Below are 57,671 nucleotides of genomic sequence, written 5' to 3'. Positions count from 1 at the left end.
TGTCTTTTAAATCCCAGTCCACATCTTTTTTATTGTGAGTCATGAAAAATTTTACCCCTTCTATGGTAAAGTGTAAGGTTTTCGCCATTCCCTCTGCCCAATCTTTGTCGTTATTTCCTCGGACTACATAAATAGAACCCATCATACGCAGTTTATCCAGAATTTCCGGTTTGTTTACGTCACCTGCATGGATAATACAGTCACAACCCTTTAAAATTTCCAGTATTTCCGGCCTGAGCAGGCCATGGGTATCTGAAATAATCCCTATTTTCTTCATACACTATTTCCTCGCTAATCATTCTCTTATAGGCCGTTTTATAATTTCATCATTCTATGTTTAATTTTCATCAAACAATTCAATCTTTCCATATTCCCCATCATACCCCGGAATTCTCTTCACATTTCCGGTTCTTACATTTTCAATTCCTTCCGCAATCCGTTCTCCTGCACAGGATTTAATATCTTCTGACGGTACATTTCGCAGAATGTCGAATTCTGTCCCCAGTGTCTGAATCATCTGTTCAAAACACCCCTGCACTTTCTTACTTGCAGTGGAATAGCCCATACATGTAGAGATCACTTCCGGCAGAGGTACAAGGCTTTCATATTTCTTACCATCTTTTTTCACAAAACCTTCCGCTCTGTCTGCAAGCTGTTCTACTCTGTGATCTACGCCCATGGTCAGCTTCTTTCCGCAGACAGGACAGATTCCTCCAAGCCGTTCTGCTTCCACCGGGCTTAATGATACACCACATTTTCTGTGACCATCGAAATGATATTTCCCCTCTTCAGGAAAAAATTCTACTGTTCCTTCCAGCCCTTCGCCAGTCTGGATTGCCCGATAAAGTCCTTCATAGGAACAGTCAATATCCAACAGATTCGCCTCGCGCCCCAGCTTAGACGGGGAATGTGCATCTGAATTGGATACAAGCTGATAGCGGTCCAGTTTGGAAATTCTCCAGTTCATAGCCGGGTCAGAGGAAAGTCCGGTTTCCAATGCATGCACATATGGTGTCAGCTCTTCGAAACATTCTTCTACAGAATCAAATCCTGATTTCGCACCTAATACAGAGAAATGGGGTGTCCAGATATGAGCCGGGATCAGAATTCCTTCCGGGCATACATCCAGCATCATTTCCAGAAGATCATGACTGTCCAGACCCAGAATCGGGCGGCCGTCAGAGTGAATATTTCCGATTTTCCTCAGACGCTGCGCCATGGCATCTGCTGCCTCCAGACTTGGAAGTAGAATCACATTGTGTACTTTTCTGGTCTTTCCATTCTTCTTATAAATAGAACTGATTTCCCCGGAGACAACAAAACGTGTTCCTTCTCCCGGGAACTTCCGGCTTTCTTCTTTTACATATGCATCTCTGAGGCGATACAGGCCGTTTCCCTCTGAAACAATTCTCTCCTTCAGTTCTTCTCTCCATACCGGATGCGTGAAATCACCTGTTCCAATCAGTGAAATTCCTTTCTTTCTCGCCCAGAAATCCAGATTTTCAGGCGTGCCCTCTTTGCTTGTCGCCATGGAAAATCTGGAATGAATGTGCAGATCAGCTATCATTTTCATTAACATTTATCCCCTTAAATTCACATCAAAGTATTTCTTTTCAAAAGTTATAAAATATCAACACCCAAAGATATATTTATAACTTCCATCCGTTTTCTTTCAGCCACAACTTGTACGTCTCATACTCCGGCATTACTTTCCCGACCTCGTCCCAGAATGCCTTCGAATGATTCATTTCCTTCAGATGGCAGAGTTCATGTACCACTACATAATCCAGCACTTCCGGAGGTGCCAGTATCAGTTTCCAGTTAAAGTTCAGATTCTTCTCACTGCTACAGCTTCCCCATCTTGTTTTCTGTTCTCTGATGGTGATATTGCGGTAAGAAACGCCCATGAGTCTGGCAAAATAAGAAACTCTTTTGGTAATCGTTTCTTTTGCTTTTCGTATATAGACATTTCGTTTCGATTCGCTCAGATCTGCGCTCAGCGGCTTCTGTTCCCGGTATTCTTTTGTCCGTTCCAGACATCCCAGAACCCACTCCTGCTTCTGGTTTACAAATCTTTTGATCCTCGGCAGACCTGTACGGAGAGGTGCGCGAACGATTACGTTTCCATCCCTGCGAACCTCCAGAGTCATGGTTTTTCTGGCACTTCTTATGACCTGATATTCGAATTCTCCGCAGGTGAATTTCTCCTGATTCTTCTCTGTTTTATCCATATCCATTTTGTTCACTCTTATCTTTTCATATGTCCCCACCCACTGTTTATTGCTTTTCGCAATTTTTATTTTTTGTTTCGAATTTTCTCATCCATATATTTCTCCATCTCTGCTGCCAGAATATCCATCTTTTCCTGTGTTTCCGGTAATGCATAGGGAACCCTGTCCATAATCCGTTTCACATAATCATGCTCACCCATGATCTCATAGGTTTCCGGGAAATTGATGTCATAATACTGAGCAATATAGGAAATCCAGTAGTCCACTTTTGAAACTCTGTCTGAAGATAATACAGATTCCTTTGCCATACAGGACTCCCATACCTTTGGCGCGATTACTCCTTCACCAACACCCTTCTCATCCACTCCCAGAAGTGTTTCCATTGACTCTTCCAGCTTTACCCTGCAATTATCCAGCTTGTCTGCATCTCGGATTAACTTTGCATGAAGCAGGGTTCTCTCGTCCGTAATTCCTTCCAGTTTGAAATCACTGTGCTTCTCAATCGCAGTGCAGATCAGACTGTCAAACCTGTCATCCTTCACAAATCTGCGGATCATTTTCTCCGGTCCGAACAGAAGCTGTGCACCATATGCTGCATGCTCCATGGTTCCCGGTTCAAAACTGTCAAATCTCCTGATCTGTTCAAATCTTCCAATATCATGGAGCAATCCGATTACCTTCGCCAGCTGTACATCTTCCTCATCCAGCCCCATACGGCGGGCAATGTCCTCTGCTGCATCAACCACTCCATAAGTATGTACGATTTTCAGATGAATCTTATCATCCGCTCTGTCATATTCATCCAGATATGCTTCAAAAGCAGCTTTCGCTGCATCAAAGTCTCTTGTTAAGTCTAATAATTTATCCATTATTATTATAATCCCTTCTTTATTCCTGTTCGGACTACTTTGCACAAAAACAACTACAACATACTTTACATAAATTATAAGGGCTTTATCCAAAGAATTATATTTTCTCAACCATTATTTTCTGCTTCCATACACCTTTTCTCACAATCATAAGATATACCTGAAACGATATGGAATCACAGTCATAAATGAAAGGTTCTTCTCTGTAGATCAGAGTCTGAACATTCTCTGCTTCCAATTCTTCTTTTCTTCGTTCAGCTTTTTCCATCAATTCATGCAGATATTTATTCTGTTTTCTGCCAAAATCTCTGTCCGGATAGACCGATGCTGCTTCCCTGATTTTTTCTCCCAACAAAGTAACCACCGGTAAATGGTTTCTCTTCCAAAACATTCCTGCAATTTTTCTGGCATTTGACATATCCGGATTTGTTTCATAACGCCTGAGCATTTTTCCCAGCTTTTCATCTCCTGCTTTTTCTGCCAGTTCCTGCATAACTGCCAGTGCTTCCGCCGTTACCTCCCATGGATTGTCCACCGGAACAATATACTTTTCCGGTACTGCCGGATAAAAAAGATAATTTAACGGTGGGAAATCCCGCAGCATCGCCAGTTTTCGTTCCTGCTCAGTGCAATATTTTTCTCCCAGATACTCATATTTATCCCGCAATATGGCAATCTGATACTCCATTACCCTGAGATTTTCATAGCCCTTCACCCAGAAATGTCCCAGCTCTCCATAATTATACAGATGTATTTCTAGCAAGATATCTTCAAAAAATACAGTAAACACATTTTGCCCCTGATGAACCACCAGAATATACTCTGCCTCACATAAATCCCTGTCTGTTCTTTCTAAAGAGCCCTCAAATTCCCCTTCATAATCCCTGACATAATTTCCCGTCATCCTGGCATTTTTCAGAACCAGAAAACTCTCCACCGCATCATTCATCAGATAGATCAGACGTAGCTCTCCACTCTCCGTCTGTCCGGTAAAACCATCCGGAATATCCACAAACTCACACAGTTCCTGCTCCAGAAGCAGATTTAATTTTTCAAAATTGTCTTCCATTATATCTTCCATCCTTAATTCCTGCTGTTTCTGTACAATGTCTTTCGCCGATTCTGTTTAACACACTTGATAAGAGAATCCATTGCATCGTTTCATGGAATTACTGCAACGCAGAAGCAGGATACATTTGCACAATTTTACAGATATATTTTTATGATATCACTAATCATATTTTCTGCCAAATAGAAAAATTTTTCTGTTAAAAAAAATACCAGTGGTGAATTTGCCGAAGCAGACCGGGTCGCAGAATCTAAATCAGGAGGATACTCCTTAGAGGATGTTTTCGGAACGGAGGATGAAAAATGCCACAGGTACAGATCCTTCCACCTGCAGCAAAATTTCTGAACGAACTCAAAGATAAAAAGCTGAAATCTCTGTACAAAGAAGCTATTGAAATGATATGTGAAGATTATTCCATCGGCGAAGAAAAGACAAGTGATCTGGCAGGAATGTACGGTTATGACATTTATTATAATAAAACTAATTATGAACTGGCATATCGGGTGAGACAGCTTGATGATTTGATAATCATCGTTATCATGGCCGGAACCAGAGAAAATTTTTACGAGGAGTTAAAACGTTATATACGCACTATATAACAGTACATATTTGTATCACAAGATAATCCCCCGGAAGTTAATCAGTACTTCCAGGGGATTATTCTATTGACAAAATTTATTCCTGTGCTCCTTTCCAGTTAATAATTTGCATATTTTTACAGTATTTTTTGTAATATCTGTTATATTTGCTCTTAGAAACCTGTTTCCCATTTAAATATCTGTTGACGGGTACATAACCATATCCATTCATCTGCCCTATAGCATCTGATAATGTTGCCAGACGGTACAGTTTTCCTTTCTGGATTTTATATACATTTCTGGATGTAAGCCGTGCTGTTATTGAAGCGGCAATCGTAAATGTATTATTCTGACGGTTATAATAAACGTCCGGCATGATACTTGTAGTCTGCAAAACAGCCAGAACCTTTACTTTATTTTTATAGATTGTCAAGATTATCAATTGACCACCCGGTATCACTGCAAGATACTCCGGTACTCCATCTCCGCTCAAATCTGTCCGTATCCAATGGGACATATCCGAACAAAATGGCCTGTGTAAGTCTACTTTTTTTCCTGTGTCATTTCCAAACCATCCTGAACGGGCCCGCAAATCATCAGTTATTTTAACTTTTCGAGGATGAGCAATCCATTGACACTGTGCCTCAGTATATAACTGTGACGCCTTACTATATGACATACCAGCCGCCTGTACAGATTGTATCGGTAATATCCATAACACTGCTGCCAATAATACCACAATTATTTTTTGAAATATTCTTTTCATATTCATTTTTCTGTCTCCTTCCATCTGAATAAATCCCTGTACCTGCCCATAAATCACATTCTGTTTATACATATGGAAGATTGGAAAACCACTGCTGTTCTGATGATACAAAATTTTTCTGTTTCTGCCCGTTGATCCAGCCGGTCTTTGATCCATATTTTAAGCTGATATAAAGTCTGCCTCCTGTGTATCTCCATTTTTGCACAGTTGCTTTGTTTCCTTTTCGAAGAACAAAAGATGTTCCGCCGCCTCCGCACTTTTTATATGCCCGGATTGATTTATTGGCTACAAGTGTGCGATCACCATTATACCTGGTACGATAATCAATTATTTTTCCATAACTGCTCACAGGTTTTAACACACCATTTTTATAGATATATGTATAGTCCAGCCTGCAGAAACCTATTGTCCAACACATAACTTCATAACGTACTTTCAGATTATTTCCACTGTTGTCGATTACTTCACCGCGGGCATACTGTTTATAATCTTCAAAAGCCTTCGTCATATCCAACAGATATTTCCATCTACCATTTTCATACCGTAAAATACCATTTATAAATTTATGATCATTATCACTCTTGGCACTAAGATATAATAATGGTCTGGCATTATCAAAGATATATAATCTGGCTTTCAGGCTGTAAAATGGCATTTGCATATTTTTGAGTTTTATGTATTGCCCTTTTCCATTTACGCAAAGATAAACTGCATTATAATATCCATCACCAGTATAATAAGTATCCAGACTGACTGCCTTTACTGTAAAATTATCTTTTCTTCCATCACCGGTAACATCGTAATAGGTATATGTATAACCTGTTTCCAAATCTACCGGTATGGAGCTGGCTGCACTGACAGGATGAGTTTTTATCAGACTCAGGTTCAGCACCAACATTATAAGTATTAGTGATAGTTGAAAGTTACATTTACTTCTTGCCATAGTTTCCTCCATATATTCATCTTGTGGTTTATTTTTCTATATACCAGTATGCTCCTAGAGAATTTATAATTATATCTGGATCTATATCCTGATTTTCTTTCTTACCACATAACTCCGCAATATAAGTATCGGTAAGAGCTATCCTTCCCTTTGGACGCTTATAATTACAATCAGGATCAGCACTATAAAATTTTTCATTAGTATAGTCATAGTCCGTTAATAATACTGCGTGTTGCTTATCTTTTCCTTTTGTATTTTCATAAATTACGATTCCTTCCGGATGCTCATTCAACATCGATATTAAAAATGCTTTTTTATCAGAAATGTCTTCTAAGCTTCCCCTTTTAACAGACATATTCCTATATTCAAATTCCCCTCGTAGCCCCCCATCCTTTCTGTTTTCCCAAGCTATTGGCTCTACAGCCTCTTCTGTAATATCTTTCCAATCTTTATTGTTCAACCAAGCTTTTCTTCTAAGCATCATAACTGCTGAACACAGTGTACATGTAATATCTGTATGTTGCTTTAAATAAATTTCATCTGGTGGAAGTTTACTAATCTTTAATGTTATTGTCGCAGTAGCACTTTCATAATTTCTGGTAGCTTTTGAAACAATTGTAATCTGAACATCTTTACTTATTACATTATCCTCCCAGTTATGCAACGTGACTTTTCCTTCTTTATCCACCGTTGCTTCTGGCGCATTACTTTCATATGATAATCGGTATTTTCAGTGATGTATATGTTTTAACTGAATTAAATGCCTGAACGCCTATTTTTTTCAATCCTTCCGGAAGATTCAATTCTGCCATGGCGCATTCTCTAAATGCCATATTTCCAATAGTTTTCAAATTTTTAGAAAATTTAACTTCTGTTAACTTCCAACATATATTAAATGCAAAGTCATCAATAACTTCTACACTATCCGGCATCACAACTTTTTGTATGTTAGCAAGACTAAACGCAGCTTCTCCTATTTTAGTTAATCCATCTCTGGCGCATTTTTGCCTCTTGGAGTATCCGAAGCACCTACCGACAAACAGCCATTTCCACTAATTGTTAATGTATCATTTTGTATACTCCATGTTAAATTATCTCCACAAATCCCAGAAGCTTCATCTGCCATAGCATTTAATGTCTGGTTCTCTTCTCCTGTCTCAAATTCTGTTTCTTCATTCTCCTCGGGCAAAAACTGCTCTCCAGCGGCTTCAGCACTTGTCACTCCATCCGTAAAATCATCTTCTGCCTCAGTGTCTCCATAAATAACATCTTTCTCTGTTTTTGATTCCTGCACATTACTATCAGAAACTGTTTCTGTGTTTTCATTAATTTCCGTACCATCACCAAATTCTGCACCACATGCCGATACCGAAACACCAGTCAGCCCTGTAACAGACATAGCTATAGACAGCAATATTCCTATTATCTTTTTTCTTTTCGTGCTTTTCTCCTCTTTTCTTATTTTTTTCATGAAGTTTCCTGCCTGTACTGTTCTCACGTTCTCCAAGACGATATATCATTTCTTATATTTTTCTTTTTCATTCTGGTTTTCATGAGTGTCTTATAAGGTTTTCCAGCTCAGGCAATATTAACAGATACTCAGAGACATCATGTTATATGTATCTGTAAATTCTTCACCTATAGATAAATTGTAACATATTTTTGTCACACATTTTTCCCATTTACATAAATAACCATATTTCACTACATATTTAGAGTATGTCAATCGGATATTCGCAATCCGCTTCGCTACGCAGCTCTACACCGAATAACTGCTCCTCAGTTTATCAGAAGAAGCTTGCACTCCTGTATCAGATGTCAGATATCTTTGCCATGTCTCATTGACATTCTGAATATAGCATTTTACAATAGAACAAAGAAACCAATCAGTATACATGATAAAAATCACTGAACAGAAAGGAGTCATTTCCATGGGACGATTTGTAAATTCCGGAAACAGTGCTTTTCAGGTTGCGCTGAATTCAGAAATCTATGTAGATAAAACCGGTTTGCTGGCATATACAAATAAAGTTATGGATACCACCGGGATTTCTCCAAAACCAAGCACTGGTATGACGGTTATCTGCTTGAGCAATATCAGGTATACAATCCTAAAGCAGTAGTAGAATTAATGATCTGGAATAAATTCCAAAGCTACTGGTCGGATACCGGAACCTACGAAGCAATTGTGCCTCTGATCAATATGGATTTTGACGGACTCAAAACTGCCATTATAGAAATGTTGTCCGGTAATTCCGTAGAAATCGATCCTACGACTTTCCGGAATGATATGGTGAACTTTACCTGCAGAGATGATATTCTTACCTGCCTGATCCATCTGGGATATCTGGGTTATGATCAGGACACTCATTCTGCATTTGTTCCAAATGAAGAAATCCGTCAGGAACTTGCCAAAGCTGTTAAACGAAAGAAATGGAATGAATTTCTGACATTCCAGCAGGAATCCTCAGAGTTGCTGGATGCCACTCTGGACATGGACGCAGACACTGTGGCCAGATCCATTGAAAAAATACACAATGAATACGCTTCAGCTATTCAGTACAACAACGAAAACTCCCTCAGCAGCATTCTGTCCATCGGTTATCTCAGCACTATGCGGTATTATTTTAAACCTATACGTGAATTTCCTGCAGGCAGAGGTTTTGCAGATTTTGTCTACCTTCCAAAGCCAGAATATTCCAGAGATTACCCTGCACTTGTTGTTGAGTTAAAATGGAATCAAAATGCCCAAACCGCAATCCGGCAGATAAAAAACAGGCAGTACCCTGAGACTGTTGCAAATTATACTGACAATATTTTACTTGTTGGAATTTCTTATGATAAGAAGCAAAAAACACATAATTGTGTAATCGAAAAATACTCTGAAAAATAGATAATACCTTTATTAATATGATACTACAGCAAACAATCCCCGAAAACCGTTTCCGGCCTTCGAGGATTGTTCGCACATCATCATCCAATACAAACATTTTTATATCTTTTTTCTCAATTGCTCCATAAACGCTGCTTATATATTGTTTTTATAAAATGATCTTTCTCATAATATTTTCTTTTCTTCTTCCATGGAAACCAGATGATTTCAACATATACGCAGCGTTAAAAGTTCTTCAGGATTTTTATTTTCTCCTTCGTTTCCATATGCCGATTATATCATGAAACTTCCATCTATAACCTTTATCGACACAAATAGACATAGTTTGCTACATATTTTGCATCTTTTATCGTTACTGTTTCCAAAAACACAAGGAACAGTAACTATTGCACAATTCCACATTTTGCAGTATGATAATCCCATATATTTCAGCAAATATTTCCATATACAAAAGGAGTCCCCAACCATGAATCTTGCTATCTGCGAAGACAATCCACAGCATTATGAAATCATCTGCTCCATTCTCAGGGATTTGCCGGAAAACGCTTTTCAGACCTGCCATTTTTCTACCGGAAATGAACTTTTAAAAACAATTTCCAATTCTGCATCCAGCTGTCCTTATTCCATTATTTTAATGGATATTGATCTGGGCGAAAATTCTATGAATGGTATTGCGCTGGCAGATCAGATCAATAAGCTTTGTCCGGACTCCCAGATTATTTTTATCAGCCAGTATCTCCAATATGCCACTGCTGTATATGAGACTGAGCATGTATATTTCATCCATAAACTGCAGATACCCAAATATCTGCCACTGGCATTACAGGCAGCCTGCCGCAAACTTGTAGACAGACAGGAGCAATATCTGTACTTTTCCATGAATTCCAGAAATTATCAGGTACAAAAATCCGAAATTTTATATTTGGAGCGTAATCTGCGTCAAACCATCATCCACACCAGAGATCACGCTTACACAACCAAAGAACGGCTTCATGATCTGGCTGAACAGCTGAAGCCGGATTTCTGCCGGTGCCATAACAGTTTCTGTGTGAACCTCCATGCAGTATGCACCTACAGCCATCAGGGAATACAGCTGTCCGGAGGTTATATTGTACCTGTAAGCCGTTCCTATTATCAGTCTGTAAAAGATTCCCTTGCTTTTATGAAACTTGTACATCACAAAGAGGTAGAATCATGAGCGAAACTGTCATTAATCTTTTTCTGGATATTCTTGCAGCCGTTTATACCAATTTTGCAATCCTTTATTTTTCCAGACGGCTACTTCCTGTGAGAAATAAAATCTCACTGTTTTTCCTGCTGATCCTTTTCACTTTACCCATGAGCCTGTGTTTTCTGATGAAGAGAAGCACCCTCAGCGGAGAATTTACGATCCTGATTCAGTTTCTTATCCTGGGCTGTGTTTTTATTGGATTCCATGCCTCTTTTCTGCAAAAACTGGCTATTTATTTTATTTTCGTACTATTAGAAACCTGTGCAGAAATCGTTGCTTCCAGCGTTTTTCTTCAGATCCATAATCTGCTGTTTCCCGCTGTTATGTATACTCCCTCCACTCTGAGATCCCAGTGCTCCCCAGTAGAATTCCTAATCATCCAATTCTTTAATATGGCTCTTGGATTGTTCCTGCTGGAAAAAGTCGCCCATATTTTGCAGCAATGTTTCAGCTATCTCAAAACTGTCACTTTCTTTGAACTGCTTTCTCCTGTTATCCTTCCGGCACTGGCCAATAACCTGCTGGCACTTCCGTGCTCCCTTTTTCTTAGAATCTTTTTCTGCATTTTGTATTGGGTATTGTGTATACTGGGATCTTTTCTGTTCTATCGGGCAATCTGCACCTTGCGCCTTCAACATGAAAAACACATCTGGCATCAGCAGGAGGCTCTTCTTCTGAAGAAACAGTTAAATTCATCTAAAACCCTAAGTGCAGAATACGCCAGCCTGCGCAAATGGAACCATGATATAGAGAATCACCTGTTTTCTCTGTCATATCTGATAAATGCCAAAAATTACAGCGAAGCAGACAAATATCTGGAATCTGTGCTTTCCCCAAAAGCAACTCCCAGTCATACTTTTGAAAAAACAGATTCACCAGCAGCAAACTTTGCAGCAAATCCTCCCCAAAATCTGCTCCTGTCAATCCCTCTGCTTTTCATCAGCACTTTTCTGTTTCAGCTTATTTATTTCCTGGCCACACTTTACCCCCAGGAAACCAGCCTGGAATTTTTTATCCTGGGAGTTCTTCTGATCTTCATCTGCATCATTTTCTACCAAACACTGAATGACCAGTTAAAAAAAATCCAGATAGCTTCTCAGTTCTCCATGCTCCAAAAACAGCATCAGATGGAGCAGGAGCAGATGGATCATCTTCATTTCCGCACAGAAGAAACCTATGTACTGCAGAGAAAAACGGAGTCTGCCCTGACACATATCCAGGACTTACTAAGCAATCACAAATATCCGGAAGCGGCCGCTGCCCTTGACAGTTTCAGCCAGACTTTTCAGAAGGAACGTTTTCATCCTTATTTTCAGGATAACCTGATACAGGCGATTCTGGAGGGAAAGAAACTTCGGGCAGAACAGTATCATATTCAGGTTTCCTATGAAATATTTCTGCCTGATAAACTTTCCATAGAGATCACAGATCTGTGCAGTGTATTTTTTAACCTGATGGACAATGCCATAGAAGCCTGTCTCCAGTCCGGCAGCCAGAAGCCTTTTATCCGTCTGTCCACAGAATTTTCCGGAGAATGTCTGTCCATCTATCTTCATAATACTAAGAATCCGGAACAGATTTTTAACCATCAGACTACCAAAAAGGAATCTTACAATCCCTTGCCCTCCCATGGATTTGGACTGTCTATCATAGAGGATATCTGCCAGAAATATGACGGAGCTTACCAGTGGCTTGACCGCACAGATTATTTTGACTCCATTGTACTGCTGAAATTTTTATGATTCTATAATTTTCCATATCTTCCCACTGCTTGACAGACTGTGTTCTGTCTTTCATAATATTCTTTATAATCCAGATATTTTATAAAAGGAGGTACTCCACTATGCCGGTTCCCACGATCGAAGTAGATGATACCCTGAAAGAACGAAGCTCTCACGGCTCCTTTGAACTTCCCATAGAAACTTATACAGACAACTGCGAAATCTTCCATTCCCTCTACAACCACTGGCATGACGAGATGGAACTGATCTATATTGAATCCGGCAGCGGACTGGTCCGTCTGAATAAAGAGATCCTCCGCGTCAAGGCCGGTGACCTGATCATTGTGAACCGTGGAGTTCTCCATGGCATAAAAACAGATCTGAAGAATATCCTTTATTTCCGTAGTATTGTTTTTGACCTGAACTTCCTGTCAGGCCCGGCGGGAGATTTATGTCAGGAACGTGTCATTTCCCTGTTGATGGATAATCAGGCGGAATTTACCCATATTATTTCCAGATCTGATGAGAATTACGGAAATATCTGCCTGCTTTTTGACAAGATCCATACCTGCCATAAAGAAAAAAAGCCATATTATTTCGTAAAATTAAAGGCTCTGTTCTTCAGCTTTTTCTACGAAATGCTCATGGGAAATTACATCACTCCCGCAGATAAGGAAGAGAACAAGAGTCTTGCTTCTATTAAAAAGATCCTGGACTACATCGACCTCAATTATTCACAGTCACTGACCGCAGCAGAGCTCACTGCGCTCTCCAATTACAGCGAATACTACTTTATGAAACTGTTTAAGCAATATACCGGCAAGACTCTGATCGCCTACATCAATGACCTGCGCATCGAGAAAGCCAAGCCTCTGCTTCTGCATTCCTACTCCTCTGTCACAGAGATCGCACTGGAAGTAGGTTTCAACAACACCAGCTATTTCATCAAGAAGTTCCAGCAGGCAACCGGAATGTCTCCTCATAAGTTTCGCAGAAACCTGTCATAAAATCGCAATTTTGTTGTATTTTTTTGAATAAACTGCTGATATAGTTATAGATGTCAGCAAGAGAACTTCTCTTACTGATATAACCAAAAACAATACACTATTCAAACCTAAAAAAAATAAGCAATCTAACTCATAAAAAACACATATTTATTTCAGAAAGGGAGATTACGATGGAAAATTTAGAAAAGCTCATCTATGACCTGTATAAGAAAAATGCACGCCAGTGCACAAATGAAGAAATTTACAACGCATTATTAATCTATACAAAAAATCAGCTCTTTGAAAAAGGCTATCAGGATGGAAAGAAGAAAATCTATTACATTTCCGCAGAATTCCTGATCGGTAAATTATTATCCAACAACCTGATCAATCTGGGAATCTATGATGATGTTGCTGCATTCTTAAAAGAGAATGGAAAAGCCATCGCTGACATCGAAGAAGTTGAACCGGAACCATCTCTTGGAAACGGTGGTCTTGGACGTCTGGCAGCATGCTTCCTGGATTCCATCGCAACTCTCGGTCTTCCGGGCGAAGGTATTGGTCTGAATTATCATCTGGGTCTTTTCAAACAGCTCTTTGAGAACAGACTTCAGAAGGAAACTCCGAACCCATGGATTGAAAAACACAGCTGGCTCACACCTGCAGGTGTTTCCTATACTGTACCGTTCCGCGGATTTTCACTGAAATCTTCCCTGTACGATATCGACGTTGCAGGCTACAATAACAAATCCATTCATCTGCACTTATTTGACATTGATCTGGCAGATGAATCTATGGTTCACGATGGAATTTCCTTTAACAAAAAGGACATCCTTCACAACCTGACACTGTTCCTGTATCCGGATGACAGCGATGATGACGGACGTAAGCTCCGTATCTTCCAGCAGTACTTCATGGTATCCAATGCCGCACAGTTCATCCTTGACGAAGCAACAAAGAAAGGCTGCAACCTGCATGACCTTGCAGACTACGCAGTGATCCAGATCAACGATACTCACCCAAGTATGGTCATTCCTGAACTGATCCGTCTCCTGACAAAGCGTGGAATTGACTTTGATGAGGCTGCTGAGATTGTATCCAAAGTATGTGCTTACACAAACCATACTATCCTTGCAGAGGCTCTGGAAAAATGGCCAATGGACTACCTTCTTGATGTAGTTCCTCACCTTGTACCAATCATCGAAAAGCTGGATGAAAAGATCAAAGCAAAATATCCTCAGGAAAATGTAGCCATCATTGACAAAAACAACCTGGTTCACATGGCACATATGGATATCCACTATGGATTCTCCATCAACGGTGTTGCTGCCCTGCATACAGAAATCCTGAAAACAAGCGAGCTGAAAGCTTTCTATGATATTTATCCGGAGAAATTCAATAACAAAACTAACGGTATCACATTCCGCCGCTGGTTAATGCACTGCAATCATCCGCTGACAGACTATATTACCTCTCTGATCGGTGATGAGTTTAAAACAAATGCAACTGCTCTGGAAAATCTCCTGAAATATAAGGATGATGAGGCAGTTCTGAACAAGCTTCTTGAGATCAAAACAGAAGCTAAGAAAACCTGTAAAGAATTTATCCTGTCCAACACAGGTGTTGAAATTAATGAGAACAGCATCTATGATATCCAGATCAAACGTCTCCATGAGTACAAACGTCAGCAGTTAAATGCTCTGTACATCATCAGCAAATATCTGGAGATCAAGGGTGGCAAAAAACCATCTCAGCCTGTAACCTTTATCTTCGGTGCAAAAGCAGCTCCTGCTTATGTGATCGCAAAGGATATCATTCATCTTCTGCTTACACTTCAGGATCTCATCAAAGATGATCCGGAAGTTGCACCATACATGAAGCTTGTTATGGTTCAGAACTACAATGTATCTGCAGCTGAGAAATTATTCCCTGCATGCGATATTTCCGAGCAGATTTCCCTGGCTTCCAAAGAAGCAAGTGGTACAGGTAACATGAAGTTCATGCTGAACGGTGCCGTTACTCTGGGAACTATGGATGGCGCTAATGTTGAGATCAGCGAACTGGTCGGTGAAGATAACATCTATATTTTCGGTGAATCCAGTGAGAAAGTTATCGAACATTACGAGAAAGCTGACTACTGCTCCAGAGATATTTATGAAAATGACAAACGCATCAAGGAATGTGTTGACTTCATTGTAAGTGAAAAGATGCTGGCACTTGGCCACAAAGAAAATCTCGAAAGACTGCACCACGAACTGGTAAGCAAAGACTGGTTCATGACATTGCTTGACTTCAACGATTATGTTGAGAAAAAAGATCAGGCACTGGCTGATTACGCAGACAGAAAAACATGGGCAAAGAAGATGCTGGTCAACATTGCCAAAGCCGGATTCTTCTCTTCAGACAGAACCATCGAGCAGTACAACAATGATATCTGGCACCTGACACCGGCGAAATAATCGTATATCATAGTTATTATCATATAAAAACTAACAGCAGGTATTGTATATTCAATGGAATATATGGATACCTGCTGTTTTTTGTAAATTCTGTAAAGTCGTTACCATCCATTTTTGTTCCCGGCAACATACCTTACTTCGATTTTACTTCAATAAACCTTACCTGATTCTTCTCAAGTGAATGGACAAATATCCACAATTTACTTTGCTTATTTATAGCAGAATGACAATTTCATAGTTTAAGTATCTTTATAGTAGTTTAAATATCTTTATAGTACGCCGGCGAGATAACATCTGCCTCTTTGCAGGAACAGCCATTTTCATAGCAGTCACAACAGTCGCAGTTAGAACAATACATATGTGTATCCGGGATGTAAAATAATCCTCCATAAAGCGGTGATGTACGCAACTCTTTGGATTCTTTTTTACTGTTCGCAAAATGAATTCCATTAGAGATCATCATGTTTTCCGGTTCGTACTGCGAGAAATCAAAATAATGTTCCTGAGTTCCATGATGTGGCACTTTAATGCACCAGTAATGCTCATATAACGGCAACCTCCCATCATAATTTTCTGCGATCATCTTCAAATGTCCCGGCTGTACATCTCCGGTAAACAACAGGTTCAGTTCTCCGTCTCTTGCATTCTGAAAAACAATACTGATCTTATGTTTAAACTGTCTCAGATTAACTTTATTTGTATTCAGAAAACTGAGAAGCTCTTTGAATTCAGGTATCGCTTTAATCCTCCGAAACTCCCGGTCATAGACATATGCCAGAGAAATCTTCTCCTGTTCTTCCTCTGTCTGTGCCTTTCCTTCCTCTGTCATAGACCAGATGATCCTGCGCAGTTTTTCTGCAAAATTCAGCAATTCTTCCATAACCGCTGCAAGATTTTCGTTTTTGCAGATCTCATTATATACCTCATCTGTTTCTCTCTGAATGACATCCGTATCCGGCCATAATGCCTGATATTTATCCTCAAAAATCTTACCTCGAGAAAGCAGTTCCAGATTCTGTCTGTTCTCCAGAAGTGCATCCACCAGTGCAAAAAGGCTGACCTGACGGCTCGGAAGCCCTGACTCCTTCAGCAGATCTGCCAGAAGCAGCAATACAAGCGTCCGGCTCATTTCCTCTTTTGAAAACACATCCGGCAGATAAATTTTCCCGAAGTCCAGAGAACTGTCTCTGTTCTTCATCATATAAAGAAGCCCTGACAAATGATCCATATGGAAATGTGTCAGAAGCAGGTTCTTACAGTTAATCGTAGATAAATCCGAAATGATCACATCAAAGATCTCTCTTCTCGGGCGACCCTCTATTCTGCTGTTATTAGTTCCGAAATCCACCAGCAGACTCTTTTTTCTATCCCGGAGGCAGAAGCAGTCTCCGAAGCCTACATTATACATTCGTATTTTCATTCTTTTCCCTCTTATTTTAAAATAAAATGATTCTTTCTATAACTGATAATACCCTCTTTCTGCATCCTTGACAATTCCGCCGACAATGCACTTCTGTCAACTGCCAGATATTCAGCCAGCTGCTGTCTGTTAAATGGAACAGTAATATCATTGCTTTCCTGTTGTCCTGCCTCACTTGATAAATAGGCAAGCACTTTTCCTCTGATTGTTTTCTTGCTGATCTGGTCGATTTTTCTGGTAAGTGTGAGATTTTTCTTTGCCAGGATCCCTACCAGATTTTCTACCAGTCTGCGGTGAAAGTCACAGGCTGAGGTGCAGGTCTGAAGAACTCTGTGAGCATTCAGCATCAGAACCTGAGATTCTTCTACTGCTATCGCACTGACCAGAAGAGGCATTTTCTCCATACATGCATATGCCTCTCCGAAAAGCTGTCCTTTCTCAAAACCGGCAAGAATCTGTCTTTCCCCCCAGTAGTCATCACTGATGATCTGAACTTTTCCCTCTATGATCATTCCAAAATTCTCTGTCACTTCCCCTGCCCGGAAAATGTATTCTCCTTTGCGGTATGTTTTGACAGCGGCATTCAGGCACTCCAGCAGACTTGTTATTTCTTCTTTTGTAAATCCCCTGAACAGACGGGATCTGCATAGAAATTCTGTATCTATCATATAGTTTTCTTTTCGTAACTGTGAAGATACTGAACAGTTACTCCTTTTCATTATTTTTTATATGCTTTGTTGTAAATACAACGGCTGATTTTATTTTAATATAGGAAAAACAGAAATGCAAGCAGAGCTTGTTTATGATATTATATATAAGGGACGCGAGGAAAATAAAGAAGTGTGCTGACAAGTTGATTCTTAAAGCAATCTTGCAGGATAAATTTTCTTATTTCAAGGCGTAGCGGTGGCTGCGGCGACCGACGACAACGCGGAAATAAGAAATTTAGACGTAAGATTGTTCAAGAAATCAACTTGTTGGTACACTAGGAAATGGAGATAAAATATATATGACAAAACAGGAATTAGCCCTTGAGGTTATTGAGCGATTAAAAAAGGAATATCCGGATGCGGATTGTACTCTGGATTATGATAATGCATGGAAATTATTGGTAAGTGTGCGTCTGGCTGCACAGTGTACAGATGCGAGGGTGAATGTGGTTGTGCAGGATCTGTACGCAAAATATCCTACAGTAGAGGCTCTTGCAAACGCCGACGTAGCTGACATCGAAGCAATCGTGCGTCCTTGCGGACTGGGAAAGAGTAAAGCCAGAGATATCAGCGCATGTATGAAAGTTTTACATGAACAGTATCATGATAATGTTCCTGATGATTTTGATGCTCTGCTGAAGCTTCCTGGTGTGGGAAGAAAAAGTGCGAATCTGATCATGGGAGATGTGTTTGGCAAACCTGCGATTGTTACGGATACACATTGTATCCGTCTGTCTAACCGTATTGGCCTGGTAGATGGTATAAAAGATCCTAAGAAGGTAGAAATGGCTTTGTGGAAGATCATTCCACCGGAAGAGGGAAATAATCTCTGCCATCGTCTGGTTAATCATGGACGTGATGTCTGTACAGCACGTACAAAGCCATATTGTGATAAATGCTGCCTTAACGATATCTGTGTAAAGAATGGTCTGGATCATTAAAGCGGACATTCGCAATCCGCTTCGCTACTTGCTCATGAACGCAGTCGCTTTGCGATCTGCGTTCAAACTAATCATTTATTTTCTTTTGTATCTGACTTGATACCCCATGGGCTGCTTTTCCACAGGCAGAGAATCCTGCCTGCAGGATTCTCCGCCTGTGGCAGGTCGCTTTAGCGACATAATTCCTCTCCACAACAATGTGATCCTGCCCGGAGAACTTTTTATTATCATAGGAATTTTACTTATTTTGTTCCAGGCTGGCAAAAAAGAGTTCATAGAAGTCATCTTCCCCTGCTAACTTTGGAGAGTTCTCTCCTCCACCGTTTGTACTTCTTCGCATAGTAGCATAGAATTCTTCGCCGGCGGTGATCAGATCCATTTCATAAATTTCATATCCAAGTTCCCGGCACTTGGCACAGAAAGCAGCCAATGGCTGTTTTTCTTTTCTGGTATCCATCAACTGTTGCCAGATGTTACGGTCTTTTAGTGCTTTTTCCCTTAATTCGTCTAACGTTGCTCCGATTTCCATAATAACATTCCTCCTTTATTTGCTGCTGTTTGTCAGTTCATAATAGAATATATACTGCTGCATCACGCCTCGGAAACCTTTATATCGTCGATTTGGAAATCCACGTTTATAATGAGCATCCAGTGCCTGGCGGATGTGAGTATCGATAGGAAAAGCATCCAGCTGATGCAATCCAAAAAGACAGATGCAGTCTGCTACTTTCTCTCCAACCCCATATAGGTTCAGAAGCTCTTTTCGTGCATTTTTGTATGTCATGTCATAGATACTCTCTAAAGATATGTCACCAAAAAAGACTTTCCTTGCTGTATCCAGCACATATTTTGCCCGGTACCCCAGATTACACTCCCGCAATTGTTCTTCAGTTGCAGATGCAAGGACCTGTGCGGTTGGAAATGCATAATATTCTGCACCTGTACTGCTTTCTTTTTTCTCTCCAAATTCCCGGCTGATGTTTTCAATACACTTTTTTATTCTTGTAATATTATTCTGCTGTGAAATCAGGAATGATATAATCATCTCCCACAAATCCTGCTGCAGAATACGGATTCCGCTTCCCATCTCACCTGCTGCAGTCAGATATTTATCTCTGGGATTGATTTTCTGTATGTATTCATTATAATCATGATCCAGATCAAAATACCGGATCCAGAAGAAAATAAAATCCTCTTCCGGACAGAAGAAATTGACAATTCCTCTTTCCTGTGTCAGTTCCAGATATTTATCTCCCGCAATAACCCGGTAACGGTCATCACCGATTTGATCCATTCGGAAACACTGCCCAGATCTGCAGATCTGACCCAAATCAAAATTGTCCATCTCTATTGTAAGCATCCCATATCTCCCTCTTAGATTTTCGGTTTTTATCCATTATCACTTGCTGAATATATGAATGTATTATATACTATTCTCGGTATAAACGTAAACCAGAATCACAAAAATATCATTCCGTTTACCATACAGAAAAATATAACGTTTCGTTATGACAGAAAGTGAGGAGTTTTTCAATGAAATTTATATATCCTGCGGTTTTCCGCAAAAATGAAGAAGGCAAATATAAAGCATTCTTTCCGGATCTGGAATGCTGTGAAGCAGAAGGCGACACTCTGGATGACGCTATTGACAATGCAAATGAAGCAGCTTATAACTGGATCTATGCAGAAGTAATGGAAGATGAAATGGATCTTCCTGCAATTTCCGATGAATCCGACCTTGATCTTCTGGAAGGTGATATTGTAAGAAATATTCAGGTCAATATCCGTATGTATGACGGCTGGGATGAATAGTCTTATCAACTTGCAATATCAATCAGATTATATCCTGAGCAATAACAGGAAATTACAGAAATCCAACTCCGTTATGTTAAAGTATTTTTAACACTAACGGAGTTTTTTTATTATTTTATCGTGTTAAAAAGGAGGTCTTTATCATGAAAGCAAGAGGTTTCAAAAAATTTTTCGTAAGCATCGCTCTTAGCACAATTCTTACATTTTCATCCACCGCTGCTGTTTTTGCAGCAACTGCACAGCTTTCACCGGCAGAACAGTATGCAAATTTGATTCAGGAAGACACAGGTACTCCTTCTGTTGATGATTCTGATGCGCAGGCGGCAGCGGCTTCCTATCTTACTTCTGGCTCCGGTATCCAACAGGTTGCTGCCTCTGTAAATTCCATAACCGTTCAATGGAATTCTGTTTCAAATGCTGATAAGTACGCTGTCAGTATCAGCAATTTTAATTCATCATCTTACCGACTTCTGGGATATGTCGGTAATACCCGAAATAAAGTCACGATAAATAAATTAAAAGCCGGTACTGCCTACAACATAAAACTTACTGCCTTAAATTCATCCGGAACAGCAATAAACTCCCGCACAGCCGGATGCACAACACTTTATACCAGTGTAAATATTAAATCATCTTATGCTACCGGAAATGGATACACTTTCAATATGGCTACTGTAAATCCTTCAAATTCCATCAGCGGATATAAAGTTATCTATCAAAGCTACGCTTCTAAAAAAGCTGTTACAAAGTACTTTAATACCAGATATTCCTTTACCCTGCCTATGTCCGGAACTGCATTTTATCAGGTAAAAATTTATCCGTACATCATTCTGAATAATAAACGTTATGTAAGTTCTTCAGCTACAACCAAATACGTTGCTACTGGTGTTACACTTCAGAAAGCGGGTAATACAAGCACTTCAATGTCTGTAAAATGGAATAGAATTTCCGGTGCAACAAACTATACTGTTTATATCAAATACCCGGGAAACAGTTCTTTCAAAAAAGTGAATACAACTACTTCCAACTCATTCACTCTTACAGGAATGAAAAAGAATTCCAAATATGGAATTAAAATAATTGCCAATAAAAAAGTCAAGAACAAAACATGGCATTCCTATGCTAAAGTATATAATATGTCTTTAGTTTGACCACTTTGGATCATGAATTGTTATTGACTTTCTCATATCAAAGTGTTACAATGTGAGCAATTAAGACAAGGGGTGCTTGTGTAAGCAGGCTGAGAGTAAGCTGTATCGCTTTAACCCGTAACCTGATTTGGATAATGCCAACGTAGGGAAAGTTATAGTTCTTCCGGACTGCAATGTGCTTGTTGGCGTATTGCAGTCTTTCCTTTTTTATCCGAAAAAATCCAGGGAAATATTTCATAATATTCCCTGATAATTGTCAAGCAGATATTTGTAATTGAAGCAGAGAAATCACTTGATTCGACCAAAATATCTTCTTCATACTAATATATAAAAAATATATTTCTTCGGATATTTTTACGTTCATATATTGTCATACAGATCACTTCCCCATCTTAATTATTACGACAGACCGGGGGCACCACTCTCTGTCACATCGCAAAAGTTTACCCGAAAACTTACGAATATGCGCAGGTGCAAGTCCCTGCTATATGCAGGAGGCGCAGTTCATTTAGAAGCCCACAGTGCAGGGCAAGGAGGAAAAAATGACACAGTACACAACACAGATGGACGCAGCGCGTCACGGAATCATCACACCGCAGATGGAAATCGTAGCAGAGAAAGAACATTTTGATGTGGAAGAATTAAGAGAACTGATTGCAAAAGGGCAGGTCATTATCCCATGCAATAAGAATCATAAATGCATCAGTCCAAGCGGTGTCGGTGCAAAGCTGACTACCAAAATCAATGTAAATTTAGGTGTTTCCAGAGACTGGAAAGACGTTGATATGGAATATGAAAAGGTACATTCTGCCGTAGAAATGGGTGCAGAAGCAATCATGGATCTCAGCTCTTACGGTGACACCAGAAGCTTCCGCCGCAAACTCACTTCCGAATGTCCGGCAATGATCGGCACCGTTCCGATCTACGATGCAGTTGTATATTACCACAAAGCTCTTGGCAAAATCACTTCCGAAGAGTGGATCGATATCGTTCGTATGCATGCAGAAGATGGTGTTGATTTCATGACTATCCATTGTGGTATGAATCGTGCAACTGCAGCACGTTTTAAGCAGAATAAACGTCTCATGAATATCGTTTCCAGAGGCGGTTCTATTATGTTCGCATGGATGGAAATGACAGGAAAAGAGAACCCATTCTATGAACATTTTGATGAAATTCTTGATATCTGCAGAGATTACGATATCACCTTAAGTCTCGGTGATGCATGTCGTCCGGGATGTCTTGCTGATGCAACAGATACTGCCCAGATTGAAGAGCTGATCACTCTTGGCGAACTCACAAAACGTGCATGGGCTAAGGATGTTCAGGTTATGATCGAAGGTCCTGGACATATGCCAATGAACCAGATTTCAGCCAACATGGAAATCCAGAAAACACTGTGCCATGGTGCTCCTTTCTATGTACTTGGACCGCTCGTAACAGATGTTGCTCCTGGATATGATCACATTACATCTGCAATCGGAGGAGCTATTGCTGCATATTCAGGAGCTGCATTCCTGTGCTATGTAACTCCTGCTGAGCATCTTCGTCTGCCAAATGCGGCTGATGTAAAAGAGGGTATTATCGCAGCTAAAATCGCAGCCCATGCAGCTGATATTGCAAAAGGAATTCCTGGTGCTGCCGATTGGGATTACAAGATGAGCGAAGCCAGAAAACGCCTTGACTGGGAAGAAATGTTCAAACTCAGCATGGATCCGGAGAAAGCAAGACGCTATCGTGCAGAAGCAAAGCCAGAAAAAGAAGATACCTGCAGTATGTGTGGTAACTTCTGTGCTGTAAAGAATACAAATCGTATTCTGGATGGAGAAATCGTTACTATTTTTGATGAATGATTCCTTCTTTTAACTTCTTCATCTTTACAGCATTTTTCTGCCAATCGGATATTCGTAATCCGCTTTTGCTACGTGGCTCTACACCAAATAACTGCTCCGCAGTTTATCAGGAGAGGCTTGTACCTCTCCTGATACAAGCAAGTCCCACCCACTGCTCATTGCTCTTCGCAGTTGAAGCAGGGGACTTACTTGATTCCGTTAAATAAATCTGATAATAAATAAAAGCCACATTTTCAAATTACTTTATTCATTAGTAATCGTAGAATAAATGTGGCTTTTATATTTCTATATACGCATAATTATATCTGAAAAATCTTTATTTTTTATCCATATGATTTCCGTTTATATCACAGAAATAGTCCAAAACTAACGCTCTCTTATTTAACCAGATCAAGCAAAATTTCTTCCATTTGTTTCAAATATTCATACAGCTTAATACGTTCTTTTACTATATTTTCATCATATCAGACATAATACATCCACCAGCAGCACCTCGTGCTATCACTTCAGATATCTGCTCTGTTCCTGGATGGATTCCACCTATTGCATACACCGGAATCGTCACAGAATCACAAACATCCCCAAGAAACTTCAGTCCTCTTGGCGGAAGTCCTTTTTTACAATTAGTTGTATAAATGTGACCGGCTGTAAGGTAAGTTGCACCCAATTTCTGCGCTTCCAGTGCATCTTCTACAGAATGAACTGAACATCCAATTTCCCGGAAATTCTCAAGTTTTCCTTGGTATTCTTTCAGAAGAAATAACGGAAGATGGATAAAAGGATGTTCCAGTTTTCTGGCTGTATTTATATAAGTATGAAGCATACAGGGAACATCATATTCCCGGCAGATGTTCAATATTTTCTCTGCCAGAAGAAGATATTCTCCCTCCGGCAGATCTTTTTCTCTCAGTATTATTGCTTTAGGATGACAATTGCATACTCTTTCTATCTGCTCCGGAAAAGGACGTTCACACAGAGATCTGTTGGTCACCGCAATCACATTTTTATAAAAATCAGAGGTACACATAATCATTCATAACCGGCTGAAGATTATGATCCAGAAGCGCTTGATAAACCTCATTTACAGATCTTCCGTCAGAAATCTCAAACTGGTCATCTCCTTTATCTTCTATGTCTTCCACATGGCTTCCGATTCCTGTACTTACGCCAGCTGATATCTTTGTTGCCGCGATACTTACCAGATTATCTCTCACACGCTCGCATTCTCTTGTAGAAACAGTAATGCTTGCAAATGGCATAAATAATCGATATGCACATACTACCTGAAGCAGCTGTGGCTCATGTACATCCATCGGATTGATCCTGTCATTATTAATGATCGGACGAAGTCTCGGACAGGAGAAAGCAATCTCTGCATGAGGATATTTTCGCTGAAGCAACCATGCATGATATCCCGTTGCAAAGGCATCTTTCCGGAAATCATCAAGTCCCAGAAGTGCTGCAAATCCTACGCCTCGCATTCCACCTTTTAATGCACGTTCCTGCGCATTCAGACGATATGGAAAAATACGTTTATGTCCTGCCAGATGCAGAGTCTCATACTTATCGGAATTATATGTTTCCTGAAAAACAGTTACATAATCTGCTCCGCATTCATGCAGATACGCATACTCATCAGAGTTCATCGGATATACTTCAAGACCAATAACTTTGAAATATTTTCTTGCAATTTTACATGCTTCTCCAATATATTTTACGTCCGATTTCGCTCTGCTTTCTCCTGTCAGAATCAGAATTTCCTGTAGTCCTGTCTTTGCGATTGCAGCCATTTCTTTATCGATTTCTTCTTCATTTAACTGTGCCCTGCGAATCTTGTTATGGCAGTTAAATCCACAATAAATACAATAATTTTCGCAGTAATTAGCGATATAAATCGGTGTAAACATATATACACTGTTTCCAAAATGTTTTCTTGTTTCTATCTGTGCTGCCTGTGCAATCTCTTCCAGCAACGGCAATGCTGCCGGAGAAAGCAATGCCTGAAAATCTTTCAAAGTACGGTTATCATGCGCCAATGCCCTGCGCACATCTGCTGCCGTATATTTATCATAATCATATTCCTGCATTGCGGCGACTACCTGCTCCATTACATCTGACTCTTCCAGAACTTCCATTCCAGGAAGATATTTCATATGATCGATTCTGTTTTTTTTCATGTCCTCCAGAATCACTTCATTTACAATACTTTCATTAAAATGTTCCCCGTGTTCTGGAATTGTTTTTGTTTCTGCTTCCATCTTATATTTCCTCCAAATTTATGTAATATGTTATATATACTAAATAAAAATATCTTAATCATGAAGGAATCCCGTCAGCGGAGAAGATGCACTGCCGCCTTTGTCTAATGTACGGCCAAGACCAGACAGATAAGCACTTCTTCCTGCTTCAATAGCTTTCTTAAATGCTTCTGCCATCACCTGTACATCTCCGGCTGTTGCAATCGCAGTATTTGCCATTACTGCTGAAGCTCCCATCTCCATAGCTTCGCACGCCTGGGAAGGTCTTCCGATTCCTGCATCTACAATGATTGGAAGGTCAATCTCATCAATCAGAATCTGTATAAATTCTTTTGTGCAGAGACCTTTATTTGATCCAATCGGAGAGCCCAGCGGCATGATACAGGCTGCTCCTGCGTTTACCAGATCTCTTGCAACATTTAAATCAGGATACATATACGGCATTACCACAAAGCCTTCTTTTACAAGAATCTCTGTTGCTTTGATTGTCTCATAATTATCCGGAAGAAGATATTTAGAATCATGCATAACTTCAATCTTTACGAAATCTCCGCATCCGATCTCTCTTGATAATCTGGCGATACGGACTGCCTCCTGTGCATTTCTTGCTCCTGATGTGTTCGGAAGCAAGGTCACATTCTTTGGAATATAATCCAGAATATTTGCAAGTCCGCCTTCATTTGCGCGACGTAAAGCCAGTGTAATAATCTGTGCATCCGCTTTTTCAATACATGCTTTCACCAGATCCAGTGAAAATTTACCTGATCCCAGAATAAAACGGGAGGTAAATTCATGTCCTCCTAAAACTAATTTGTCCTCGTATTTCTTTTCATTATTTGTGTTTGCAATTGTACTCATTATTTATGTCCTTCTTTCCTGAAATATCATAGTTATTTAATATCTGCATAGATGAGACCAATATCCTCTCTTCACTTTCTCTGCCTGATTAAGACTAATTTGTCTTAGCAGCTTCCGCCACCCATAAAGCTTACTATTTCCATTACGTCTCCATCCTTCAAAACAGTGCTCACATATTCTGTTTTTGGCAGAATTTCTTCATTTAACTCTACTGCGATCTGACTGATCACATATCCATTCTGTTCCAGATATTCTTTCACAGAAAATACACCCGGCAGTTCTTTTTTCGTTCCGTTTACTGTAAACATGTTCTTCTCCTTTCCCGGAAATAAATGGGAGTAAAACAGACATTTTTCCATATTTTCATATCAACGGAACAATATGGAAGAATTTCCAATAGTATAAAAAAGGAGTCCACAAAAGAATGTACCCGCGGTGGTGCACCCCTTCATGAACTCTGTTCACTCTCATTTTTCCAATATTCAATTCAAGTCTACTAACAAGTTGTTTTCTCAAACAATCCTGTTGATACACTATAGCAATTCCACAAAATAATGCAAATTGCTGTAGTTACTGTTCATTTTATATTCGGTAACTACTCCTGTTTCAGATAGATATCATATAGCCACATAAAAAAGGAGATACCAAAGTATCTCCCGTAAATTCACTATCATATACGTTCCTACGTTGGCATTATCCAAATCAGGTATAAGGGTCGAAGTTGATAACTTCCTCTCAGCCTGCTGTCACAAGCTCCCCTGTTCTTTTACAGTAATAAAGTATAATATTTTGCAGTCCACATGTCAACTACATTCTAAGTTTTTTATGAAACTCCTGCAGAGTATCTTTGAGACAGAAAATAAATAATGCCGCCACAGTGAGAAAACTAATCCCCGCACAGACAACCGAAGGATATACCAATCTCACAATTCCCGTCCATACAAGAACTATTGGAATCAGTCCCGCAACACCTGCCTGAACAAGATAAAACAAGTATTCTTCCCGTTCCAGACGGTTCACTTTTGCAATTACAGGAATGGAAAACTGTACCGCCAATGCCCCAAAAGGAAGAACAAAATCTACAGACCAGCCTCTCCATCCGATAAACCAATCCCATAGAATTGCTATCACAGATATAATCAATAGCTGCCACATTTCATTCTTAAGAATGTTCCTTCTTTTAAAATACGCCACCATAACTACCAGCCAGGCACAGGCACATCCCGCACCTGCAAACCAGAACCAGTTTAACATACCGGCGGTCATAAAATTAATCACCCCACAGGCCACTGCTATCGCCAGACACAGAAAGCTGAAAGTCTGAACAATTCTCTGGTTCTCTTTCTTCTCCAGTTTCTGTTTCTCCCCATATCCTGGAAATTCATTCTTCAGTTCCCGATGAACAACCTGTTCTTCACCAAGCATTCTCTGAAAATTTCTCTGAATACTGTTATCCGGTATCTTGGAAGTAAATCCCAGAACCATTTCATCTCCATAAGAACAGGAACACATCTGGAGTGAATTGGTACTGGCAAATATCCCAAAATGCTGAATGCATTCTTTATACTCTTCCGGAAGACGGATAATACCAATATTAGAATAAACTGCAGTAATACTTCTGCTTCCCAGATTAGCGCCTATTATCAGGAAATATTTCTTAAGCTCCAGCGGAACAGCTCTCACAAAAGGATTCTTTTCGATTCTTACATAGCCATTCATATGCATGGCAATTTTATCTTTCACAAGTTCCTGCTCAAACTGCCTTTTTACATCTGCTACTACTTCTTCAAAGGTTGTTGTTTCTGAAAATGTATATCCGACTTCAATCCAGCCAAAGAAGTTTGTCATGGACTGAGACGGAAAATAATTTCTCAGATTCACCGGTATCATTAATGTTACCGGTCGTTTCTGCTGGTTTTTCGGAATTTCTTCTCTGATAGAACATAACATCATTGCAGTTAACAATACTGTGATAGAAGCACCATAAGAACGCGCCTTCTGATGAATATCCTTCACCGAAAGAACCACCTCTGTGATATGCATATCTGAATGAACCAGCTTCTCACCTTTCAGCTTCACTGCTGTCTCTTTCTTCTCTTTATTCTTTGGCATATCAGAAGAATAATACTGCGAAAAACTGTCCTCTTCTTTATCTCCATGAGTGACTTCTTCTGCATTTTCTATTCGCGGAAGATCGTCCTGCGGATGAGCCAGAATAAGATAATTCTGCACCAGTTCCTGCAAAAAATGCATTGCTCCGGTGCCGTCTGTCAATGCATGAAACACCTCGAAGTTAATCCTGTCTTTATCATAAGTCACCTGAAATAAAAGAGATTTTTTATCCGGAATATACAGGCGGCTGCATGGCGGTTCTGTCTCCTGTTTTACAACCGCTCTGATATCTCTGTGTTCCAGATAAAACCAGAACAATCCTTTTCGCAAAACTGCCTGAAACAATGGATATTTCTCCATTGTCTGATCCAGCGCGGATTGAAGAATTTCTCCGTCGACCTTTTCTTTTAACTGACAGTAAAAACGAAATACTCTGGTATCATTTTTTCCGCTTACCAGTGGAAATGCCAGTGCTGCATTATCCAGTTTTCTCCATTTTGAATATCCTGTATCCATAGTTTTCCTGCTTTCTTTTTCATTATCCTCTGATTCATTCCAACTCTATATTTATAGCAATCCCACAAAATAATGCAAATAAGAAGTCCAGCAGAGTGCGAAGGACAAGAAAGATATCTGCAGGCGTGCTGACGCACAACAAAGATATCTGACGCGGGACTTCACGCTCTGATGGTCTGGATTAATTGCATTATTTTGGGGAATTGCTATAGTGCAACACACTCTAAGCCTTTATATACAAGTCCCAGAAATAAAATACAGCGTTCCCTGCACTAATTTTAGTTAAACAAATAGACGCAACCACTTTCACCACTTGCTTAATTCGATTAAAGGATTTTCTCATAACTTTTATTCAAAAATCCATTAATATACTGGAAGCTTTCCTGTACATGCAGAAACTTAATCCCCAGTGCAAAAAATCCATGAAACGCTCCGTGAATTCTATAGACTTCCACATGATTTCCTGCCGCCTGAAGCTTTCTTCCATATACTTCCCCTTCGTCTCTGAGAGGATCATATTCTGCTGTAAGAATTAATGTTTCCGGCAGATTTCTCAGATTTTTTTCAAGAATCGGCGCAAAGTATGGGTTCTGTCTGTCCTCTGCTGTCCTTTGATAAAGAGTAAGATAATCCTCCATTTTTACCGCTGTCAGCAGATAATCACTGCCATTTTCATGTACCGATCTGTATGGTGATTCCTCTGTATAACAGTTTCCCAATGCCGGATAGATAAGTATCTGCCGGCGCGGTGTAAATTCACCTCTGTCTCTCGCCATCAGACACACTGCCGCAGTCAGATTTCCACCCGCACTGTCACCGATGATCGTAATCTTCTCGGGGTCTGTATTCAGAATCAGCTGGTTCGTATAAAGCGCTTTTGCCGCAGCATAACAATCCTCCAATGGAATCGGAAATTTATGTTCCGGCGCCAGCCTGTATTCTACGGAAACCACGATATGTGCAGTTGCCTGAGCCATTCTGGAGCAGACACGATCATAATTCTCCACACTCTCAGTTACCCAGCCTCCGCCATGGAAGAACAGCAGAATTGGAAAGGTATTTCCTTCCACAATCCCTGCCTGCATCGCTTCCTCCGTCGGAAAATACAATCTGATCGGTACTTCATAATCGCCATTATAAACTTTGGCATCCAGTTTTTTCAAAAAAATACGTGTGGCATCCAACTGTTTCAGGTCTGCCATTTTTCTGGAATTTTCTACCTCTATATTTCCATAGGAAAGTGTACGCAGAATTGCTTTCATTGTCTTTGATATCAATATTTTTATTTCCTTTCTACCATATATAATCAGTCGTGACGCTCCTCTTTATTATCATATGTTTCACAGAACCTAGCAGCAAATGCCGGTGATTCATTATGTACATAAAGATGTGAAATATCACCAAATGCACTGATGCGGAAGCTCGCAATTCCTTCTCTTCGCTCCTCGGTATTTATTGTTGTAACAGAACTTGGTGCAGCACAAAATCCATGCCACATCACCATCGGAGACACACTTAACAGATGACTAAGTAACACACACTCCAGACCAAAATGGCAGAAAAATACCAGCGTATCATTATTTGATTTCGTAACTCTATAGTAATGTCCCTCCCGCACATATCCATGAAACGACAGAAGTTCATCAAACTTTCCCGTTACATAGTCATAATAGCCTTTTGCATCCGCTTTCTGTAATCTTTCGTTTTCAAACCAGTGGTCATACTGATAAAATCGCTCGTCCTTCGTCCAGTCCTGCGGAAGCCAGTCCCATAAGATAATCTTTCGGTCTGTAACATCAGGACGGTCGATCAGAACATCAAACTCTTTCAGCCAGTCACATTCTACAGCAGTGCGATTCATCTTTTTCAAGGTCAGAGAAGCGGTGTCTTTTGCTCTTCCAAGTGGAGAAACATAGAACTCTTTTACATCAAGCTTTGACAATTTTTCTGAGAGATATTCTACCTCTTTCCATCCTTTCTCAGTAAGTGAATCAATTGAATAATCTGGATCTCCATGTCGTACGATTATTAATCTCATTTGTATTTTTCCTTTCTACAAAAAGACTCTTATTATATTACATATCAGTTTTCATTGTATCTTTTATCTATAACTGATATATCATTATAATAAGAGTCTTACATATTCTATCTTATGTGTCAAGCACATGCATCTTAATATTGTTACTGTTTACACGCTACTATTCTGTAAGGTATTTTTGCATCAATATGCCAAATTTCCGAGGCATACGGCATGAATTTATGCAATCAGTACAAATGTTGTACAGCGTTAAATTGTATCTGTAAAATCTGCCCCACTGACAGCTCTCTGCCAATGATTTTCAATGGCCGGTTCTCCTTCGGCAAAGTATGGGATTCTCTCTGCTTCCTGTTGCATCATGGAATTCCCTTTCCAACTCTTCCGCACTAAATGTATCATGAAATCCTCTTTCTTCCCCTGCAACATTAAATTCAGATTCATATATTCTTCCTTTATCCTTCAACTGTTATCTTTATTTTTGAACACAAATCTTTCCCATATCTCCGCACTCTTGCGTTCAGTCTGAATTCTTTTCTATATACTATCTGCTTTCTTTAATCGCATTCTGGAAACGCATTGCAATCTCCAGAGGGCGCGTAATCGCTCCTCCTACGACTATCGCCCAAGCTCCTGTCTGTAACGCTTTTACCGCCTGATCCGGGTAATGAATTCTGCCTTCTCCGATAACAGGAATGTTTATATCCCTGGCTAATCTTTCCATTAACTCATAATCCGGTCCATCACTTACTGAAGATGTATAAGCTGTATAACCGCTCATAGTTGTTCCTACAATATCTACCCCACATTTCCATGCGTTGATTCCTTCCGCATAATTGGAAATGTCCGCCATCAGAATAATATCCGGATATTTTTCTCTGATCTGTGCTATAAATTCATTGACTGTAGAACCATCGCCACGTTTCCGAAGTGTACAGTCCAGCGCAACAATGTCAGAACCGACAGCAACTAAATCGTCTACTTCCTTCATCGTAGGTGTGATAAATCCTTCATATCCGGGATACTGGACCTTTACGAGACCGATTACAGGGAGGCCGGTTTCTTCTTTAATTGCGATCACATCTCTGATACTACTGGTACGGATTGCAGGTGTTCCGGCCTGTTTTGCCGCGCGCGCCATCAGATGCATAATAGATTTCTCTTCTACATATAAAGGTTCTCCTTCTACAGCCTGACAGGAAATGATCATCTGTCCATGGATCGCATCCAGAATTTCTTTTTTTGTCATCATTTTCTCCTAAAGAAATCAAGGGGCAAAAATTTTTTGCCCCATTTAACCAAATCAAGTAAGTCCCCTGCGGAGGTTGCGAAGAGCAATAAGCAGTGGGTGGGGACTTGCTTGATTCGGTTAAATCCAATATGTCCGTTTCCACCAATTCCCAGAAGCTGCATATCTACTCCACCTACGCTGCGGATAATTTCATTATAATCCGCGCAGGCTTTTTCGCTGTCCTTCTCCAGACCATTCGGTACATAGGTTCTGCTTTTATCAATATTTACATGATCAAACAGATTTGTATTCATAAAGTAGCGGTAACTCTGGTCATTATCCCCTGAAAGTCCTTTGTACTCATCAAGATTTACTGAGGTTACCTGAGAGAAATCAAGATCACCTTTTTTGTACCACTCTATCAGCTGTTTATACATTCCGATTGGTGTAGAACCTGTTGCCAGTCCAAGAACTGCTCTTGGTTTCATAATAATCTGAGCAGACATAATATTTGCTGCCTTTCTGCTTACATCATAATAGTCTTTACCCGCATAAATAATCATATCAATTCTCCTCTTCTGGTTATTTTTTAATATCCACTCTACCATTTGTTTCATCCAGATTTACTTTATCTGTTATCCATTTAAGGTAAACCCATTATAAGTGTCATTGAATTTATTTTTAATGAATGGAAGGGTTTTAGATTCTTCTTTCAATTCCTATCAAATTATCCTGCATTCTATATCCATTTCAGATATTTTTGTGAAAATACTTTCTTGTTTTGTTTTTATATTGAAATTGTTTACATCATATCTTGTGAACCGTTTTCTAAAATGATATAGTATATCTTAATCAAACAACACATACTATATTTTCCCCCCTATTGCTTTTCACTTTTCGCAATTGAGGCAGGGGGCTTACCTGATTCTGTTAAATAGGTAGTCAATCCATATACCATTACTACGAAGGGACCTAATTATTTATGGCACTCAACAAACACAATATCATTCCGTTGATTGAGTCTTATTATCATACATTTACTCCACTTGAAAGAACTATCGCGGATTTCTTCATTCATAATACAGACGAACAGGATTTCTCGTCCAAAAATGTTTCCAGACTTCTCTATGTTTCAGAAGCATCCCTTTCCCGTTTCGCACAGAAGTGCGGATTTCATGGGTACAGAGAATTCATTTACGAATACAAGCAAAACCTGATTCCTGCCCCCGAAGAAAATATTCCCAGTTTCGAAATCTCGGAATTCAATACCTATCAGGAGCTTCTTAACAAATCCAACGCCTTACTGGACAAGGCTCAGATTGCACGAATCACTAATCTTCTGGTATCTAAACCACGTGTTTATGTTTATGGCAGAGGCAGCTCAGGACTCGCAGCTCAGGAGATGAAGCTGCGTTTCATGCGTATCGGACTGAATATCGAAGCTGTTACAGACAGCCATATTATGAAAGTAAACTCTGTAATTCTCGATGAAAACTGTCTGGTTATCGGAATCAGCGTCAGCGGACAGACGGATGACATTATTTCTTCTCTGAAAGCTGCCCACCAGAGAGATGCCTACACCCTCCTTATGACCGCCAGACAGGACAAATCCTATCAGGAATTTTGCGATGAAATACTGATCTTCGCCAGTATGGAGCATCTCGAATATGGAAATATTATTTCTCCGCAATTTCCGATTTTGCTGGTTTTGGATGTACTTTATGCACACTATCTTCAGATTGACAGGAGCAAAAAAGAAGCGCTGCATGAATACACCATACAGACGCTTCAGCCTCATTTGATCAAATGATAAATTTTCATTAGTTATCAGAAATATTTAAGCCCTTCATTTTTAATTCTATTGGGCCTCATAAGAAAAGATCGGTGCTCCTGTTTTTTCATCCCAACGGATTTTCATCAGCATGGCATGTCGATTCGGGTTGTACAGTGGATCACCTACTATCTCTGCTTCTGTTCTTGCATGGTAAACCATAATAGGATTTCCTTCTTCATCTACGGTAAAGGAATTATGTCCCGGACCGTAGATGTCTTTTGATTCATCTGTACAAAGAACCGGGCAGCGTTCTTTAGTCCACGATTTCGGATCAAGGAGATCGGCATTTTCATCAGCTGTCAGCATTCCCATACAGTATGCAATACCTGTTTCAGATGCAGAATAGGTAAGATAGATTTTTCCATCATGATGAATTACCGCCGGACCTTCATTTACCCAGAATCCAACTCTTTCCCAGTCATAATCCGGTGTAGTAAGCAATACCTGAACTGTTTTCAATTTATACGGTGTCTCCATCTCGCCAATGTAAAGATTGGAAATTTGTTTTCCTACACCTACTTTCTCAGCCCATACATAGTAATGTTTTCCTTTATTTTCAAATACAGTTGCATCCAGAGAAAAAGCCTCAAAAGAAAATTCGTCTTCATCAGCGCGTCCCATTTTGCCCTTTTCTGTCCAGGCTCCTGTAAGTGGATCTGCATCTGCGCATTCCAACACATATGGGCGAATTGCCCAGATATCATCTTTATCTCCGCCTGCAAAATAGATATACCATTTTCCATCCAGATAATGAAGTTCCGGTGCCCAGATATGTTCACTCATAATTCCTTCTTTATGCTTTTCCCAGACCGTCACTTCTTCTGCGCCTTTCAGTCCCGCCAGAGTTTTACTTTTTCTTAGCACAATACGGTCATATGCCGGTACAGATGCAGTGAAATAATAATTTCCGTCTGTGTGCCGATATACATATGGATCTGCTCTCTGTAGAATCCATGGCTCATTGTACCTGAGTTCTTTGCTCATTTCTTGTATCCCCCTTTATCCATTCTGGGGCTTTATCCAACTACGGTTGCGGTAAATCCCCTCTTTTTTTCTATAAACCTACATTTCCACTGTTCAGTCCCTCTTTACTGTCCTTGTCAAGAGGAAGCCATTCCAAAACTTTCTTAATATAGCGGTTCCAGAAATCCCACTCATGAGCTCCCGGTCCTTCCTCATAGGTCACATCTACACCAAGTTCACGCATGGTGTCTCTGAATTTACGGTTCGGAGAAAGAAGAGGATCATCCAGCCCACAGGCAAGATACATATGCGGAAATGGAATTCCATCTTCTTTCATATTTCCAGCGATCCATTCTGGATTAATCTCGCAGTCCTGAATTTTGGACAAATCTCCAAATACACTTTCCAGAAAGCTTTTCTTCTCAAAAAACATTGGTGAACTGTCATCTGCTACATTCGCTTTTTCCAAAATCATAGCCGAAGATAATCCGGCAATATATCCAAATGTATCATGATATTTCAGACCATTTCGGATTGCTCCATAACCACCCATAGATAATCCGGCAATAAAAGTGTCTTCTCTTTTATGAGATAATGGAAACATTTTTCTTGTAATCTTCACCAGTTCTTTTCCAATAAATTCACTATAATTTTCGTTCACATTCGGATGATCCATATAGAACATATTTGCTCCGGATGGCATCACAACTGCCAGATTTTTCTCCTCTGCCCATCTCTTGATACATGTTCCTGTTACCCAGTCTGTATAGTTTCCCATTACTCCGTGAAGCAAATATAAAGTCTTAAACGGTTTATTATCCTCTTCTGTTTCTTCTTCAAAAAATACCTTATCTGCCGGTAAGATCACATTCATTGTCACCGGACGCATCAGTGCTTTTGAAAAAAAATTTACTTCCATTAATGCCATCTTTCTTTATCCTCCATGTTATGTGCTTTTATAAAATATCTGCATTTATTATACAAAGAATATTTTTGAAAAGCTACCTGTAACTCTACGTTTTCTCGTGGCCCGGTAAAAGGAAATTCTCATTATATAAAAAATATATCAAAAAAGTTGACGAAACAGCTTAAATAAGAGATGTTTTCACTGCTATAGCCCTGGATAAGCAACAGTAAAAACATCTTCTTATTTTTGTTTTGTCAACCTTTTACTTGATTATTTCTGTTTTTTTAATCTGATCACGTTCCATGATGCCTTTGCAAGTACAGAAGTCATATTTCCACTATCTACCTTACTTCTTGATACAGTTGTCGGAACTACATTCTCACCAGCAGCACTGTTGCATGCTTTCATATCATTATTCTCAAGTACAATATGCTCGACCAGCTGATATCCTTCCATGCTTCGTAAGTCCGTAAAAAGTTCCATATCTTCATTGATATTTCTGTTTACTGCAAAAATAGTAAGTTCTTCGTCAGCCTGGTTCCATACGGCTACACTGGACAGATCCGTAACATTTTCATGCTCTTTTGTATCATGTACAGGTGTGTCAATAACCGGCTGAAGAACCATTCCACGTCCATATCTGGATGCATGCATGAATGGATAGAAAATTGTCTGTTTCCATGCTTTACCACCATCTTTCTCTGTCATAATAGGAGCAATTACATTTACAAGCTGTGCCAGACAAGCCATTTTCACACGATCTGCATGTTTCATTAACGTAATCAACATAAGGCCTACTAAAAGAGCATCTTCAAAGTTATACTGGTCTTCCAGAAGCGGAGGAGCAATATGCCATGGATCTTTTTCCATAAATTCATCATCAGCTTCTCTTGTATGGAACCATACATTCCACTCATCAAAGCTAAGATTAATATTCTTCTTTCCACGTTTTTTCGCTCTTACATAATCACAGGTTGCAATGACTGAACGGATAAACTTATCCATATCATCAGATAATGCCAGGAAATCTGCTGTATCATTATTTAAATTTCCATAATACTGATGAAGAGAAACATAATCTACATAATCGTAATTATATCCTAATGTCGTTGCCTCCCATTCAGGGAATGTAGGCATATCCAGATTTGAGCTTCCGCAGGAAACAAGTTCAATCGTAGGATCAATCAGTTTCATCGCTTTTGCAGTTTCCTGAGAAAGACGTCCATACTCATGCATTGTCTTATGTCCAATCTGCCAGTCACCGTCCATCTCATTTCCCAGACACCATACTTTTACATTGTGAGGATCTTTCACTCCATGTTTGATACGCAGATCACTGTATTTCGTTCCGCCCGGATGGTTGCAGTATTCCAGAAGATTGCAGGCATCTGCTACTCCTCTTGTACCAAGATTAACAGCCATCATCATATCTGCATCTGCTTTTTTCAGCCATTTGGAAAATTCATTCAGACCAATTTTATTCTGTTCAAGACTTCTCCATGCAAGTTCCAGACGAACCGGACGTTCCTCTACAGGTCCCACACTATCTTCCCAGAAAAAGTTAGATACAAAGTTTCCTCCCGGATATCTCACGATTGGAACATTTAATTCTTTTACCATGTTTAATACATCTGTACGGAATCCATCTTCATCGGATAATGGATTTCCCGGCTGATAAATTCCATCATAAACAGCTCTGCCAAGATGCTCGATAAAAGATCCGTAAATTCTTTTATCAACTTCAGAAACTTTAAACGCTTTGTCAATAATCATTTTTGCCTGTTTCATTTTGGTTTCCTCCATATTTTAAAATTATTAACCTTTTACTCCGCCAGCTGTCATACCTTCGATAAAGTATCTCTGGAAACAAATAAATAATATAAGAATCGGGATGATTGCAAAGCAAGAACCTGCAATCAGAATATCATAATTGTTTCCGTATGGTGAGAGAAGACTCTGCAGACCAACCGGAAGTGTGATTTTATCAATTGAGTTTGTTACGATCATTGGCCAGAGGAAGTTATTCCAGCTCTGCATACCCTGATAAATACCCATAGCAGCGAAAGAAGGTTTCATCAAAGGAATCATGATCTTAAAGAAAATGCCATATTCTGTACATCCGTCTACTCTGGCAGCATCCAGGAAATCTTTCGGTATTCCCATCAGATATTGCCGGAAAAAGAATACCAGCATCGGTACAACCAGGTACGGAAGAATAATACCCCACATATTATTAATCAGACCCATTTTTACGATCAGTCTGTACAATGGAAGTAAGATTACTTCTGTAGGAATCATCATTACAAGTAATACGCAAAGGAATAAAATATTTTTTCCTTTGAAATTGTACATTGCAAATCCATATCCTACACATGCACTTAAGAACAATGCCAGTCCAACCTGAACAATTGTAATAATCAAACTATTTTTATACCATATGAAATATGAGTTCGCACCGCTGAATAACATTTTGTATTCATTTAAATTCGCACTTGCCCAGTCAATAGAGAAGTTCAGTCCATAACGCATCAGATCAGAGCCGGGACGAAGTGATGAAACAGCAAGAAGCGCTAATGGAAGCAACGTGATAATCGCAATAATCACAAAGAAGATAAATAAACACGTTGAATAGATTTTTGATTTTTTAGTTATTGACATTGTTTATTCCCCCTTTTTACTTCCTATAGTTCCATTGATCCAGAGCTGTATAATATTAACTGCCAGAACAATAAGCAGGAATATTACACCGATTGCACTTGCAATACCAAGCTGACTCTGTTCAAATCCCATTCGATATAACATACCCACTAACGTGGTAGCCACATTGTTCGGTGATTTATTTCCATTAAACAGCATATAGCTCTCTGAGAACATTGCCATACCACCAAAAATGGAAATGGTAAGTACATAAATTGTTGTAGGTTTTAATAACGGAATTGTAATATAACGGAGCTGTTCCATACTTGTTGCTCCATCAATAGATGCAGATTCATACAGATCCGCTGGTATCTGCTGAAGTCCTGATAAATAGTACATCATATTTACACCCGTCCATCTCCACAGACACAGGAAAAACATTGTACACCAGACCGTAGCCGGTGTTCTTAGCCATACAATTGGTTTTATTCCAAAAAGTCCAACTACCTGATTCATAAAAGAACCTTCCAGTTCACCAAACATCAGTCTGAAAACAACGCCTGCAACTACAACTGAAGTCAGTGCCGGAATAAACAGAATGCTTCGAAATGTTCCTTTGGCTCTCATATGTTTGCTGTTAAGCATTGCAGCAAGAACCATCGGAATCGGAATCATTAAAAGACAGGTAACGATCGTATAGAAGATACTGTTTTTCAAACTCTTAATAAAGACTGCATTTGTTAAGATCTTATAATTTTCAAGTCCTACAAATGTTGTATTTGGTCCGGCAACCTTCTGAAAACTCATAATAATCATGCTCACGATTGAGTATGCGAAGAATACAACAAATGTAATGATAAATGGCATTACAAATACATAGGGTGCCACCTTTTGCGAGTATAATAATTTTTTAAATTTACTTTGTTTTTTCAATGCTATCCCTCCCTATGTTACATCCAGACATATTTTTTCTATTTTTGTAAAAAAGAGGGCTGCAGGATCTCCTCCTGTAGCCCTCCGATTAATCTCTATGCCTGAAATTCAAAGCATATATTTAGTAGATAATAGAATCCTGTTCGCTCTGAAGAAGTTCTTTAGCATCCTGGTCTACAGAAATCTCAAATGCATTGGAATAAGTTGTAGATACCAGTGTACTATATGTTGCTGAATAACTGCCGCTGATGTTTGGAGCAGTAATGTCTGTTCCGTTTTCTTTCAGAATATCAAATGGGTTAGTAGTAAAGTATGCAAGGAACTTATTATCTTTATCTTCTGTAATAGCCGGATCGTCCCAAAGTTCTGTACGAATCGGGTCAAATCCAAGTTTTTCCCACTCATATGTACAACCTTCTTTTGATAATTTAGCAAAAGCAAGGAAGTCTTTAGCTAACTGTTCATTCTCTGTTCCTTTGATAACAGATGTTCCTGTACCACCCTGAAGAACTTCACGTGTATCGCCTTCGTTCCATACAGGGATTGGATAAATTGCCATCTTACCGTTAAGATCCGGGCAATAATCTGTAAATCTTCCCATATACCATAATGGCATGATTACGGATGCAACGCCTGCACCGTTAAGATGTCCGTACCACTCTTCTGTGTGGAATCCACCGCCAGGAGCAATCTCACATACACCATCTTTAAGCATGCTTCTGATATAGTCGATTACTTCTGCATGTTCGTCTGTAACAAGATTCGGATTTCCATCCTCATCTACATACTGAGCACCTTTCTCAAGCATCATACACTGAGGGAGGAAAAGGTCAGATGTTTCTACTGCACACATTGGAGTTCCTGTTTTCTCCAGTACAGTCTTACCGGCTTCTACATAATCATCCCATGTAACGATATCTGCCGGATCAATACCAGCTTCATTCATAATGTCCATGTTATAGTAAGCAACTGTAGCTCCTAAGTGGAAGTCTACGCCGTAATAATTTCCTTCGTTGTCTCCGTACATGCTGATTCGTGACATAACAACGTCATCTTTATATGGCTCTACAGCATCATTGATTGGAAGTAAATAACCATCTTTTAGGAATGCACCATAATGTCCGATTTCGATATCTGCCATATCTGGAGTGCCTTCTCCGGACTGGCAGGCAACCAGCAATTTACTATGTAAAGATGATGACTCGCCTGTTGTAACAGTTAAGTTAATCGGTCTGTCTGGGTTCTGTTTGTTCCATTCATCTGCCATGGATGTCCAGAAGCCTACATGGAGTTCCTGGAATGTCCAGAAGCTAAGATCTGTTCCTCCGTCCACAAATGTGTTGGTTCCCTGTGTTGATCCGTCATCTGCTGCTAAAACAGGTGCTGTGGAACCAAGAACCATCGTAGCTGCTAATGTGCAGGCAAGAAGTCTTTTTTTCATATAATTACCCTCCCTAAATTGTTTTTTGTGTACCTTTCGTACCGTTCTTTGCTACACGTTTAGATTAACGTTAATCCAACAAAATGTCAATAGCAAATTTTAATTTCACCGTTATTTTGTATAAATTATACGTTTTATATCATATTTTTTGTGCATAACTTACAATACAATTTTCTGTTTTCACTTTCATTTATTAACATTTGATTTTTGCGGTATTATAGAATATAATTGAACATATTGTAACTGTTCAACACTTTCACAGTTACAGAGTCAAAATATAAATGGGACTTTGCAAATCAAACAGAGAAAGATGTCCCCTCCGCAAACTACAAGAAGGAGTACCTAAATGAACAGTCAACAACATAAAAGAATTACATTAAAGGATATATCAGAACAGTGCGGTTATTCCGTCAATACAGTTTCCCGCGCACTCAGAGACGATCCCAGGCTCCCGGAGGCCACTATATCCCGGATTAAGCAGGTTGCAGATGAGCTTGGATACATGAAAAACATAATCGCCTCTTCCATGCGTTCCGGTCACACAAACCTGATTGCCGTTATTGTTGACGATATTCAGAACCCTCATTATTCTGATATTATTTCACAAATTTCTATCAAATTGCGAAAATATAGATATCATACTTTAATTTTAGCATCATACATAGAAAAAAATTACGCAGATTATTCACTGTCCCTCGCATTATCTTATAATGTCAGTGGAATCGTTTTTTTTCCACGAAATTATAATAAAAATGCTATAAATCTCATCAATCAAAATAAAATCCCATTGGTACTGATTGACCGTGAAATACCAGAATGTCAGACGGACTTCGTACGCTGCGATGATTATCAGGGAGGATATCTTGCTGGAAAGCATCTTCTGGAATTGGGTCACCGTCGATTTCTCTATCTTCCGGGGCCAAAATATAATCTCTCACAGACTCGTCGTTATGCTGGTATTATGGATGCACTCTCAGAGGCAAACGTACCGGTTTCTAACGTTCGCCAGATAGATTATCATACTGTATTTGGTTCTCCGGTTCCTTCAACTTCTTCCTATAAATCATACGAAGAGTTGTTTTTCCCTGTCGATTACACCGCTGTGATCGGTTTCAACGACCTTCAGAGCTATTCTGCAATGGAAATACTAAAAGAACGAGGATATCGTATTCCCGAAGATATATCTTTAATCAGTTTTGATCATCTGCGAAAAACACATACATACCTTCCGCCACTGACAAGTGTCGCCGACAATACAGACAAAAGCATTGCGGATACTGCTGTTTCAATACTTTTAGATAAGATTAAAAATTCAGACAGTAAGTTTACCGGTGCAGTTTTACCCGTAACCATATATGACGGACATACTACCGGACCAGTTAATAAGGCTTTTGAGGCTTCTTTTTAATAATCTGATCTGTATTTTATAAAAGCAGGATGTGAGGTTCCGTATTAATGCCGGAATCTCACATCCTGTTTTATTATCGCGTATGTAAAAGATGAATTCTGATGCCAGAGCCTGTTTGAAAAAGATTTTCTGCAATCCGCGCCTGAATGCATCTATCACTACATTTTATAATACCTTAAAGTCAATCACATTTATCGAATGAGGTGCCAGATTCACCTGATATACGCCACTTGTTTCCTTTGTCGGAAGCTGTTCAATAAATACTTCCGTTCTATCAATATCATTATAAGAATCTACCGAACTTCCCACGATCCGATACTCTTGAACTTCGTACCTCGCATATGAATTTTCATCCAGGCAGATTTCCAGTTTCTTTTCTTTGTCCGGTTCTTTGTTTACAACGGCAATAGAAATTTTTTCTGTTTCAGAATGCTGTGTAGCCAAAATATCAAGTGTATTCACAGTTACTTTTCTGCCATTTTTATCCAACACTGCAAATGTATTTTTCTCACCTTCTTCCCAACTGTCCAGAACAGTATCCCCCATGTGATTCACATACAAGTCAAATACATGATAAGTGCTTCTCAGTACAACTCCATCTTTATAACTGTAAATACATCCTCTTGTATTCAGAATTGGTGCAAAGTTAGCCATTCCAACAATATCACAATTGCGATTCATTGCATTTAAAAAACATGCCGTAAAAACAGCGTCTGCCATCGTATAAGAGGAATTATCGTCATTTTTGTCTCTCGGTATAAGATAGCTGTCTTTATCAATTCCCTGTTTAATTGTATGCACATTTGGATGATGCCACCCTCGTAAATTCCATTCATCAAAAGCAATTTTTATTTTCTTTTCCAGATGTAATGCCGTAAGCAGACCTTTTACGTCAGTAACTGCCCGGTCTACCTGTTCCGTGTATGCCATGCACTGAGTATAATCTGCAAGTTCATTTTTTTCCGCAAGCATATCCCAATATCCATGCAGAGAAATCCAGTCCAGATATTCTCCACAATGTTTTAAAAGGTTCATTGTCCAGTCAATATCAGGAAGTGCCGCTGCTGATAATTCTACTGTCGGTGACACATGCTTTATCATTTTTGCAGATTCCTTTACAAGTCGCCACCACTCTTCAGAACTTTTCGCACCTATCTCCCAATTTCCATAATTTTCATTTCCGATGCTCCAATATTTTACATTGTATGGCTGTTCCTCTCCATTAGCAATTCTCCATTTTGCATATTTACCTTCATTTTCAAGATTACAATATTCTACCCAGTCACTCATTTCTTCTGCTGTTCCGGTTCCTGCATTGGTACAGATATAAGGTTCACAGGCTATTTTTCTGCACATATGAATATATTCATCTGTCCCAAACGTGTTCGGATCCTCTACACGCCATGCTTTATCAAAAAATGGCTGCCTATTCTCTCCCACCCCATCTTTCCAATGGTAAGAAGATACAAAACATCCTCCCGGCCAACGCAAAACAGGGACTTTGATTTTTTTCATCGCTTCAATGATGTCCTTGCGAAATCCTTCCTCATCTGATAATTCATTTCCCGGATCATAAATACCGTCATAAATCTGTCTGTGAAAATGCTCGATAAAATGCCCATATAACATGGGACTTCGTTTTCCTATTACTCTTTTCGAATTTACATGGTATTTCATACCGATTACCTCCTGAAGTAATACTCAGCGCGCTTTTATATCTTTGAATATAATCGAAGTTTAAGTATTTATATACTATTTTACCGAACATTTTTTGCCTGCAACGACTTTCTACAGTTTGTACTTCTCACTGTTTTATCCTCTGGTTACTGTCTCCTCTCACCGCTCTCAGTAATACACTTTGCGATGTGCAGAATTTATGTTATTTGCCATTGAAGCAGAGTACTTACCTGGTTTGCTTAAAACAGCTTTTCCGAAACTCCTTTGGAGTCATTCCAGTTTCAAGTTTAAAACACTTAGTAAAAGAACTCTGATTCGAAAATGATAAATATTCCGAAATTTCCTGTATCTGATAATTTGAATATTGTAATAATTCCTTTGCCTGTTTTATTTTTTCTTTTCGTATATATTTCTCCACAGAACATCCTTCATATTTTTGGAATAGTCTGCACAGGTAATCACCGTTTATCCCAGTTTCTTCCCATACACGATGAATATCTACATTGTGAAGGTGTTTATAAATATAATCTTTTGCTTTCTCAACATAATGATTAGTTTCCGGTGATTTTTTCGCCTCCATTACTTGTCTTGCAAATTCCTCTTCATATTCTTCTGTTTTTTTTGCGATAACCTTCTTGTCTTTCTGTCTTTCGATGTCACATATATAATTGTCTGCCATTGTAAAAGCAAGTTCCGGACTAATCCCTCCGCGAATTGCCGCTCTGGATGCAAGTGTTATAACAATAATTGCAATATTCTTATCATTCCTCAGATCCTCATCTGCCACTCTTCCTAATTTTCCCTCATATTTCTCCCTCTGGCATCTCCTTAACTGCCGCAAATCTCCCGATTCAATGCTAAATAATTTCCGTTGTTCGTGATCATATGGATTATGGCATATTTCGGTTTCCTGCATATCAAATATTTTATTTACAATATTTCGGTTCAGATTTTCTTCCATTTTTCTATGTTATCCTCTTTATGAAAAGCCCCCGCCGATCCGCGGGCGCTTTTTTATATATTGAGTTTTATTTTAACACATTTCATGCTGATGCAGGTATTTTTCTCTGGTTGCAAGACCACCTCTGATATGCCGTTCCTGCTTATTCACATCCAGAACCTGTCTGACTTCACTGGCCAGTCCCGGATTTAGCTGTTTGAGACGATCGGTACAATCCTTATGTACTGTACTCTTACTAATTCCAAATTTCTTCGCCGCCTGACGCACTGTCGCCTTTGTCTCAATAATATAATTCGCAATTTCCACTGCCCGCTCTTCGATATAATCTTTCACGGATAAGCCTCCGAAGACGCTGTTTTTACAGTGTATGCTTTAGCGCAAAATCGTATGTCCGAAGTTTTCGCTCACATAAAAACGACCGCCCTTTCGGGCGGCCGCTATATGGGATTTCCCATTTCTTATTTAATTTTAATCTCTTTCCCTTCCAGTCTCCACTGTCTGAATTCTGCGGAGGCAGATAACAGAAGGTCTGAGGATGAGTTCAGGGCTGTTTCTACGGAGTCCTGAATAACGCCGATGATAAATCCAACTGCAACAACCTGCATGGCAATATCATCTGAAATACCAAACAGAGAACATGCCAGCGGAATCAGCAGAAGGGATCCACCTGCAACACCGGAAGCTCCACATGCAGACAGAGCAGCAAGTAAACTTAAGATGATTGCTGTCGGGATATCTACGTTAATACCAAGTGTGAATGCTGTAGCCATTGTCATAACTGTAATAGTGATGGCTGCACCATCCATGTTAATCGTAGCACCAAGCGGAATAGTTACAGAATAAGTATCTCTGTCCAGTCCCATCTCTTCGCAGACTTTCATATTTACCGGAATGTTGGCTGCTGAACTTCTTGTAAAGAATGCTGTCAGCGCGCTTCTTTTCAGGCAGTGGAAAATCAGCGGATATGGATTCTGACGGATACACCAGTAAACCAGAATCGGGTTTGTTACAAAATAGATAAACAGCATACATCCTACAAGCAGAACAAGCAGTTTTCCATATGTAGTAAAGATATCCAGACCATTTGTAGATACTGTGTTAAATACCAGTCCAAAGATTCCGACAGGTGCAAGGTTAATGATCCATGTTACTACCATGGAAATTCCATCCGCAACATCAGCCAGAACTTTCTTTGTCATCTTATCTGCCGCACGGAATGCAAGTCCCAGAAGAACTGCCCACATCAGAATTCCTACATAGTTTGCATTTACCAGAGAAGATACCGGGTTTGCAACGACATTTAACAGAAGGTTATTTAACACCTCTGCAATGCCCTGTGGTGCGCTTGTATCAGTTGCTGCGTTTGCAAGTGTCAGTTTTACAGGAAATGCCATACTTGCAAATACTGCGATTACTGCTGCCAGTACTGTACTGAACATATAAAGAATAATAACTGTCTTAATAACTCCTCCGTGAGATTTTCCTGCGTTACACAGAGAACTGATAACCAGAAAGAACACCAGTAATGGTGCAATAGCCTTTAAAGCACTTACAAAGACATCACCCAGTATTGCGATTCCTGTGGCCTGTGGAACTGCGATTCCAAGAATCGCACCAAGGATCAGACCAACCAGGATTCTCTTTACCAGAGCGATCTCAGTCCATTTGTCCCAAAACTTTTTCATCTCTTTACTCCTTTTTTCCTTTACTTTGTTAAAACGCTGATACATTACATTATAGGGTAAACTCACGGAATATGCAAGGGGTGCACAGAATTTATACTAATCGCATAAATCCGCGCCGTATGTCTCGGGATTTTGGTATATTCATGCCAAAACACCTCGCGGGATAGCAGCGTGTGAACTGTTACCATAAGGAGTCTGCTTCGGTTAAAATACCAGATTACAGACTTGACAATATCAACTGTTTAGCCTATTCTATTTCTAATATAGCGAATATTAAGTTTCTGCTATATTGACGCAGATGAAAAATCAGACAAGTCAATATAGCAGTTACTTAATATTCGCTGTACTAATAGGAGCTGGCTTTTTGCACTGGAAAAAGCTGGCTGTTTTGCTGATTTGGCACATGCTGATGACAGGAATGACGAAAACTATAAATGCAGATATAACAAATATCTGATAATGTACATGAGAAGATGGAGGATAAATCTATGGATAACTGGAATAATGTGAAACTGGTACCGGAATTTTCAGAGCAGGGTGTAGACTGTTACCGTCTGGAGGGCGGAAACTACGAGAATGAATATTATGTGGTTTCTGAAGCAGAGACAAGAAAGCTTCTGAATACACCGGAAGTAGTTGGATACGAAGTGTATCATTGTCTGATTCCGTCCACTTCTCAGATGCTCTACTATTTCAAAGAACAGAAGAAAGTAACAACCGCAAATATTCTTTCAATTCTTCGTGGCGCATTAAACTATCCGCTTGAGGAGAGCTGCTACAGAGAACATATCCGTGTTCATGATATCAGTTTTCTTTCCAGCGAACGTGTATTTAATGAAGATGAGATCGCAGGTCTGGAGATCAAATACAGTAAACTAACAATGGTACCGGACAGTACTCTGCTGATTGGTGACATCATTGCAACTGGTGAAACATTAATTCACTGTCTGCGTTATGTAACAGATTTCTACAGAGAACACGGTACAAGGCTTCGCAATATTATCATTTTTACGATTGGCGGTACTACAGGAATTACGATTCTGGAACGTCTGACGAAAGAAATCCGTGAATTCTGGCCGGAATTTGAAGGATTTATCACAGTATATTATGAGGGAATTTTCAGCACTTATCAAGATAAGGGTGTATCCGGAATCAATCTTCCTGACGTAGACTTCTACTGGAAAGATGGTATTATTGCGCCGGAATTCAGAAGAGAGACTTTGTCCATGAGAAATCCGCTGTTTGAGAAATGTATTATTTATGATGGCGGTGCAAGACGTTATGAGATTCATGAGCATGTAGAGGAAGTTCTGGAATTCTGGAAGGAAATGTTACAGCGCGCGGATCAGATTGATTTCAAAGAACTGCTTGATGAGAAATTAGGTTATGTGACACCGATCTCTTATGAAAATTGGGTAAAGGCAAATCATTATGAGAAAATCAATCCATCCGTGAATAAATGGTTATACAAACAGGAACAGGGATATATCCAGAGTATGCAGGATGTGACTCTGAAAGAGATTGCTGAAGAGCGAATTCAGGAATTTACTACTGCTTTGAAAAAATATATTATTTAACCAAATCAGAAAAGTCCCTTGCTTCAATTGCCAAGAGCAATAAACAGCGGGTAGAGATTAACATAATATAGCCGGAATTTACGATTTATGATTAATTATCGTAAACTCCGGCTATATTTTTGTCAGTTTATTCTTCAAATATCCAGAAAAAAGTCCCCTTTCAGGGACTTTTTTATTTGCATAAATTACATAATCTTGCGGAACAGATCTTTCAGATCTTCTACGCTTGCATCTTTCGGATTTCCTGGTGCGCATGCATCTGCGTGTGCGGATTCAGCCAGGAACTGAAGGTCTTCTTCTTTGATAGCTTCCAGTTTTGTCGGGATTCCAACATCAACGGAAAGTTTCTTAACAGCTTCGATTGCTGCTTTTCTGTACTCATCCTGAGTCATTTCATCTACACCTTGAATGCCCATTGCTCTTGCGATTTCACGGTATTTCTCACCTGTGCATTCCTGGTTGTATTCCATGACGATCGGAAGCATCATTGCACATGCCACACCATGTGGAGTATCATAAACAGCACCAAGTGTATGAGCCATGGAATGAGCGATTCCAAGACCTACGTTAGAGAATCCCATACCTGCGATGTACTGACCAAGAGCCATTCCTTCACGGCCTTCTTTTGTGTTTTCAACAGCGCCACGAAGAGATTTGGAAATCAGTTCGATTGCTTTTAAATGGAACATATCTGTCATTTCCCATGCAGCTTTTGTTGTATAACCTTCGATTGCATGAGTCAGAGCATCCATACCTGTGGAAGCTGTCAGTCCTTTTGGCATAGAGGACATCATTTCCGGATCAATGATTGCAATAATTGGCATATCATGTGGGTCAACACATACGAATTTACGTTTTCTTTCTACGTCAGTGATAACATAATTGATTGTTACTTCTGCTGCTGTACCTGCTGTTGTCGGAACTGCGATGATCGGTACACAAGGTTTCTTGGTAGGTGCTACACCTTCGAGACTTCTTACATCTTCAAATTCCGGGTTTGCAATGATGATACCGATTGCTTTGGAAGTATCCATAGAAGAACCGCCGCCGATTGCGATCAGATAATCTGCACCGGAGTTTTTGAATGCCTGAACACCATGCTGTACGTTCTCGATTGTTGGGTTTGGTTTGATATCTGAATACAGTTCATATTCCAGTCCGTTTTTCTCAAGAATATCTGTAACTTTGCTTGTTACATGGAATTTTACAAGGTCAGGGTCTGAACATACGAATGCTTTCTTGAAGCCATGAGCTTTTGCTTCGTTTGCGATTTCTTCGATTGCTCCTGCGCCATGATATGATGTCTGATTTAAATTAATTCTGTTTGCCATAATAATTTCCATTCCTTTCATTTTCAATATTCATTGGTAAGCTTCCGCACCGCTTATCTTTGTTATTATATTAACAATGCGAAGTAAAAAAAGAAAGTTACACTTTCATGCAAATGTAACTTTTTCTCAGAGTTTGTATGATAGTTCCAAAAAACAGCAGGGAAAATTGTGCATGATTATTATACGCGAGTTGCTGGCAAAACTGTGTTTTACGCCATTAAACAGCTCATTTTTTTCTCTACGATCTTACTGTCAGAAAATCGCAACCGTCTTTGATACTTCCATAATTCCTGTTATATTTATGACAATATTTTCAATTCTTCAAACAATTCAGAGAGTTTTCCAGGCATCCCATCTACCAGAACTACTGCCAGTTCCTGCGGCGTACATTCCATTTCGCCAAGCACCCATTTTACAGTCATATAGATTGAGCTCTGGCAATACATTTCCAGAATACAATGAATAGTCTCATCTGCATCCCTGCCTGTTTTTTTCCGAATCAGTTTCTCGTAAAATGCCAGAATCAGCTCAAAATCATGCTGTCTCAGACTATTCTGACTGTCATATCGAAATGCCGCCGCAAAGAAAATATGTTCCTCCTGAATATAAGTAAACTTCTTTACCAGTGCCTCATACACCGTCTTTCCCATTCCCATATGCTCAAAAGATTTCGCCAGAAGCTTATCAAAATACCAGTTGATAAGATCAAATTTATCCATAAAGTTCCGGTAAAAGGTCTGTCTTGTAACACCACAGTTCTCCGTAATCTGCTTCACTGTAATGTTATCTACAGATGTTGTTTTCATGCACTCTTTCATTGACTGCGCAAGGCGGTATTTTGTTTTTTCACCCTTGCTTTTTTCGGTTGTCAGTTCCATTCAATTTTTCCTTTCACTACATGGCTCTACATCGAATAACTGCTCTACAGTTTCGGTTAATATACTGGTAAGAAGCTGCCAGTGGCAGGTTCTGTAGGTGACCTTCGCTCAAAAAAAACACCTCGCGGGGTACTACCTGTGAACAGTAACATATACTATTTATTATAACAAGAATTCTGCAAAACAGCCAGACATAAACGCTCGAATTATGCTATAATCCTATTATGATGTCGGAATCAAAGGTAAATCAATTTTACTCTGTTCTGACACCCAGTCATTGTTTTATAGCAAAATATTTCATCCACTTACAGAAGGGAGATTTTATCTTATGGATCTTATAAAAGAAGCACTTTCCATGGGCTTTGCCAATGCAGCGATCATGGATACAAAAGACCTGGTATTTGTACCGGAATACCGACAGTTTTGCGAAGACAATATGTGTGGAAATTATAATCTGGTGCCGGCATGTCCACCTGCCTGCGGCACTGTAGAGGAAATGCACGAAAGAGCAATGAAGTACGAAAAAGCACTGGTTCTTCAGACTGTTTTGAAAGATCCTCTTATGGATCCAGTTCTTTTTAAACAGGCGAAACATGCGCAGAATATTCTTACAGAACAGCTCGCCAAGCGTATGCAGGAAACCGGAAAAGATGATGTTCTAATCATGAGTGCAGGTCCATATAAAAATTGTTCCTGCATGTCAGCCTACAGCGTAGATGCGCAGAAGATGGCAGATGCCGCAGGAATGATCTGCTGGGCAGACGATTCAGATGTGAGATTCTTTACTCAGATTCTGTTTCATGAATAGACAGGCAGATTTTGTATTTCCGATGATTGCCCAAAAAGCTCATCACAAAAATAATGCAAAATACGACCGCACTTTATCTCCAATAATGAGATATTGTACGGCCGCATTTTATTTTCAGTCAGCCATGTCAATCGGATATTCGCAATCCGCTTTCGCTACGTGGCTCTACACCGAATAACTGCTTCACAGTTTATCAGGAGAGGCTTGTACCCCTCCTGATACAAGTAAGTCCCCACCCACTGCTTATTGCTCTTCGCAACCTCCGCAGGGGACTTTTTTACTATATGATTCTCATGTTACTTATGGTGTTTATCATTTTCATGCTTACTATTTCTGTGTTTATCACTTCCATGTTTATGATGGTGGTGTCCATGCTTATGTTCTTTATTTCCGCAAACCTCACATCCAAGTTCAATTTTCCCCTGTTTTTCCTCATCCCAGGTTCCATAAGATACCATCGGCGTGTCTTTCATAATACACAGACTGATTGTCTGATAAAGGATAATCCCGCCCATCTTAGCTCTGTAGACAAACAGTTCACATCCAAAATAATCACAGATTTTTCCCAGCACTTCTTCCTCTTTAAAGGTCTCTCCTGGCTGTTTTGCAGGATACCAGCATCCGGACACCGGGGCATCTTCATAAATCACAGGACTTACTTCTACCGGAGGTTCACCGTGCGTATGGAACTTGCCGCAAAGAACACCAAGGTGTCTTAAGATATTCTTTACATCATGAACATCTTCTGCAACCAGATCTTCACACCAGCGGGAGCTGTGTCCACGTTCCAACAAGATACTTGGAATCCCCATACTTCCGGCATAGTTGTAAGCTCCGCCGGTTCCATACATAGATGTTACCAGATAGTCCACATGTGCGATCTCTGCCATCTCACGGCTCTTTGCCGCAACTTCCGGAGTAGCTGCCCCTGTACAATATACATAGGATACCAACCCCTCGAAGCCATCCCCGCAATGCAGATCGATATAATAATCTGCCTTCGGGAAAAACTCTGTCACAACAGTATAAGCGATCCTGTCACTAAGTGTACCATTCGGATTTCCCGGAAAAACTCTGTTCAGATTCTTTCCGTCTTCATACGTCAGGTCATGGTGCGATGCTCAAATCCCGTCCGGTTCATCAGACGGATTACTATGATATTTCCCGCAATCTTCTTCGGATCCAGATCGTTAGCCAGCTACATGGCTGCCTGAATACCTACATATTCCGCATTACTGTTCACATGGTCCAGTGACATTTTTTTCCGAAACTCCCTATTACAGTGACGGGATCGTACCGGACTTGCACCGGTTTCTCTATTAATCCTTGCGGAACTTACAACGACTGGTTCAAAACCAATAAATGTTATTTAATTTTTGCGATATCAGTATACGCTGATTTTTTATTGTTTGTCCAGTATGTTCTATTACCAAAGCATATTGTATCCAAAAATATACAATACTCCGCTTTATCTCGCTTATTTGCTTTTTTATGCTACTATAGCACGGCGTTTTTCACTATTTTTCAGATTTCTGCCTTTTATCTTACTGCTCACTTCGTTTTTATAGTAATTTCAGATTGTCTCCTTTTTTTCAACAACCAATAAACAGTGATTGTAGAAGCTACCTTGCTATGCTAAAATATTTTTATAACAATTTCAGGAAAGAGGCGAAACAAATTGAACATTGAAGATTCCTGTATCTCCTGCATTGACACAGACTGGTCCTATCAGCTTGCCAAACGCATGGAAAAAGAAAAAACAAATCCTGTTCTCGGCTATCGTACCGCAGGTTCTGCCGCTGAAACCGCCACAGGTGATATGTTATATAAAGAAATGAAAGAAATCGGACTTATCGATGTAACCAGGGATACATTTACATTGGACGGCTGGGAATTTGAGAAAGCTGTCTTGAAGTTTACGGATGATGACGGTCTGGAACATGTTTTTCAGATGGGCGGATATCAGACAAATTTTAAAACTGACGGCTTCCAGGATTATGAATTAGTTTATCTTGGAAAAGGAACCGCCGCTGATTATGAGGGCGTAAATGTAAAAGGTAAACTGGTTATGGTTGAGATCAACCAGCGTGATGAATGGTGGATCAGTTTTCCTGTTTATCAGGCCTATCTGCGAGGCGCCGCTGCTCTTATTGCAGTTCAGGCCAATGGTTACGGCGAAATTGCAGAAACTGCCCTCAACGCTCAGGATATCGCAGGCCCGGACTTCGCGCCTGCATTCTCCCTGTCACAAGCAGATGCCAAAATTTTAAAGTGTGCAATCCAAACCAACGCTTTTACACACCAGAATAATCAGATGACTTCTGAATCCTCACATGGTAATCTGGATCATTCTGAAACTTCTCCGGAGGCAGATTCTTCTATATTAAGAAAACAAACTTTAAAAGTATCACTTGATGCCCGTTCCAGAGTCATTCCGGATACCAAGGCCAGCAACATTGTCGGTAAGATTCAGGGAACTGAAACTGACGCCATGATTGTACTATCTGCTCACTATGATTCCTATTTCGACGGATTTCAGGATGACAATGCAGCGATTGCCATGATGCTCGGCATCGCCCGCGCACTTGTAAAAGGCGGTTACAAACCAGCTCATACCCTTGTCTTCTGCGCGATGGCCGCCGAGGAATGGGGAATTATTGATTCCAAATATGACTGGTCCACCGGAGCTTATAATCAGGTATTCCGCGTACATCCCGACTGGCAGGGAAAAGTTATCGCAAACCTGAACTTCGAGCTTCCCGCACATGCCCACAACACGCAGGATGCTATTCGGTGTACTTATGAATATACTGACTTTATCCGTCAGTTTACTGACAGCCTGACAGTTCCGAAGCAAGCTTATCCGGACGGAATCACTGTCCTTTCTCCTATCGAGACATGGTCAGATGATTTCTCCATGGCTATTGCCGGCATTCCTTCTACCGTCAATGATTTCAGTGCCGGACCTTTTATGCAGAACTACTATCACTCTCAATATGACAATCAGGATGTCTATCAGGAAGCAGTTTATCAGTTCCACCATGAATGCTATCTGAAACTGGTAATGGCCATCGATGCGCTGGTTCTGCCGCCATTGAATTTCAGCAATACCATGAAGGCAGTCACAGACAGTATTCACGAAAATGCCCTTTCATTTGCAGATTCTGAACAGGAAACCCTACTTCAGAACTTACGGACAGCCACCGAATCTGCCAGAAATATTTACAAAAAAATATGCCAGATCAACGAAGAATATGCTGCACTTTCAGATTCCGCATTCCGCAGAAATTTTCGTTCCAAATGGGAACCTGTCGGGCTGAAACTGCTGAAGATTTTCCGCAAAGCCCAGGACTATCTGGTGCGTCTCAACTGGCAGGATGAAGTAATTTTCCCACAGGAAGCAGCTTCCAGAAATATCCGGCAGCTGGAAAAAGCCTGCCAGGTTTTATCTGAAGGAAATATCACAGATGCGCTGAAAGCACTCTATCGTGTAGACAACAACATGTACGCATTCCTTTTTGATGAAGAAGTGTATTACCATTTCACCGAATACATTCTTCACCAGCCCAAAGATCGCCTGATGTGGGGTGCCGGACGTATCATGCATCATGAAAATCTTTACGGAATCGTACAGAAATTAAAACAGCGCCTGGAAGAAGAGAATCCGGAACTGGACGGAGAGATTCGCCGTCTGGAAGCTGCTCTGCGCAGACAAAGAGCTTATTACAAAGATGATATCCGCTACCTGAATAGCTCTGTCAGCAAACTGTCAGCCATGTTTAATGACGTTTTTAACTCGCCAATTCTATAACGAATGAGTTTTCAAACACACTCTATAGCAATTCCAGAAAATAATGCAACTAAAATTTCATTTTCTGATGGGCTGGATTAATTGCAATATCTTATAGATTACTATAATCCATTGAAAAAATAAGGAGATTCATACATACTATGGAAAGCGATAATTTATATCGAGTACAAGAAGAAGATTTACCACGATTACAGAAACTCTTAACCGTCTGCTTCGCACAGGATCCTCTGTATCACACCCTGATTCCGGATGATGCAACCAGAGAACGCCTCCTGCCGGAACTCTTTTCCTGCGACCTTACAGAATTCTTCCAAACCTGTGAAATCTACTCTGACAGCAGTGAATTAAACAGTATCCTGGTCGTTTCAGATGAAAGTGAACCTTACAACGTTCTGCAATATTGTCTCACCGAAGCCAAGGCGCTACTTACCACTGACGGATGGCTGATCAAAGAAGATCCCAGCCTGAAGACTTTCTGGAATTTTATCCAGGGCAAAGACTACCTGAATTCCAGCTGGACAGACCAGCTCCACCAGACAGACCGCCTTCATGTAATCTATCTTGCCGTAGATCCCGGACACCAGCACCACGGACTTGCCGACCTTCTCATGGAAGAAGTAATCGACTACGCGCAGAAGCACAAAATGCTAATCTCCCTGGAAACCCATAATCCGGAAAACGTCCCTATTTATGAGCATTTCGGATTTAAAACATATGGAATTGTAGAAAAACATCACTTCGGTCTAAAACAATACTGCATGATCCGCGAAGCTACTATATAAGCGTTCCTGAAAGCAGGTTCCGAAATCCGATAAATTAACCTATTTTCTGCTTAAAATTTTGTCTATTTCTACACCTAGTAATATTTATATTTTTATATTAGAATAACATGTAGATGTTAGGGTTTGTATGTTTTTGCCCTCATCACACACCTGTACCATGTGTACCCTGACAGTGTTACTACTCACGAAATAAACGGTATTATTTCATCATACTTTTTATCGGCAATATCCCATACCCCCATTACCGGTAAAGAGGCGAATAGCAACTCTGCCATCAACTGGTATCAGAGTGGATCACTGTTTTTATATTCCAGGGGTACACATCTATAATACTAATAAGGAGGACTTAATTAATGGTACGCAATGCAATGAGCGCAACAGAATTTTATATTTTACAGTATTTATGGACCAGAGAAACACCTGCAACCTTCGCTGAGATTATGGTTCATTTTAATGAGGTTGAAAAGAAAGCATGGAAGAAACAGACTGTAAATACATTCCTTTCACGTCTGTCACAGAAGGGCTTTTTAAATATAGACAAAAGTGGAAAACGTGCGATTTATATTCCCTCTGTCTCCTCAAAAAAGTTTTATGAAAACTACGCAAAAGAAATCGTTGACGACTCCTACGAAGGATCCCTTAAAAATTTCATATGTGCATTCACAGAAGGCCATAAATTAACCGGTGCAGAAAAAGAAGATTTATTAGCTTACATCCAGACACTTTAAGTCAATCAGATATTTTTCTGTATCATATGCATGATATTGTTTTCAGGAAAATTTAAGGGGCTGTCAATCGACAGCCCCTTGTTTATTTTCATAATCTTCAATATTATCCTGTGTAACTTTATGATAAGGTGTACGTACATATTTTCCGTCTATCAGAGGAATATTCTCCTTTGTTCCGTTTGTAGCGATTGCAAAAGCCAGATTTAGCATCTCCTGTGCCTGCCCCTCTTTATCATTATAAACAGTTCCAAGCATTTCTTCATTTCTCACTGCATCAAGCCCTGCATCCGTACCATCAATTCCAACAACTCCGGGCCACTCCTCTTTTGGAATCCTGCCGAAAACTTCTCTCAAATTTCCGGCATCGATTGGCTTAAGAATATACTCCTCTACCTCAATCTGAATTGCTTCCTTGGCATACTCAAATTCATCAAATCCTGAAAAAATAATAATCTTTACTGTCCGGTAAAGTTCTTTAAGCTTACGACTCAGCGTGAGGCCATCCATATATGGCATCTTAATATCAGTCTTTCCACACAAAAAAACCAGCTAATTACTAGCTGGTTTTTACTATATCTTCAAAACTACATACATGTTGACATTTCCTTGAGATCATTCTTCCTGCGATTCTTGGTCAAGCCCTCACCCGATTAGTAACAGTCAGCTC

52 protein-coding genes, 5 pseudogenes and 3 riboswitches (1 of these 60 running past the window's edge) are annotated in these 57,671 nt (G+C 39.8%); of the genes and pseudogenes, 19 read left to right on the top strand and 38 right to left on the bottom strand.

Annotated features, from left to right (window positions below):
* The 5 genes and pseudogenes from ACTNC0_RS15940 to ACTNC0_RS15920 form a co-directional block, all read right to left on the bottom strand.
* Positions 1–277: the 5' portion of a metallophosphoesterase family protein gene (locus ACTNC0_RS15940; protein WP_441088143.1), read on the bottom strand. The gene continues 182 nt to the left of window position 1, outside the view; 277 of the gene's 459 nt are visible here — the first part of the coding sequence; the start codon lies at positions 275–277; the stop codon falls past the left edge of the window.
* Positions 278–346: 69 nt separating this feature from the next.
* Positions 347–1,573, bottom strand: a pseudogene (locus ACTNC0_RS15935) (endonuclease Q family protein); the annotation flags it as partial.
* 76 nt (positions 1,574–1,649) lie between these two features.
* On the bottom strand, positions 1,650–2,237 hold the full coding sequence (locus ACTNC0_RS15930) for a M48 family metallopeptidase (protein WP_055053344.1): 588 nt from the start codon (positions 2,235–2,237) through the stop codon (positions 1,650–1,652).
* 59 nt (positions 2,238–2,296) lie between these two features.
* Positions 2,297–3,100 (bottom strand): HD domain-containing protein, encoded by an 804-nt coding sequence (locus ACTNC0_RS15925; protein ID WP_441088142.1) that lies wholly within the window; start codon positions 3,098–3,100, stop codon positions 2,297–2,299.
* Between the two features lie 97 nt (positions 3,101–3,197).
* Positions 3,198–4,181, bottom strand: coding sequence for a DUF3878 family protein (locus tag ACTNC0_RS15920; protein ID WP_441088141.1), 984 nt, complete (start codon positions 4,179–4,181; stop codon positions 3,198–3,200).
* A 290-nt stretch (positions 4,182–4,471) separates the two neighbouring features.
* On the opposite strand from ACTNC0_RS15920, the gene ACTNC0_RS15915 reads away from it, so the two are divergent.
* The gene (locus tag ACTNC0_RS15915) at positions 4,472–4,768 is read left to right on the top strand and encodes a type II toxin-antitoxin system RelE/ParE family toxin (RefSeq protein WP_441088140.1); all 297 of its coding nucleotides are present in this window, start codon (positions 4,472–4,474) and stop codon (positions 4,766–4,768) included.
* 76 nt (positions 4,769–4,844) lie between these two features.
* On the opposite strand, the gene ACTNC0_RS15910 is transcribed toward ACTNC0_RS15915, so the two are convergent.
* Genes ACTNC0_RS15910 through ACTNC0_RS15890 form a run of 5 tightly spaced genes read right to left on the bottom strand, consistent with a single transcriptional unit; the run spans position 4,845 to position 7,927 of the window.
* Complete coding sequence (locus ACTNC0_RS15910) at positions 4,845–5,519, bottom strand: hypothetical protein (protein ID WP_441088139.1); 675 nt, start codon at positions 5,517–5,519, stop codon at positions 4,845–4,847.
* Between the two features lie 58 nt (positions 5,520–5,577).
* On the bottom strand, positions 5,578–6,456 hold the full coding sequence (locus ACTNC0_RS15905) for a hypothetical protein (protein ID WP_441088138.1): 879 nt from the start codon (positions 6,454–6,456) through the stop codon (positions 5,578–5,580).
* A 28-nt stretch (positions 6,457–6,484) separates the two neighbouring features.
* Positions 6,485–7,144 (bottom strand): hypothetical protein, encoded by a 660-nt coding sequence (locus ACTNC0_RS15900; RefSeq protein ID WP_441088137.1) that lies wholly within the window; start codon positions 7,142–7,144, stop codon positions 6,485–6,487.
* 22 nt (positions 7,145–7,166) lie between these two features.
* The gene (locus ACTNC0_RS15895) at positions 7,167–7,433 is read right to left on the bottom strand and encodes a leucine-rich repeat domain-containing protein (RefSeq protein WP_441088150.1); all 267 of its coding nucleotides are present in this window, start codon (positions 7,431–7,433) and stop codon (positions 7,167–7,169) included.
* Between the two features lie 5 nt (positions 7,434–7,438).
* On the bottom strand, positions 7,439–7,927 hold the full coding sequence (locus tag ACTNC0_RS15890; RefSeq protein WP_441088136.1) for a hypothetical protein: 489 nt from the start codon (positions 7,925–7,927) through the stop codon (positions 7,439–7,441).
* Between the two features lie 460 nt (positions 7,928–8,387).
* Between ACTNC0_RS15890 and ACTNC0_RS15885 the strand changes: the two genes are divergently transcribed.
* The 6 genes and pseudogenes from ACTNC0_RS15885 (at position 8,388) to ACTNC0_RS15860 (ending at position 15,746) form a co-directional block, all read left to right on the top strand.
* Complete coding sequence (locus tag ACTNC0_RS15885) at positions 8,388–8,579, top strand: hypothetical protein (RefSeq protein WP_441088135.1); 192 nt, start codon at positions 8,388–8,390, stop codon at positions 8,577–8,579.
* Positions 8,495–9,349, top strand: a pseudogene (locus tag ACTNC0_RS15880) (PD-(D/E)XK nuclease domain-containing protein); the annotation flags it as partial. The gene ACTNC0_RS15885 and the pseudogene ACTNC0_RS15880, both read left to right, overlap by 85 nt.
* Positions 9,350–9,815: 466 nt before the next feature.
* On the top strand, positions 9,816–10,547 hold the full coding sequence (locus tag ACTNC0_RS15875; RefSeq protein ID WP_441088134.1) for a LytR/AlgR family response regulator transcription factor: 732 nt from the start codon (positions 9,816–9,818) through the stop codon (positions 10,545–10,547).
* Between the two features lie 656 nt (positions 10,548–11,203).
* Positions 11,204–12,322 (top strand): ATP-binding protein, encoded by a 1,119-nt coding sequence (locus ACTNC0_RS15870; protein ID WP_441088133.1) that lies wholly within the window; start codon positions 11,204–11,206, stop codon positions 12,320–12,322.
* A 101-nt stretch (positions 12,323–12,423) separates the two neighbouring features.
* The gene (locus ACTNC0_RS15865; protein ID WP_441088132.1) at positions 12,424–13,308 is read left to right on the top strand and encodes an AraC family transcriptional regulator; all 885 of its coding nucleotides are present in this window, start codon (positions 12,424–12,426) and stop codon (positions 13,306–13,308) included.
* A gap of 170 nt (positions 13,309–13,478) precedes the next feature.
* The gene (locus ACTNC0_RS15860) at positions 13,479–15,746 is read left to right on the top strand and encodes a glycogen/starch/alpha-glucan phosphorylase (RefSeq protein WP_441088131.1); all 2,268 of its coding nucleotides are present in this window, start codon (positions 13,479–13,481) and stop codon (positions 15,744–15,746) included.
* Between the two features lie 259 nt (positions 15,747–16,005).
* Here the strand turns inward: ACTNC0_RS15860 and ACTNC0_RS15855 are convergent, their stop codons facing one another.
* Together ACTNC0_RS15855 and ACTNC0_RS15850 are read right to left on the bottom strand one after the other, a co-directional pair.
* Complete coding sequence (locus ACTNC0_RS15855) at positions 16,006–17,166, bottom strand: MBL fold metallo-hydrolase (protein WP_441088130.1); 1,161 nt, start codon at positions 17,164–17,166, stop codon at positions 16,006–16,008.
* A gap of 11 nt (positions 17,167–17,177) precedes the next feature.
* Complete coding sequence (locus ACTNC0_RS15850; protein WP_441088129.1) at positions 17,178–17,834, bottom strand: Crp/Fnr family transcriptional regulator; 657 nt, start codon at positions 17,832–17,834, stop codon at positions 17,178–17,180.
* A gap of 341 nt (positions 17,835–18,175) precedes the next feature.
* Between ACTNC0_RS15850 and ACTNC0_RS15845 the strand changes: the two genes are divergently transcribed.
* On the top strand, positions 18,176–18,817 hold the full coding sequence (locus tag ACTNC0_RS15845) for an endonuclease III domain-containing protein (protein ID WP_441088128.1): 642 nt from the start codon (positions 18,176–18,178) through the stop codon (positions 18,815–18,817).
* Positions 18,818–19,055: 238 nt separating this feature from the next.
* Here ACTNC0_RS15845 and ACTNC0_RS15840 read toward each other — a convergent pair whose 3' ends face one another.
* The gene (locus ACTNC0_RS15840) at positions 19,056–19,346 is read right to left on the bottom strand and encodes a hypothetical protein (RefSeq protein WP_441088127.1); all 291 of its coding nucleotides are present in this window, start codon (positions 19,344–19,346) and stop codon (positions 19,056–19,058) included.
* A gap of 15 nt (positions 19,347–19,361) precedes the next feature.
* On the bottom strand, positions 19,362–20,177 hold the full coding sequence (locus tag ACTNC0_RS15835; RefSeq protein ID WP_441088126.1) for a DNA-3-methyladenine glycosylase family protein: 816 nt from the start codon (positions 20,175–20,177) through the stop codon (positions 19,362–19,364).
* 173 nt (positions 20,178–20,350) lie between these two features.
* Between ACTNC0_RS15835 and ACTNC0_RS15830 the strand changes: the two genes are divergently transcribed.
* The 3 genes from ACTNC0_RS15830 to thiC all read left to right on the top strand — a co-directional run bounded on the left by ACTNC0_RS15830 (position 20,351) and on the right by thiC (position 23,633).
* Positions 20,351–20,629 carry a type II toxin-antitoxin system HicB family antitoxin gene (locus tag ACTNC0_RS15830; protein ID WP_117676908.1) on the top strand — a complete coding sequence of 93 codons (279 nt, stop codon included), beginning with the start codon at positions 20,351–20,353 and terminating at the stop codon, positions 20,627–20,629.
* Positions 20,630–20,772: 143 nt separating this feature from the next.
* Positions 20,773–21,780, top strand: a complete 1,008-nt coding sequence (locus ACTNC0_RS15825) for a fibronectin type III domain-containing protein (RefSeq protein WP_441088125.1) — start codon at positions 20,773–20,775, stop codon at positions 21,778–21,780.
* Positions 21,781–21,838: 58 nt separating this feature from the next.
* Positions 21,839–21,947: riboswitch (TPP riboswitch) on the top strand.
* Between the two features lie 375 nt (positions 21,948–22,322).
* Positions 22,323–23,633 (top strand): phosphomethylpyrimidine synthase ThiC, encoded by a 1,311-nt coding sequence (gene thiC, locus ACTNC0_RS15820; protein ID WP_441088124.1) that lies wholly within the window; start codon positions 22,323–22,325, stop codon positions 23,631–23,633.
* A 448-nt stretch (positions 23,634–24,081) separates the two neighbouring features.
* Here the strand turns inward: thiC and ACTNC0_RS15815 are convergent, their stop codons facing one another.
* The 10 genes and pseudogenes from ACTNC0_RS15815 to ACTNC0_RS15770 all read right to left on the bottom strand — a co-directional run.
* Entirely contained in the window at positions 24,082–24,666 is a 585-nt protein-coding gene (locus tag ACTNC0_RS15815; protein ID WP_441088123.1) for a thiamine phosphate synthase, read from the bottom strand.
* On the bottom strand, positions 24,647–25,891 hold the full coding sequence (gene thiH / locus ACTNC0_RS15810; protein WP_441088122.1) for a 2-iminoacetate synthase ThiH: 1,245 nt from the start codon (positions 25,889–25,891) through the stop codon (positions 24,647–24,649). The genes ACTNC0_RS15815 and thiH overlap by 20 nt, the downstream gene beginning before the upstream one ends.
* A 54-nt stretch (positions 25,892–25,945) precedes the next feature.
* Positions 25,946–26,749: a thiazole synthase gene (locus tag ACTNC0_RS15805; RefSeq protein WP_441088121.1), complete on the bottom strand. Its 804-nt coding sequence runs from the start codon at positions 26,747–26,749 to the stop codon at positions 25,946–25,948.
* 104 nt (positions 26,750–26,853) lie between these two features.
* Positions 26,854–27,057: a sulfur carrier protein ThiS gene (gene thiS, locus ACTNC0_RS15800; RefSeq protein ID WP_118137620.1), complete on the bottom strand. Its 204-nt coding sequence runs from the start codon at positions 27,055–27,057 to the stop codon at positions 26,854–26,856.
* 353 nt (positions 27,058–27,410) lie between these two features.
* Positions 27,411–27,519, bottom strand: a riboswitch (TPP riboswitch).
* 37 nt (positions 27,520–27,556) lie between these two features.
* Positions 27,557–29,377 carry a DUF6320 domain-containing protein gene (locus ACTNC0_RS15795; RefSeq protein WP_441088120.1) on the bottom strand — a complete coding sequence of 607 codons (1,821 nt, stop codon included), beginning with the start codon at positions 29,375–29,377 and terminating at the stop codon, positions 27,557–27,559.
* A 326-nt stretch (positions 29,378–29,703) separates the two neighbouring features.
* Positions 29,704–30,639, bottom strand: a complete 936-nt coding sequence (locus tag ACTNC0_RS15790) for an alpha/beta hydrolase (RefSeq protein ID WP_441088149.1) — start codon at positions 30,637–30,639, stop codon at positions 29,704–29,706.
* A 44-nt stretch (positions 30,640–30,683) separates the two neighbouring features.
* Positions 30,684–31,415 (bottom strand): histidine phosphatase family protein, encoded by a 732-nt coding sequence (locus ACTNC0_RS15785; RefSeq protein ID WP_441088119.1) that lies wholly within the window; start codon positions 31,413–31,415, stop codon positions 30,684–30,686.
* A gap of 249 nt (positions 31,416–31,664) precedes the next feature.
* Complete coding sequence (locus ACTNC0_RS15780) at positions 31,665–31,856, bottom strand: hypothetical protein (RefSeq protein ID WP_441088118.1); 192 nt, start codon at positions 31,854–31,856, stop codon at positions 31,665–31,667.
* A gap of 100 nt (positions 31,857–31,956) precedes the next feature.
* Positions 31,957–32,661 carry an N-acetylmannosamine-6-phosphate 2-epimerase gene (locus tag ACTNC0_RS15775; protein WP_441088117.1) on the bottom strand — a complete coding sequence of 235 codons (705 nt, stop codon included), beginning with the start codon at positions 32,659–32,661 and terminating at the stop codon, positions 31,957–31,959.
* 89 nt (positions 32,662–32,750) lie between these two features.
* Positions 32,751–33,206 (bottom strand): annotated as a pseudogene (locus ACTNC0_RS15770) (glucosamine-6-phosphate deaminase); the annotation flags it as partial.
* 419 nt (positions 33,207–33,625) lie between these two features.
* Between ACTNC0_RS15770 and ACTNC0_RS15765 the strand changes: the two are divergent.
* Positions 33,626–34,453, top strand: coding sequence for a MurR/RpiR family transcriptional regulator (locus ACTNC0_RS15765; RefSeq protein ID WP_441088116.1), 828 nt, complete (start codon positions 33,626–33,628; stop codon positions 34,451–34,453).
* Positions 34,454–34,501: 48 nt separating this feature from the next.
* Here the strand turns inward: ACTNC0_RS15765 and ACTNC0_RS15760 are convergent, their stop codons facing one another.
* The 6 genes from ACTNC0_RS15760 to ACTNC0_RS15735 form a co-directional block, all read right to left on the bottom strand.
* Positions 34,502–35,461 (bottom strand): glycoside hydrolase family 43 protein, encoded by a 960-nt coding sequence (locus ACTNC0_RS15760; protein ID WP_441088115.1) that lies wholly within the window; start codon positions 35,459–35,461, stop codon positions 34,502–34,504.
* Positions 35,462–35,531: 70 nt separating this feature from the next.
* Positions 35,532–36,368 carry an alpha/beta hydrolase gene (locus ACTNC0_RS15755; protein ID WP_118410709.1) on the bottom strand — a complete coding sequence of 279 codons (837 nt, stop codon included), beginning with the start codon at positions 36,366–36,368 and terminating at the stop codon, positions 35,532–35,534.
* 249 nt (positions 36,369–36,617) lie between these two features.
* On the bottom strand, positions 36,618–38,135 hold the full coding sequence (gene arfA / locus ACTNC0_RS15750; protein WP_441088114.1) for an arabinosylfuranosidase ArfA: 1,518 nt from the start codon (positions 38,133–38,135) through the stop codon (positions 36,618–36,620).
* A gap of 27 nt (positions 38,136–38,162) precedes the next feature.
* Positions 38,163–39,005 carry a carbohydrate ABC transporter permease gene (locus tag ACTNC0_RS15745; protein ID WP_055053326.1) on the bottom strand — a complete coding sequence of 281 codons (843 nt, stop codon included), beginning with the start codon at positions 39,003–39,005 and terminating at the stop codon, positions 38,163–38,165.
* Positions 39,006–39,008: 3 nt separating this feature from the next.
* Positions 39,009–39,917: a carbohydrate ABC transporter permease gene (locus tag ACTNC0_RS15740; RefSeq protein ID WP_441088113.1), complete on the bottom strand. Its 909-nt coding sequence runs from the start codon at positions 39,915–39,917 to the stop codon at positions 39,009–39,011.
* A 121-nt stretch (positions 39,918–40,038) separates the two neighbouring features.
* Positions 40,039–41,358 (bottom strand): ABC transporter substrate-binding protein, encoded by a 1,320-nt coding sequence (locus ACTNC0_RS15735; RefSeq protein ID WP_441088112.1) that lies wholly within the window; start codon positions 41,356–41,358, stop codon positions 40,039–40,041.
* A 346-nt stretch (positions 41,359–41,704) separates the two neighbouring features.
* Here ACTNC0_RS15735 and ACTNC0_RS15730 point away from each other — a divergent pair.
* Positions 41,705–41,857: pseudogene (locus ACTNC0_RS15730) on the top strand (LacI family DNA-binding transcriptional regulator); the annotation flags it as partial.
* Between the two features lie 3 nt (positions 41,858–41,860).
* Positions 41,861–42,766, top strand: coding sequence for a LacI family DNA-binding transcriptional regulator (locus tag ACTNC0_RS15725; protein ID WP_441088148.1), 906 nt, complete (start codon positions 41,861–41,863; stop codon positions 42,764–42,766).
* A 165-nt stretch (positions 42,767–42,931) separates the two neighbouring features.
* Here the strand turns inward: ACTNC0_RS15725 and ACTNC0_RS15720 are convergent, their stop codons facing one another.
* From ACTNC0_RS15720 to sstT, 4 genes are all read right to left on the bottom strand, one after another.
* Positions 42,932–44,443 (bottom strand): alpha-L-arabinofuranosidase C-terminal domain-containing protein, encoded by a 1,512-nt coding sequence (locus ACTNC0_RS15720; protein WP_441088111.1) that lies wholly within the window; start codon positions 44,441–44,443, stop codon positions 42,932–42,934.
* A 226-nt stretch (positions 44,444–44,669) separates the two neighbouring features.
* On the bottom strand, positions 44,670–45,404 hold the full coding sequence (locus ACTNC0_RS15715) for a helix-turn-helix domain-containing protein (RefSeq protein ID WP_441088110.1): 735 nt from the start codon (positions 45,402–45,404) through the stop codon (positions 44,670–44,672).
* Between the two features lie 72 nt (positions 45,405–45,476).
* A complete protein-coding gene (gene spoIIID, locus ACTNC0_RS15710) occupies positions 45,477–45,737 on the bottom strand; it encodes a sporulation transcriptional regulator SpoIIID (RefSeq protein WP_441088109.1) in 261 nt (86 codons plus the stop codon).
* Positions 45,738–45,862: 125 nt separating this feature from the next.
* Positions 45,863–47,089, bottom strand: a complete 1,227-nt coding sequence (gene sstT / locus ACTNC0_RS15705; RefSeq protein ID WP_441088108.1) for a serine/threonine transporter SstT — start codon at positions 47,087–47,089, stop codon at positions 45,863–45,865.
* A gap of 488 nt (positions 47,090–47,577) precedes the next feature.
* On the opposite strand from sstT, the gene ACTNC0_RS15700 reads away from it, so the two are divergent.
* Positions 47,578–48,666 (top strand): hypothetical protein, encoded by a 1,089-nt coding sequence (locus ACTNC0_RS15700; RefSeq protein WP_441088107.1) that lies wholly within the window; start codon positions 47,578–47,580, stop codon positions 48,664–48,666.
* Positions 48,667–48,851: 185 nt separating this feature from the next.
* Here the strand turns inward: ACTNC0_RS15700 and fucO are convergent, their stop codons facing one another.
* Positions 48,852–49,997, bottom strand: a complete 1,146-nt coding sequence (gene fucO / locus ACTNC0_RS15695) for a lactaldehyde reductase (RefSeq protein WP_441088106.1) — start codon at positions 49,995–49,997, stop codon at positions 48,852–48,854.
* A gap of 299 nt (positions 49,998–50,296) precedes the next feature.
* On the bottom strand, positions 50,297–50,875 hold the full coding sequence (locus ACTNC0_RS15690; protein ID WP_441088105.1) for a TetR/AcrR family transcriptional regulator: 579 nt from the start codon (positions 50,873–50,875) through the stop codon (positions 50,297–50,299).
* Between the two features lie 328 nt (positions 50,876–51,203).
* Between ACTNC0_RS15690 and ACTNC0_RS15685 the strand changes: the two genes are divergently transcribed.
* Positions 51,204–51,683 (top strand): DUF2284 domain-containing protein, encoded by a 480-nt coding sequence (locus ACTNC0_RS15685; protein ID WP_119242653.1) that lies wholly within the window; start codon positions 51,204–51,206, stop codon positions 51,681–51,683.
* A gap of 296 nt (positions 51,684–51,979) precedes the next feature.
* On the opposite strand, the gene ACTNC0_RS15680 is transcribed toward ACTNC0_RS15685, so the two are convergent.
* Positions 51,980–52,765 carry a succinylglutamate desuccinylase/aspartoacylase family protein gene (locus tag ACTNC0_RS15680; RefSeq protein WP_441088147.1) on the bottom strand — a complete coding sequence of 262 codons (786 nt, stop codon included), beginning with the start codon at positions 52,763–52,765 and terminating at the stop codon, positions 51,980–51,982.
* Positions 52,766–52,862: 97 nt separating this feature from the next.
* A riboswitch (cobalamin riboswitch) is annotated at positions 52,863–53,047 on the bottom strand.
* A gap of 380 nt (positions 53,048–53,427) precedes the next feature.
* Here ACTNC0_RS15680 and ACTNC0_RS15675 point away from each other — a divergent pair.
* The 3 genes from ACTNC0_RS15675 to ACTNC0_RS15665 all read left to right on the top strand — a co-directional run bounded on the left by ACTNC0_RS15675 (position 53,428) and on the right by ACTNC0_RS15665 (position 57,004).
* Entirely contained in the window at positions 53,428–55,494 is a 2,067-nt protein-coding gene (locus tag ACTNC0_RS15675; RefSeq protein WP_441088146.1) for a M28 family peptidase, read from the top strand.
* A gap of 140 nt (positions 55,495–55,634) precedes the next feature.
* Positions 55,635–56,276, top strand: a complete 642-nt coding sequence (locus ACTNC0_RS15670; protein WP_441088104.1) for a GNAT family N-acetyltransferase — start codon at positions 55,635–55,637, stop codon at positions 56,274–56,276.
* 353 nt (positions 56,277–56,629) lie between these two features.
* Positions 56,630–57,004 carry a BlaI/MecI/CopY family transcriptional regulator gene (locus ACTNC0_RS15665; RefSeq protein WP_441088103.1) on the top strand — a complete coding sequence of 125 codons (375 nt, stop codon included), beginning with the start codon at positions 56,630–56,632 and terminating at the stop codon, positions 57,002–57,004.
* A gap of 330 nt (positions 57,005–57,334) precedes the next feature.
* Here ACTNC0_RS15665 and ACTNC0_RS15660 read toward each other — a convergent pair.
* Positions 57,335–57,532, bottom strand: a pseudogene (locus ACTNC0_RS15660) (response regulator); the annotation flags it as partial.
* Between the last annotated feature and the right edge of the window lie 139 nt (positions 57,533–57,671).

It is taken from the genome of Blautia sp. HCP3S3_B11 (assembly GCF_052064435.1).
Classification (GTDB): Bacteria; Bacillota; Clostridia; order Lachnospirales; family Lachnospiraceae; genus Blautia_A.
The sequence above is the reverse complement of the archived record's forward strand: the minus strand, read 5'-3'. Positions and strand labels throughout refer to the sequence as shown.

What these genes read in the sequence shown, in the direction of transcription:
- ACTNC0_RS15930 (WP_055053344.1), bottom strand. Translation starts at nt 2,237, where the DNA reads ATGGATATGGATAAAACAGAGAAGAATCAGGAGAAATTCACCTGCGGA.
- ACTNC0_RS15875 (WP_441088134.1), top strand. Translation starts at nt 9,816, where the DNA reads ATGAATCTTGCTATCTGCGAAGACAATCCACAGCATTATGAAATCATC.
- ACTNC0_RS15745 (WP_055053326.1), bottom strand. Translation starts at nt 39,005, where the DNA reads ATGTCAATAACTAAAAAATCAAAAATCTATTCAACGTGTTTATTTATC.
- ACTNC0_RS15675 (WP_441088146.1), top strand. Translation starts at nt 53,428, where the DNA reads ATGGAAAAAGAAAAAACAAATCCTGTTCTCGGCTATCGTACCGCAGGT.
- ACTNC0_RS15700 (WP_441088107.1), top strand. Translation starts at nt 47,578, where the DNA reads ATGGATAACTGGAATAATGTGAAACTGGTACCGGAATTTTCAGAGCAG.
- thiC (WP_441088124.1), top strand. Translation starts at nt 22,323, where the DNA reads ATGACACAGTACACAACACAGATGGACGCAGCGCGTCACGGAATCATC.
- ACTNC0_RS15835 (WP_441088126.1), bottom strand. Translation starts at nt 20,177, where the DNA reads ATGCTTACAATAGAGATGGACAATTTTGATTTGGGTCAGATCTGCAGA.
- ACTNC0_RS15925 (WP_441088142.1), bottom strand. Translation starts at nt 3,100, where the DNA reads ATGGATAAATTATTAGACTTAACAAGAGACTTTGATGCAGCGAAAGCT.
- ACTNC0_RS15825 (WP_441088125.1), top strand. Translation starts at nt 20,773, where the DNA reads ATGAAAGCAAGAGGTTTCAAAAAATTTTTCGTAAGCATCGCTCTTAGC.
- ACTNC0_RS15885 (WP_441088135.1), top strand. Translation starts at nt 8,388, where the DNA reads ATGGGACGATTTGTAAATTCCGGAAACAGTGCTTTTCAGGTTGCGCTG.
- ACTNC0_RS15720 (WP_441088111.1), bottom strand. Translation starts at nt 44,443, where the DNA reads ATGAAATACCATGTAAATTCGAAAAGAGTAATAGGAAAACGAAGTCCC.
- thiH (WP_441088122.1), bottom strand. Translation starts at nt 25,891, where the DNA reads ATGGAAGCAGAAACAAAAACAATTCCAGAACACGGGGAACATTTTAAT.
- ACTNC0_RS15845 (WP_441088128.1), top strand. Translation starts at nt 18,176, where the DNA reads ATGACAAAACAGGAATTAGCCCTTGAGGTTATTGAGCGATTAAAAAAG.
- ACTNC0_RS15665 (WP_441088103.1), top strand. Translation starts at nt 56,630, where the DNA reads ATGGTACGCAATGCAATGAGCGCAACAGAATTTTATATTTTACAGTAT.
- ACTNC0_RS15755 (WP_118410709.1), bottom strand. Translation starts at nt 36,368, where the DNA reads ATGGCATTAATGGAAGTAAATTTTTTTTCAAAAGCACTGATGCGTCCG.
- ACTNC0_RS15920 (WP_441088141.1), bottom strand. Translation starts at nt 4,181, where the DNA reads ATGGAAGATATAATGGAAGACAATTTTGAAAAATTAAATCTGCTTCTG.
- fucO (WP_441088106.1), bottom strand. Translation starts at nt 49,997, where the DNA reads ATGGCAAACAGAATTAATTTAAATCAGACATCATATCATGGCGCAGGA.
- ACTNC0_RS15795 (WP_441088120.1), bottom strand. Translation starts at nt 29,377, where the DNA reads ATGGATACAGGATATTCAAAATGGAGAAAACTGGATAATGCAGCACTG.
- ACTNC0_RS15815 (WP_441088123.1), bottom strand. Translation starts at nt 24,666, where the DNA reads ATGATTATGTGTACCTCTGATTTTTATAAAAATGTGATTGCGGTGACC.
- ACTNC0_RS15850 (WP_441088129.1), bottom strand. Translation starts at nt 17,834, where the DNA reads ATGATAGATACAGAATTTCTATGCAGATCCCGTCTGTTCAGGGGATTT.
- ACTNC0_RS15860 (WP_441088131.1), top strand. Translation starts at nt 13,479, where the DNA reads ATGGAAAATTTAGAAAAGCTCATCTATGACCTGTATAAGAAAAATGCA.
- ACTNC0_RS15840 (WP_441088127.1), bottom strand. Translation starts at nt 19,346, where the DNA reads ATGGAAATCGGAGCAACGTTAGACGAATTAAGGGAAAAAGCACTAAAA.
- ACTNC0_RS15690 (WP_441088105.1), bottom strand. Translation starts at nt 50,875, where the DNA reads ATGGAACTGACAACCGAAAAAAGCAAGGGTGAAAAAACAAAATACCGC.
- ACTNC0_RS15830 (WP_117676908.1), top strand. Translation starts at nt 20,351, where the DNA reads ATGAAATTTATATATCCTGCGGTTTTCCGCAAAAATGAAGAAGGCAAA.
- ACTNC0_RS15865 (WP_441088132.1), top strand. Translation starts at nt 12,424, where the DNA reads ATGCCGGTTCCCACGATCGAAGTAGATGATACCCTGAAAGAACGAAGC.
- ACTNC0_RS15780 (WP_441088118.1), bottom strand. Translation starts at nt 31,856, where the DNA reads ATGAATCTGAATTTAATGTTGCAGGGGAAGAAAGAGGATTTCATGATA.
- ACTNC0_RS15915 (WP_441088140.1), top strand. Translation starts at nt 4,472, where the DNA reads ATGCCACAGGTACAGATCCTTCCACCTGCAGCAAAATTTCTGAACGAA.
- ACTNC0_RS15725 (WP_441088148.1), top strand. Translation starts at nt 41,861, where the DNA reads ATGAAAAACATAATCGCCTCTTCCATGCGTTCCGGTCACACAAACCTG.
- ACTNC0_RS15905 (WP_441088138.1), bottom strand. Translation starts at nt 6,456, where the DNA reads ATGGCAAGAAGTAAATGTAACTTTCAACTATCACTAATACTTATAATG.
- sstT (WP_441088108.1), bottom strand. Translation starts at nt 47,089, where the DNA reads ATGAAAAAGTTTTGGGACAAATGGACTGAGATCGCTCTGGTAAAGAGA.
- ACTNC0_RS15670 (WP_441088104.1), top strand. Translation starts at nt 55,635, where the DNA reads ATGGAAAGCGATAATTTATATCGAGTACAAGAAGAAGATTTACCACGA.
- ACTNC0_RS15855 (WP_441088130.1), bottom strand. Translation starts at nt 17,166, where the DNA reads ATGAAAATACGAATGTATAATGTAGGCTTCGGAGACTGCTTCTGCCTC.
- thiS (WP_118137620.1), bottom strand. Translation starts at nt 27,057, where the DNA reads ATGTTTACAGTAAACGGAACGAAAAAAGAACTGCCGGGTGTATTTTCT.
- ACTNC0_RS15765 (WP_441088116.1), top strand. Translation starts at nt 33,626, where the DNA reads ATGGCACTCAACAAACACAATATCATTCCGTTGATTGAGTCTTATTAT.
- ACTNC0_RS15890 (WP_441088136.1), bottom strand. Translation starts at nt 7,927, where the DNA reads ATGAAAAAAATAAGAAAAGAGGAGAAAAGCACGAAAAGAAAAAAGATA.
- ACTNC0_RS15785 (WP_441088119.1), bottom strand. Translation starts at nt 31,415, where the DNA reads ATGAGATTAATAATCGTACGACATGGAGATCCAGATTATTCAATTGAT.
- ACTNC0_RS15775 (WP_441088117.1), bottom strand. Translation starts at nt 32,661, where the DNA reads ATGACAAAAAAAGAAATTCTGGATGCGATCCATGGACAGATGATCATT.
- ACTNC0_RS15910 (WP_441088139.1), bottom strand. Translation starts at nt 5,519, where the DNA reads ATGAATATGAAAAGAATATTTCAAAAAATAATTGTGGTATTATTGGCA.
- ACTNC0_RS15685 (WP_119242653.1), top strand. Translation starts at nt 51,204, where the DNA reads ATGGATCTTATAAAAGAAGCACTTTCCATGGGCTTTGCCAATGCAGCG.
- ACTNC0_RS15760 (WP_441088115.1), bottom strand. Translation starts at nt 35,461, where the DNA reads ATGAGCAAAGAACTCAGGTACAATGAGCCATGGATTCTACAGAGAGCA.
- ACTNC0_RS15790 (WP_441088149.1), bottom strand. Translation starts at nt 30,639, where the DNA reads ATGAAAGCAATTCTGCGTACACTTTCCTATGGAAATATAGAGGTAGAA.
- ACTNC0_RS15805 (WP_441088121.1), bottom strand. Translation starts at nt 26,749, where the DNA reads ATGAGTACAATTGCAAACACAAATAATGAAAAGAAATACGAGGACAAA.
- arfA (WP_441088114.1), bottom strand. Translation starts at nt 38,135, where the DNA reads ATGAAACAGGCAAAAATGATTATTGACAAAGCGTTTAAAGTTTCTGAA.
- ACTNC0_RS15735 (WP_441088112.1), bottom strand. Translation starts at nt 41,358, where the DNA reads ATGAAAAAAAGACTTCTTGCCTGCACATTAGCAGCTACGATGGTTCTT.
- ACTNC0_RS15715 (WP_441088110.1), bottom strand. Translation starts at nt 45,404, where the DNA reads ATGGAAGAAAATCTGAACCGAAATATTGTAAATAAAATATTTGATATG.